43 protein-coding genes (2 of these 43 running past the window's edge) are annotated in these 57,671 nt (G+C 44.5%); 23 read left to right on the top strand and 20 right to left on the bottom strand.

What is annotated here, in order from left to right; all coding sequences use genetic code 11:
- Together ACVBDU_RS12570 and cobA are read left to right on the top strand one after the other, a co-directional pair.
- A protein-coding gene (locus tag ACVBDU_RS12570) for a hypothetical protein (protein WP_447180107.1) crosses the window boundary here: on the top strand, positions 1-309 show its 3' portion. It extends 78 nt beyond the left edge of the window; 309 of the gene's 387 nt are visible here — the last part of the coding sequence; its start codon lies off the left edge, out of view; it ends in the stop codon at positions 307-309.
- Positions 306-1,133: a uroporphyrinogen-III C-methyltransferase gene (gene cobA / locus ACVBDU_RS12565; RefSeq protein WP_447180106.1), complete on the top strand. Its 828-nt coding sequence runs from the start codon at positions 306-308 to the stop codon at positions 1,131-1,133. Before ACVBDU_RS12570 ends, cobA begins: the two co-directional genes overlap by 4 nt.
- An 11-nt stretch (positions 1,134-1,144) precedes the next feature.
- Here cobA and ACVBDU_RS12560 read toward each other — a convergent pair whose 3' ends face one another.
- The 10 genes from ACVBDU_RS12560 to ACVBDU_RS12515 form a co-directional block, all read right to left on the bottom strand.
- Complete coding sequence (locus ACVBDU_RS12560) at positions 1,145-2,596, bottom strand: rubredoxin (RefSeq protein WP_447180105.1); 1,452 nt, start codon at positions 2,594-2,596, stop codon at positions 1,145-1,147.
- Complete coding sequence (locus tag ACVBDU_RS12555) at positions 2,593-6,114, bottom strand: molybdopterin-dependent oxidoreductase (protein WP_447180104.1); 3,522 nt, start codon at positions 6,112-6,114, stop codon at positions 2,593-2,595. Before ACVBDU_RS12555 ends, ACVBDU_RS12560 begins: the two co-directional genes overlap by 4 nt.
- A 126-nt stretch (positions 6,115-6,240) precedes the next feature.
- Positions 6,241-7,659: an MFS transporter gene (locus ACVBDU_RS12550; protein ID WP_447180103.1), complete on the bottom strand. Its 1,419-nt coding sequence runs from the start codon at positions 7,657-7,659 to the stop codon at positions 6,241-6,243.
- A 170-nt stretch (positions 7,660-7,829) separates the two neighbouring features.
- Positions 7,830-8,498: a response regulator transcription factor gene (locus ACVBDU_RS12545; protein ID WP_447180102.1), complete on the bottom strand. Its 669-nt coding sequence runs from the start codon at positions 8,496-8,498 to the stop codon at positions 7,830-7,832.
- A 43-nt stretch (positions 8,499-8,541) separates the two neighbouring features.
- Positions 8,542-10,362, bottom strand: coding sequence for a sensor histidine kinase (locus ACVBDU_RS12540; RefSeq protein WP_447180101.1), 1,821 nt, complete (start codon positions 10,360-10,362; stop codon positions 8,542-8,544).
- A gap of 69 nt (positions 10,363-10,431) precedes the next feature.
- Positions 10,432-10,809, bottom strand: coding sequence for a nitrite reductase small subunit NirD (gene nirD, locus ACVBDU_RS12535; RefSeq protein ID WP_447180100.1), 378 nt, complete (start codon positions 10,807-10,809; stop codon positions 10,432-10,434).
- 33 nt (positions 10,810-10,842) lie between these two features.
- Complete coding sequence (gene nirB, locus ACVBDU_RS12530) at positions 10,843-13,350, bottom strand: nitrite reductase large subunit NirB (protein WP_447180099.1); 2,508 nt, start codon at positions 13,348-13,350, stop codon at positions 10,843-10,845.
- Between the two features lie 359 nt (positions 13,351-13,709).
- Positions 13,710-14,822 (bottom strand): chromate efflux transporter, encoded by a 1,113-nt coding sequence (gene chrA / locus ACVBDU_RS12525; protein WP_447180098.1) that lies wholly within the window; start codon positions 14,820-14,822, stop codon positions 13,710-13,712.
- Positions 14,812-15,243 (bottom strand): DoxX family protein, encoded by a 432-nt coding sequence (locus ACVBDU_RS12520; protein WP_447180097.1) that lies wholly within the window; start codon positions 15,241-15,243, stop codon positions 14,812-14,814. Before ACVBDU_RS12520 ends, chrA begins: the two co-directional genes overlap by 11 nt.
- 250 nt (positions 15,244-15,493) lie before the next feature.
- Positions 15,494-15,997: a class I SAM-dependent methyltransferase gene (locus ACVBDU_RS12515; protein WP_447180096.1), complete on the bottom strand. Its 504-nt coding sequence runs from the start codon at positions 15,995-15,997 to the stop codon at positions 15,494-15,496.
- Between the two features lie 966 nt (positions 15,998-16,963).
- Between ACVBDU_RS12515 and ACVBDU_RS12510 the strand changes: the two genes are divergently transcribed.
- From ACVBDU_RS12510 to ACVBDU_RS12500, 3 genes are all read left to right on the top strand, one after another.
- On the top strand, positions 16,964-18,130 hold the full coding sequence (locus ACVBDU_RS12510) for a DEAD/DEAH box helicase (RefSeq protein WP_447180095.1): 1,167 nt from the start codon (positions 16,964-16,966) through the stop codon (positions 18,128-18,130).
- A gap of 19 nt (positions 18,131-18,149) precedes the next feature.
- Positions 18,150-18,344, top strand: coding sequence for a cold-shock protein (locus ACVBDU_RS12505; RefSeq protein WP_447180094.1), 195 nt, complete (start codon positions 18,150-18,152; stop codon positions 18,342-18,344).
- A gap of 278 nt (positions 18,345-18,622) precedes the next feature.
- Positions 18,623-20,140, top strand: a complete 1,518-nt coding sequence (locus tag ACVBDU_RS12500) for an acyl-CoA dehydrogenase family protein (protein ID WP_447180093.1) — start codon at positions 18,623-18,625, stop codon at positions 20,138-20,140.
- 233 nt (positions 20,141-20,373) lie between these two features.
- Here ACVBDU_RS12500 and arsB read toward each other — a convergent pair whose 3' ends face one another.
- The 5 genes from arsB to ACVBDU_RS12475 form a co-directional block, all read right to left on the bottom strand.
- Positions 20,374-21,426, bottom strand: a complete 1,053-nt coding sequence (gene arsB / locus ACVBDU_RS12495; protein WP_447180092.1) for an ACR3 family arsenite efflux transporter — start codon at positions 21,424-21,426, stop codon at positions 20,374-20,376.
- 3 nt (positions 21,427-21,429) lie between these two features.
- Complete coding sequence (locus ACVBDU_RS12490; RefSeq protein WP_447180091.1) at positions 21,430-22,059, bottom strand: arsenate-mycothiol transferase ArsC; 630 nt, start codon at positions 22,057-22,059, stop codon at positions 21,430-21,432.
- A 17-nt stretch (positions 22,060-22,076) separates the two neighbouring features.
- Entirely contained in the window at positions 22,077-22,541 is a 465-nt protein-coding gene (locus tag ACVBDU_RS12485) for a DUF6428 family protein (protein ID WP_447180090.1), read from the bottom strand.
- 49 nt (positions 22,542-22,590) lie between these two features.
- Positions 22,591-22,923, bottom strand: coding sequence for an ArsR/SmtB family transcription factor (locus ACVBDU_RS12480; protein ID WP_447180089.1), 333 nt, complete (start codon positions 22,921-22,923; stop codon positions 22,591-22,593).
- Positions 22,924-23,122: 199 nt separating this feature from the next.
- A complete protein-coding gene (locus tag ACVBDU_RS12475) occupies positions 23,123-24,541 on the bottom strand; it encodes a hypothetical protein (protein WP_447180088.1) in 1,419 nt (472 codons plus the stop codon).
- 335 nt (positions 24,542-24,876) lie between these two features.
- Between ACVBDU_RS12475 and ACVBDU_RS12470 the strand changes: the two genes are divergently transcribed.
- From ACVBDU_RS12470 to ACVBDU_RS12455, 4 genes are all read left to right on the top strand, one after another.
- On the top strand, positions 24,877-25,431 hold the full coding sequence (locus ACVBDU_RS12470) for a carboxymuconolactone decarboxylase family protein (RefSeq protein WP_447180087.1): 555 nt from the start codon (positions 24,877-24,879) through the stop codon (positions 25,429-25,431).
- 73 nt (positions 25,432-25,504) lie between these two features.
- Positions 25,505-25,915, top strand: a complete 411-nt coding sequence (locus ACVBDU_RS12465; RefSeq protein ID WP_447180086.1) for a DUF1348 family protein — start codon at positions 25,505-25,507, stop codon at positions 25,913-25,915.
- A 79-nt stretch (positions 25,916-25,994) separates the two neighbouring features.
- A complete protein-coding gene (locus ACVBDU_RS12460; RefSeq protein WP_447180085.1) occupies positions 25,995-26,849 on the top strand; it encodes an alpha/beta fold hydrolase in 855 nt (284 codons plus the stop codon).
- Positions 26,850-27,014: 165 nt separating this feature from the next.
- A complete protein-coding gene (locus tag ACVBDU_RS12455) occupies positions 27,015-27,887 on the top strand; it encodes a helix-turn-helix domain-containing protein (RefSeq protein WP_447180084.1) in 873 nt (290 codons plus the stop codon).
- Between the two features lie 491 nt (positions 27,888-28,378).
- On the opposite strand, the gene fabF is transcribed toward ACVBDU_RS12455, so the two are convergent.
- Together fabF and ACVBDU_RS12445 are read right to left on the bottom strand one after the other, a co-directional pair.
- Positions 28,379-29,629, bottom strand: a complete 1,251-nt coding sequence (gene fabF, locus ACVBDU_RS12450) for a beta-ketoacyl-ACP synthase II (RefSeq protein ID WP_447180083.1) — start codon at positions 29,627-29,629, stop codon at positions 28,379-28,381.
- 269 nt (positions 29,630-29,898) lie between these two features.
- Entirely contained in the window at positions 29,899-30,663 is a 765-nt protein-coding gene (locus ACVBDU_RS12445) for a DeoR/GlpR family DNA-binding transcription regulator (RefSeq protein ID WP_447180082.1), read from the bottom strand.
- Positions 30,664-30,983: 320 nt separating this feature from the next.
- On the opposite strand from ACVBDU_RS12445, the gene ACVBDU_RS12440 reads away from it, so the two are divergent.
- From ACVBDU_RS12440 to ACVBDU_RS12385, 12 genes are read left to right on the top strand one after another with little or no spacing between them, the layout of a single operon-like run.
- Positions 30,984-32,114: a metallophosphoesterase gene (locus ACVBDU_RS12440; RefSeq protein WP_447180081.1), complete on the top strand. Its 1,131-nt coding sequence runs from the start codon at positions 30,984-30,986 to the stop codon at positions 32,112-32,114.
- A gap of 54 nt (positions 32,115-32,168) precedes the next feature.
- Positions 32,169-35,159 (top strand): SusC/RagA family TonB-linked outer membrane protein, encoded by a 2,991-nt coding sequence (locus ACVBDU_RS12435; RefSeq protein ID WP_447180080.1) that lies wholly within the window; start codon positions 32,169-32,171, stop codon positions 35,157-35,159.
- A gap of 12 nt (positions 35,160-35,171) precedes the next feature.
- On the top strand, positions 35,172-36,848 hold the full coding sequence (locus ACVBDU_RS12430) for a RagB/SusD family nutrient uptake outer membrane protein (protein WP_447180079.1): 1,677 nt from the start codon (positions 35,172-35,174) through the stop codon (positions 36,846-36,848).
- A 47-nt stretch (positions 36,849-36,895) separates the two neighbouring features.
- A complete protein-coding gene (locus ACVBDU_RS12425) occupies positions 36,896-38,626 on the top strand; it encodes a sodium:solute symporter family protein (protein ID WP_447180078.1) in 1,731 nt (576 codons plus the stop codon).
- 21 nt (positions 38,627-38,647) lie between these two features.
- Positions 38,648-40,033: an FAD-dependent oxidoreductase gene (locus tag ACVBDU_RS12420; RefSeq protein WP_447180077.1), complete on the top strand. Its 1,386-nt coding sequence runs from the start codon at positions 38,648-38,650 to the stop codon at positions 40,031-40,033.
- Positions 40,034-40,035: 2 nt separating this feature from the next.
- Entirely contained in the window at positions 40,036-40,968 is a 933-nt protein-coding gene (locus ACVBDU_RS12415) for an endonuclease/exonuclease/phosphatase family protein (protein WP_447180076.1), read from the top strand.
- A gap of 26 nt (positions 40,969-40,994) precedes the next feature.
- The gene (locus ACVBDU_RS12410; protein ID WP_447180075.1) at positions 40,995-41,945 is read left to right on the top strand and encodes a glycerophosphodiester phosphodiesterase family protein; all 951 of its coding nucleotides are present in this window, start codon (positions 40,995-40,997) and stop codon (positions 41,943-41,945) included.
- Between the two features lie 10 nt (positions 41,946-41,955).
- A complete protein-coding gene (locus ACVBDU_RS12405) occupies positions 41,956-43,254 on the top strand; it encodes an MFS transporter (protein WP_447180074.1) in 1,299 nt (432 codons plus the stop codon).
- A 44-nt stretch (positions 43,255-43,298) separates the two neighbouring features.
- Complete coding sequence (locus ACVBDU_RS12400) at positions 43,299-44,258, top strand: 2-hydroxyacid dehydrogenase (protein WP_447180073.1); 960 nt, start codon at positions 43,299-43,301, stop codon at positions 44,256-44,258.
- A gap of 3 nt (positions 44,259-44,261) precedes the next feature.
- Entirely contained in the window at positions 44,262-45,707 is a 1,446-nt protein-coding gene (locus ACVBDU_RS12395) for an FGGY-family carbohydrate kinase (protein ID WP_447180072.1), read from the top strand.
- A 14-nt stretch (positions 45,708-45,721) separates the two neighbouring features.
- Positions 45,722-47,158 (top strand): FGGY-family carbohydrate kinase, encoded by a 1,437-nt coding sequence (locus ACVBDU_RS12390; protein ID WP_447180071.1) that lies wholly within the window; start codon positions 45,722-45,724, stop codon positions 47,156-47,158.
- A complete protein-coding gene (locus ACVBDU_RS12385) occupies positions 47,151-47,756 on the top strand; it encodes a histidine phosphatase family protein (protein ID WP_447180070.1) in 606 nt (201 codons plus the stop codon). Before ACVBDU_RS12390 ends, ACVBDU_RS12385 begins: the two co-directional genes overlap by 8 nt.
- Before the next feature lie 55 nt (positions 47,757-47,811).
- On the opposite strand, the gene ACVBDU_RS12380 is transcribed toward ACVBDU_RS12385, so the two are convergent.
- Together ACVBDU_RS12380 and ACVBDU_RS12375 are read right to left on the bottom strand one after the other, a co-directional pair.
- Positions 47,812-50,673, bottom strand: coding sequence for a glycoside hydrolase family 2 TIM barrel-domain containing protein (locus ACVBDU_RS12380; RefSeq protein ID WP_447180069.1), 2,862 nt, complete (start codon positions 50,671-50,673; stop codon positions 47,812-47,814).
- Between the two features lie 80 nt (positions 50,674-50,753).
- Positions 50,754-52,070: a rhamnogalacturonan acetylesterase gene (locus tag ACVBDU_RS12375; RefSeq protein ID WP_447180068.1), complete on the bottom strand. Its 1,317-nt coding sequence runs from the start codon at positions 52,068-52,070 to the stop codon at positions 50,754-50,756.
- Between the two features lie 1,405 nt (positions 52,071-53,475).
- Here ACVBDU_RS12375 and ACVBDU_RS12370 point away from each other — a divergent pair.
- The gene (locus tag ACVBDU_RS12370) at positions 53,476-54,459 is read left to right on the top strand and encodes a terpene synthase family protein (protein ID WP_447180067.1); all 984 of its coding nucleotides are present in this window, start codon (positions 53,476-53,478) and stop codon (positions 54,457-54,459) included.
- 163 nt (positions 54,460-54,622) lie between these two features.
- Here ACVBDU_RS12370 and ACVBDU_RS12365 read toward each other — a convergent pair whose 3' ends face one another.
- Positions 54,623-56,476 (bottom strand): glycoside hydrolase family 2 protein, encoded by a 1,854-nt coding sequence (locus tag ACVBDU_RS12365; protein ID WP_447180066.1) that lies wholly within the window; start codon positions 56,474-56,476, stop codon positions 54,623-54,625.
- A gap of 891 nt (positions 56,477-57,367) precedes the next feature.
- Here ACVBDU_RS12365 and ACVBDU_RS12360 point away from each other — a divergent pair.
- On the top strand, positions 57,368-57,671 hold the start of the coding sequence (locus ACVBDU_RS12360) for an acetolactate synthase large subunit (protein WP_447180065.1). The gene runs 1,355 nt beyond the window's last position; the window shows 304 of its 1,659 coding nt (coding positions 1-304); the start codon lies at positions 57,368-57,370; its stop codon lies beyond the right edge, outside the window.

The following is a 57,671-nucleotide window of genomic DNA, read 5'->3' as shown; positions in this document are numbered from 1 at the left end:
ACTACCCTTGGGAAAATATTGGCTGTTGCCGTGGACGCCCCGTTTGACTTCCCGCATTTCCGGCAATCCGCTATGGATGGTTATGCGATACGGCAAGGCAGGAAAAACTACGTAGTAAAAGCAATGGAAAGTCTTATGCTTTATAAAACTTCCCGGGTAGGGTCCGGATTTTATCTGTTTTGTGCATCTTTGCGCAATAACCTGTTCTCACTATGTTGTTGCACAGAGACTCACAAAAGTTTCGCAGAGGTCCACAAAGAGTCAAATGGAAATAAAAAAATACCGGTTGCTGTAAACGAACGATTATGATAAAAAACACCCATAACAACTCCCCTTTCGTAAGCCTTGTGGGCGCAGGGCCCGGAGACCCGGAACTGTTAACTTTAAAAGCGGTTAAAGCTTTGGAAACTGCAGATGTGATATTATATGATGCCCTGGTAAACAAGGATATCCTTAAACACGCAAATGCAACGGTTAAGATGATCTTCGTGGGAAAAAGAAGATCGTTACACGCTTACTCCCAGGACGAAATAAATCAGCTGTTGGTTGATGAAGCCCGCAACAACGGCCATGTCGTAAGGCTGAAAGGCGGGGACCCGTTTATCTTCGGGAGAGGTGGTGAAGAGATGGCTTTTTTATCCCGGCATGGTATCCCTTTCCGGGTCATTCCCGGTATATCGTCTTCGGTTGCCGTACCCGCGAATATCGGTATCCCGGTAACGCACCGCGGGGTTTCGGAAAGTTTTTGGGTAATTACGGCAACAACCTCATCCGGAAAACTTTCCGATGACATAAAAATGGCTGCCAGGTCCAATGCCACTGTGGTCATACTTATGGGAATGAAAAAACTGGCGGAAATAACAGATATCTTCAAAGCGGAAAGAAAACAACATATGCCTGTAGCCGTTATTCGGAACGGTACAAACAGTAACCAGGAATATTGTACAGGCACTGTAGAAAACATTCTGAGCAAAACAGAAAAGAAGACATCAACAGCCCCGGGGATCATCGTTATCGGAGAAGTAGTAAAAATGCATCACCTGCTTTCACAAAACGGTTCTCTACCAACCGTATGGAATACGGACGATGAGTTCATCTATCAGAACTTAGGGTTACATACCGTTCCCGCTTAAATATTAAGGAATTACTGTTTTAGCCCGGTAAATACCTTTTTCCGGAACGAACCTTTGGGGGCTTCACAGATCGGGCATGTATAGTCTTCCCGGACATCTTCAAAAGAGGTTCCCGGAGGTATATTCTGTGTTATATCCCCATATACCGCATCATAAACGGTCAAACATTCCCGGCATTGAAATACTTCTTTACGATGCTCCGTCACCTCCCTGGCCGCCTTGTTATCCTCCTCCTTTTTATTTCCCAATTGTTCGAAATACATCTGGCTCAGTTCCATTAAAAGTCCGGGAAGCGCATCCTGATCAATGTCCTGTACATAGGTGATATATTCTTTGGTGTTAGGATCAAAGTCTTTGGCAAAAAGCAGGTTGTAAGTATCCCGGATATCAAACCCGGTAAGCTCCGAAGGCTGTACATTTTTCTCCACTACAATGGAAGTAAAGTAATAATAACGCCGGGTATGCTCACTGATGGTAAAAGTAAGCCCGTATGTGGAAATATCATTCTGATCAAAACTGGCAACCAGATATCGTTTTAGTTTTAACAATTCTTCATTGGCCACCGGTAAATGCCAGTTCAGTTCCAGCATGGAATGTCTTACGTTTATACCAAACCTTCCGAGCAGTTTCTCCCATTGTAACTTGGAGCGCTCCGGGATTCCTTTAATGATAAAGGATTTCCACGGTGTAATACAAATTCTCCCTATTTTTAATTCCGAACACAGGTCGCACATGGTCTTCAGGAACTTCAGGTCATAACGGTTGTTTCTCCAGTACAATCCCAGCCAGTATTCCCCGGTGCCGGTTCGGTTCATCCCTTCGTAATATGGAAAAGGATAAAAAGGCACCTCCAGAGGTTTGTCTACGGTTTTATTATCCGTTTCAACCGCATCGTTCAAAAGGTCGAAGAGGGTTTCTACATTTTCGGGCTCTTCCTGCAGGAGATTCTCGATAGCCTCTCCTATTTTTGCAATATCCCAGCTGTAGATAAGCGCCGGGTACATCTCCATGATCTCCCAGTCGGGCAGCCTGATGTATAAGTACCAGTAATCTTCCCTTTCGGAAGCGATGAAATTAAGGTGCCCCGTAAACAGGGGGACAAGTCGCTGCTTTGGTTCGGTAATATTAATTTTAAGTTTCGGAAAGTACCGGATCTGCTCCAGGATATACAGGTAACGGTCGCCGGTAATCCAGGAAGTAGTCGGGAAAATATCCGTGGTTACATAGGAACAAACTATATTTTCGGTTTGAAATCCGGAAACGGAATCCATAAGATTAAAATCTTCAAAAGCGAGTCTTTTATTCCATTCGTTTTCGCTGTATTCCGGAAAAAGGATATCCTGTCTAGACCCGAAAGAAATACTTTTTAAACCGGACTGCTCCGCATTTTCCGCTATTTTTTTTAATTCGGCGGGGGATAACACCCCTCCTTTGATCCATAATCTGGCTATCTGCTTTCTCATACCAGTGCTTTTGAATTATGCAAAAGTTCTCTTACTTCCGATTTGCAGCTTCCGCACCCGAGGCCTGCCCCGGTCTGGTTGCACAGTTCGGTAAAATCCCTGCACCCCCCGGAAATAGCTTCCTCGAGGTTTCCTGCACCGACCTGGCTACAGGAACAAACCAGTTTTCCTTTAACAGGTTTACTGCCGCCGGATCCACGCAATAGCACTTCCCTTTTATCGGCCAGTTCCATTTTGCCTTCGATCAGTCCCTTGAATTCGGCAAATTCATTTTTATCCCCCATTAAAATGGCGCCGACAAGCAGATCATTCTGTACGATACACTTTTTGTAATATCTTTTCTTCAGGTCGAGGAATACGATCTCTTCGTAAGTATCATCATTTTGCGGAACATTGATTTCCCCGACACTGCAAACGTCGAGATTACTGAACTTGAGGATGTTCATTAAAATGGATCCGTTATACGAACTGCTGATATCCCCGGCCAGGAAATTGGCTAAAACCGTAGCCTGTTCTTCTGCTGCCGAAGTTATACCAAACATTTTGTCTTTGTACTCCGCAATTTCCCCGAGTGCAAAAATATCGGTATCCGAAGTCTGCAGGTGTTGGTTTACCCGTACTCCCCTTCCGCAAACTATTCCGGCTTCTTTTGCTATTTCAATATTGGGACGAGTACCTATAGCATAAACAATAGCATTCGCATTGAGTATCCGTCCGCTTTTCAGGGTAATGTTCAGCTCCCCGGAATCCTCTGCATTAAAGACCGTGCTTACCTCATTATCAAAATAGACCTGGATACCCCGTTCGTGAACATCTTCTTCCAGGAGTTTGCTCGATGTAATATCCAGTTGCCTTTCCATCAGCCGGCTGGACCTCTGAACCACGGTAACGTTCACCAGCTCTTCCCGTAGTGCCGCAGCCAGTTCCAGTCCCAACAATCCTCCTCCCACGACAACCACATGCCTCTGCTGGGGATCGGGATGTGTGGTTTCCATAAATGCTTTAAAATCGTCCGCGTCCTTTTTATTCCGCATCGTAAACCTTCCAGGAAGGTGCAACTGGGCATCTTTGGGAGCAAAAGCACGGCTCCCGGTGGCTAAGATCAGTTTATCATACGGATACCTGCCCGCATTCTGATCGATAACTTCTCTGGTATTCCTGTCGATCTTCTCCACCGAAATCCCGGGTTTAAGATCGATTTTCAGTGTTTCCAGGGCCTTTTCCTTTACTTTCTGTAATTGTTCCCAACTCAGATTTTCCGTAATGTATTCCGGGAGTAAAACACGATTGTAGAACGAATCGGGTTCCGAGGAAAATACGGTGATCTCATCCTCTGTATTGTGTTCCCTGTAATTTTGTATAAAGCGGAATGCGGCAGCCCCGGCACCTATAACTACGATCTTTTCTTTTTTCTTTTCATATTTATTAATACGTACGGCTGTATATTTAAAGTCGGGTTCTTTCGAGATCGGGTCTACAATACCGCTTGTTAAATTATTGGCCCTGTTCAGATCGCTTTTTAACTTTTTCCCCCAATGCATCGGCATGAAAACCACGCCTTCCCGGATATTCTCCGTAATCTTCGTGCGGAGCCTTACCTGTCCGTATTTACTGCTTACTTCAATAACATCCCCGTTACGGATACCTTTTAGATAAGCATCCACCATATTAATTTCCAATACCGGATCGGGATAATGTGTTTTTAACCTTGAGACCTTCCCCGTTTTGGTCATGGTATGCCATTGATCGCGTACCCTTCCCGTGGTCAGTACCAGGGGATATTCCGATTCCTTCTGTAAAAATCCTGGGTTCGTGACTTTAGGAATATTAAAAACGGCCTTTTGGGACGGAGTATAAAATACCTTGTCCTGGAAAAGCCTGGGGGTACCGGGGTGCCGGTATTCGGAAACCGGCCATTGGAATGTACCTTCGTTCTTAAGGCGATCGTAATTCAAATACGATACATCTATATTGGTCCCTTTGGTCATCTGGGCGTATTCCTCGTATATTTCGGATGTATTCCCGTAATTAAACCCTCCGTACCCCATTCGCTGTGCAAAGTCACAAAGTATATCTACATCCGGTCTTGCCTCCCCGGGCGGATGGATGTACTTGGGAAGATACGATATCCGCCTTTCCGAATTTGTCATGGTGCCTTCCTTTTCCAGCCATCCTGCTGCCGGAAGTACAAGGTCCGCATATTCGACCGTATCGGAATTCTCAGATATATCCTGGACTACCACAAACCGCGCTTTCTTTAGCGCAGCTTCCGCTTTTTTGGAATTGGGAAGACTGACCATAGGGTTGGTACAGATAATCCAGATGGCCTTAAGTTTTCCATCCTCCAGGGCATCTATCATTTCGGTAGCCGTATACCCAGGCTTGGCATTAATTTTTTCCACGCCCCAGAAATTGGCTACCTCTTCCCTGTGTTCGGGATTGGCCAGGTCTTTGTGTACGGCAAGTAAATTGGCCATACCTCCTACTTCCCTTCCTCCCATGGCATTGGGCTGGCCTGTTAACGAGAAAGGGCCGCATCCGGGTTTGCCTACCTGCCCGGTAACGAGTGACAGGTTGAGAAGGGCATAATTCTTTTCACTGCCTATTATACTCTGGTTCAGTCCCATTGCCCAAAAACTCATAAAGCCTCCGGATCTCCCGATCATCATAGCCGCTTCTTTAATATCTGCAATGGTTATACCACAAATTTCGGCTGCTTTACTGAAGGAAACAGCCTGAACAGCTTCCCTGAACTCTTTGAATCCCTGCGTATGGTTTTTGATAAAATTCTTATCTATATACCCTTTTTTAAGAAGGTATCTCCCTATGGCGTTATAGAGGAACACATCCGTTCCCGGTAAAATCTGTAAGTGGAGGTCCGCAAGGGCTGCCGAATCCGTTTTCCTGGGATCAACGACAATAACCTTTACATCCGGGTTCTTCTGTTTGTGGTTTTCAAGCCGCCGGAAAAGGATGGGGTGGCACCATGCGGGATTGGCCCCGGCAATTAAGAAAGTATCCGCAAGTTCTATATCTTCATAACTTCCCGGCACGATATCCTCTCCAAAGGTCTTTTTATACCCTACAACGGCAGAACTCATACAAAGCCTGGAATTGGTATCAATATTATTGGTACCGATAAACCCTTTTACCAGTTTGTTGGCTATATAATATTCCTCCGTCAAACACTGTCCCGATACGTAGAAACCCACGCTGTCCGGGCCGTGTTTTTCAATGATAGACCTGAATACGCCCACCGCCCTGTCCAGAGCCTCGTCCCACGATACCCTTTCCTTGGGGTGCGACCTGCTCCAGCGCATTTCGGGGTACAACAACCTGTCCGAAGTATCATTGACCACATAATGCAGGTTCATTCCTTTGGAACAAAGCATGCCCTTGTTTACGGGATGATCTTTATCTCCTTCCACCTCCACACGGTTCCTTGCATTTTTACGTACAACGATCCCGCATCCAACACCACAGTACGAACACGTACTTTTCACTTCCTTTTCCAACATACATTTGCCGGTTTTATACAAATTTGAACTATTTATACCACAGATAAAAGAGAAATCGAAACAATTGAAATATAAGGAATTGTCTTTATGTTTTTTTGAACAATCCGAATAAAAACAGTACTTGTATTAAAAATTTGCAGGTTCCGCTCTCAGGGAATGTTTTATCTCTTCGCTGGCCAGTTTTTCATCACTGGTAGAAAAACGAATAGCAAACGAAACCATTCCTGAGATTACGACAATTATTCCTATCCACAAATATCCCTGTGACACCGCGGCAGAAGACGCCGTGGCCTGCATTGCTTTAACAGCTTCCTCTCCTAATCCTTCGGTAGCGGCAATAGCGGCTTTTTCCGCGGCCCCTGATTTAAATTTTAAAAGGAGTGCAGCAAGGAAAGCTCCCACATTACCACCGGCTCCAACTATCCCCGAAATCGTGCCTATAGCTTTTTTATTAATGAACGGTACTACCGAAAAGGTAGCGCCTTCAGCCATTTGCACGGCAAGACTGAAAACGATCAAAATTCCGATTGCCACAAATAAATTACCTGAAATTCCCGAAAAAACAGCAAGCACTACTCCCTGTACCATAAGTATAACGGACAAAAACCAGACCCGGCCCTTTAACCCCTTCGATTTACCGAACCTATCCCCGAAAATCCCTCCCAGGGTACGGGCAAAAATATTCATCAGGGCAAAAGATAATACGATATTCCCGGCGGTTATCCTTTCCAGACCGAACGTATTCTGAAGATAATCATCCATCGTTCCGTAAACAGTAAGTTCAATTCCGAAACAACACGCGTAAACTGCAAAAAGTATCCACACCCGGTAATCCTTCAGTACCTGAAGGAATCCTATCTCATCTTTACGGATCTCTGGTTTATCTCCTTTCTTTAGTTCGGAAAAATTTCCTTCCGGGGTGTCTTTGGTACATAAAAAGTATACCAGCCCCATACCGAAACACAGGATTCCCGCGGCAATAACGGCATAACGCCAGGCGGAAGCTTCCGAAACTCCCATAGCTACCACCAGGGCGGCGAGCAGAGGCATTCCCAACCGGTTAGCCCCTCCTCCCAGGTTTCCCCACCCGGCAGACGTGGCATTTGCGGTACCTACAATATTGGAAGAAAACATCAGGGAGGTATGCACCTGGGTAATCACAAAGGAAGCACCTATAAACCCTGTAAGGAACCTGCAGATGAGGAACTGCATGGGGGTCTGCACAAAACCGGTCAGAATAACAGGTATGGCTCCCAATATCAACAGCCCTGTATAACACAACCTGGGGCCGTATTTATCACATAGTTTCCCTATTAACAAACGTGCAAAAACAGTACCGGTAACCGCCAGTACCGTAGCGTTCCACTTCTCCGCCGGCGTAAGCCCCAGGTCCGCCACTACACTCGGCATAAAAGGCACGATGCCGAACCAGGCAAAAAAACACAGGAAAAACGCAATGGAAGAAATCCAGAATGTCCGGATAGGAAGGCTTTTGAAATTCAGCAATTCTAATTTGACAGCTTTCTTGGAATCAAAATTTTTCATAACGTATATTGTTTTGTACTAAATTAAGTAAAATTACTTAATAAAATACGTATTAATATACGTAATTACAAAAATTATCAACTACTAAAAGTCATCACTTATTCCGGGAGGGATATTGTATATTGTAAAATTTTAACCGGTTAAATTTCAGATATTGTCAATAGGAATTTCTACAGGTCGTACTCTTTAACCTTATTGGTGAGCTCCGCAAGGTTCTTTACTTCAAGTTTTTTCATCAAATTGAACCTGTGCACCTCTGTGGTACGCTTACTTATGTTCAGCTCGTCCCCTATTTCCTTATTACTCTTGCCTTCCAATATCAGGTCCAGTATTTGTTTTTCCCTTCTGGTCAGGCGAAAAGGATCGTTTCGTTCCGAAGTCTTTCCGGGTTTTTTCGTGGTATCTCCACCTTTACCGGAAAAATGGTTGATCAATATGGTGGATATATCACCGGAAAAGTATTTTTCCCCATGCATTATTTTGTGCAGGGCCTTTAAAAATTCCTCTTTACTGGAACCTTTCAGAAGATACCCGTCCGCACCTGCCTGTATAGACTGAACTACGTATTCTTCGGAATCGTGCATGGATAACATCAGTGTTTTTATGTGGGGACTTTTTCGCTTTAGTTCCTTTATCATATCTATGCCGTTCATATTTGGCATCCTGATATCCGCGATGACCAGGTCCGGCGTTTCGTTTTCAAGGATACGGAGCGCTTCGTCCCCGTCGGAAGCTTCGTTTATAACTTCAATTTCCTCCTGCTCTTCCAGCAAAGCTTTTATTCCGTCACGGACCAGTACGTGGTCATCAACGAGGAATATACGTAATTTATCACTCATCCCGATTAAGATATTTTATCAAAACTAATGATTTTTTACGTATTTACGATGCAGATATGGGAATGTTGATTGTTACGCGGGTCCCTTTTCCCTCCTGTGAGTTGATGAACAATCGGCCGTCAATGTACCGGATGCGCTCTTTCATATACGAGATCCCCATTCCTCCTTCGCCATTTGCCGGTTTTAATTTCTGAGGATCAAAGCCTTTGCCGTTATCATCGATATTAATACTGAGAAGGCTATCGCTATGGGAGACGCTGACGATAATCTGTGAAGAACCGGCATATTTTATGGCGTTGTTTACGGCTTCCTGCGTAATTCTGTAAATATTGATCTCCATCAAAGAATCCAGCCGGTGATCAAATCCGGTTTTATCGTAAAGAAATATGGTTTTCCCTGTAAGTTTAGACAATTCTTCCGTCAGTTTATTCAGGGCCGGTACTATACCGTGATCACTAAGTTCGGGGGGCATCAGGTTAAAAGTGGCCGTCCTGACTCCTTTTATGATATTCAGGGTTAAATCTTTCAGGTTCTCTATTTTCTCTGCAGCCTTCTCCGGTTTGCAGATATCGATACTCTGGAGGTTAAGGCTCAACCCCGTAAGCATTTGCCCTATACCATCATGGATATCCTTGGCTATCCTGTTTTGTTCCTGTTCCTGGTTTTCGATGATTTTACTGGAAACCAGTTTCTGGCGGTTCATCTTCTCTTCAAATTGTTCTTTGGTAAGCCGTTCAATTTCCAGTTGGGCTTCTTTCCTGGTGGTGATATCGGTAGCAATGATCAGGATTTCCCATTTGTTATTCCCGGGATTATAAGGAATAAGGGACATTTCCATCCATATGTTTTTTCCCGAGGAATCCGTCACTTTCACTTCACCCTGCCAGTTCAGCCTGGAATTCTGTTGTAATAAAGCCTCCATCTGTTTCCTCTCTGCTTCATTAACAGCAAAAAGGTCCTGGAACTTATTGAAATTATGGAGCTCCCTGATCTTGAATATCCTGGAGAATTTCTCTCCCAGTTGTATTATTTCACCGTCCGGATAGATCCTAGCAAAAAGCAATGTCTGGTTTATGGCCTGGTTGAGTACTTTCAATTCCTTGACCGATTTGTCCTTTTCCAGGCTCAGCTTATCCGCATGATATGCCATTTTCCTGGCCTTTTTTTCAGAAGCAATAAGTTGTGAAATGGTATTTCTGACCGCTTTGGCCGTTGGAAAGAAAATAAAAATAAATTCGCACAGGAGTACAAGGAGTGTGAAACAGGTCAGGATAATTTCCAACCGTTCCAGGCGTTTTACTTTTTCCCCTGCTTCTTTTTCGTACTGGTTGACAATACGGTCCATTCTTTCCAGGAAGGGGGATTCATTTTCCAGGATTTTTAATATTGCCGGTCTTATGGCATCTATAGCGGCCGATTCACCGGATTCGACATACCCGATAACATAGTTGGCCGAACTTTCCATGGTTTTGAAATACGGGGTTATTTCATGGAACATGCCACGGATCGTTTCCGAATTGTTTTCCGGCAGGCCGTATTCCTTATTTCCGTTTATCAGTGTCCGCTGGGAATCAGCCCACAAAGCAACCGTCTCCCGCATTTTAGACACTATTTCCCGGTCAGAAGTATTATCCCCGGCATGTAAAAGCTGCATGGCTTCTTTGGACAGTTTCTGGCTTAACATCCGCTGCCTTCCCGCAATATTGACCAGGGTGGAATCATTTTCCTGGTCGTCCAGAAAACGGTGAATAAATACCTGGCTCACCAAAACCGAAATAGCAATGGCGCTTAACGCTAAAATATAAAGACGTTTTAATTTACTAAACGTACGCCACTCTATTGAAGACTGGTTGGCTTCCGACATTTTTAACACAATTACAAGAGTACTTTTCGGGATCCGTTCCGTATGGCCTTCGGAAAGGAATCCGAAATATCATTCCGAAAATCCAATATACACATTTTTATTCTCTATTTTCACAGGATAAACGGCTATTTTATATTCTTCTCCGTTTAAATTGGAACCGTCTTCCAGGGAAAAGGTCTTTTTGTGCATAGGGCAGGCCACTTTGGGAATGCCGGAGGATTCCCCGATCATACCTCTTGAAATTACCATTTCCAGTTTATGGGGGCACAGGTTCTGGCAGGCGTACCATTTGCCGAACCTTCCAAAGTTAAAAACGGCGATCTGTTTTGTTTTATATTTTACGCACACCCCTCCGTCACTGGGAAAATCACTTATTTTTCCCGCCAGGAACCACTCCCTGATTTCCTGTTCGTTAACTGTCTTGTACTGATCTAAAATTTCTTTCATCTGTTTATGTTATCTGCTTGTCACAACCGTACCTTATTTCCAGGGTTTTGGCATTTTTTGTTCCCGCATGGGGACAAATTCTATGGAGCTATCGGTTTCTTCCGAGTTTACAAAATGTCTGAATCTTTTCATCGTTTCGGGATTTTCAATGGCTTGTTTCCATTCACAGACATATGAATCCACCAGGGTTTGCATTTCATTTTCCAGGTCTTCCGCAATGCCCAGGCTATCGTCGATTACAACCCGCTTGAGATATTCTATCCCCCCTTCCAGTTTTTCCAGCCAGGGCGCGGTCCTGGTAAGCGGGGGTGCAGTTCTTATATAGTACATTAAAAACCGATCGAGATATTTTATACAGGTTTCGTCATCCAGTTGTTCTGCCAGGAGTATGGCATGTTTTGGCGTGGCTCCCCCGTTGCCGCATACATAAAGGTTCCACCCTTTTTCCACAGCTATAATACCGAAGTCTTTCCCCCGGGCTTCCGCGCATTCGCGTATGCATCCGGAGACCCCGCCTTTCAGCTTATGCGGCGATCGCAGTCCTTTATAACGCTCTTCTATCCGAATGGCAAAACTCACGCTTTCGTGCATGCCATAGCGGCACCAGGTAGACCCTACACAACTTTTCACGGTCCGGAGCGACTTACCGTAGGCATGCCCGCTTTCAAAACCCGCTTCAATGAGTTCTCTCCATATATGCGGCAATTGATGAAGTTCCGCCCCGAAAAGGTCTATTCGCTGTCCGCCCGTAATTTTACTGTACAGATCATATTTTTTGGCCACCTGTCCCAATACCATCAGTCTTTCCGGGGTAATTTCTCCTCCGGGGACCCTGGGAACTACCGAATAGGTACCGTTTCGCTGGATGTTGGCCAGAAATTTATCGTTCGAATCCTGTATAGTCACCTGCCTGTTGGCTGTTTCCATGTAGATACTCGCAAATACAGATGCCAGGACCGGCTTGCATATCTCGCAGCCATGCCCCTTACCGAAAAGGTCCAGGGCTTCATTATAATCCTTAACCTTATTGATCTTTACAAGATCGTAAAGCTCCTGTCTGCTGTAGTTAAAGTGTTCGCAGATAGTTTCTTTTACCTCTTTTCCCAGGGCCTTGAGGCTTTCGCTTACCAAATCCGTAACCATGGGTTTACATCCGCCGCACCCGGTGGTAGCCTTGGTTTGATTTACCACATCTTCCAGGTTCTGGCAGCAGCCGCTATTAATCGCTTCACAAATATCCCCTTTGGAAATACTTTCGCAGGAACATATCTGTGCCGTATCGGGCAAATCCATAACACTGCCGGCGGAAGTCCCGCCACTTTTATCGGGAATGATCAGATCTTCCGGGTTTTCCGGGAGTTTCATTGCATTTATATACAACTGGAAAAGATTGTTGTAATCGGAAGAATCCCCTATTAAAATACCTCCCAGCAGGGTCCTGGACTCTTTATCTATATTTATCCTTTTGTAAACACCGGAAAATTTATTTTCAAATACGATAGCCGAAGCATTATTACCATCGATAAAGGGGTCCCCAAAACTTGCTACTTCTGTTCCTATAAGCTTTAACTGTGTGGACATATCTATATGCTCTACCATCAGCCTGTCGCCTCCACTGATCTGGTTTACCGCAATTTCGGCCATGGCATAACCGGGGGCCACAAGTCCGTATATCCCGCCATTGTAAAAAGCTACTTCCCCAATGGCGTATATAGACGCGTCGGATGTCTGCATTTTATTATTTACCCAGATACCTCCGCGTTCCCCGGTCTTAAGGCCGGCATTCCTGCCCAGTTCGTCCCTCGGACGTATTCCTGCGGAAATGACAAGCATATCGGTCTTTAATTGAGACCCGTCCGCAAAATGCAGGGCCTCTACCCTGTTATCTCCGTAAATCTTACTGGTAGATCTGTTCAGATAGATCCCTATTCCCATTGATTCTATCTTGGCCTGCAGCATTCTACTGGCCGAATCGTCCAGTTGCCTGGGCATCAGGCGCGGAGCAAATTCCACCACATCTGTTGTAAGTCCGAGTTCCTTGGTGGCATTGGCAGCTTCCAGGCCTAAAAGTCCACCTCCCAGAACAGCAGCTTTTCCGCCGTACTCCCTCCGGGCCTTTATGGCATACTGCCTGATCGCATCCAGGTCTTCAATAGTCCTGTACACAAACACACCGGGGGTATCAATGCCATCTATGTTCGGGACAAAGGGGGCAGAGCCCGTAGCTAAAACCAGATAATCGTAAGGGTAGCTATTATTTTTATGATCAATAACTATCTTTTTCTCCCTGTCGATCTCACAAATCAGGGAGGAAGTATACAATTTTATATCATTGGTTTTATACCATTCCAAAGGTGCCATACTAAGCTCGTCGGCACTTTCCACGGAAAAATATTCGCTCAGATGAACACGGTCGTAAGCGGACCGGGGTTCTTCTCCAAAAACCGTGATCTCAAATTTTTCCCTGGAACCGGAAGCGATAAGTTTTTCACAAAACTTATACCCCACCATACCGTTACCTACAACTACGACTTTCTGCATAACTAAGTATTTTAAAGCAAAAATAAGTATTATTACTTAATAAAAATAACTAGATCAAATTATTTAGAAAATAACAGGAAAACAATACGAATAATGAACAAAACACATTAAAAAGTATCAATAAAAGAGATTTAATCAATGTGAATTTGTTCAAACCGGAACACAGAATGATTTCAGCGATCAAAATAACTAAGTACACTTACGGCCTGTTTCCGATTGCCCGTAGCCGGATAATTGAGAGGAAAAGGATACACCGGATAACCTCGTCTGTATAGTTTCAGGGAAATTGATTTTGAGGTATTGAAGTGAGGGAATTAAACTCCGGACAAGGCTTCCCGGTTTAAAAAACTGTCTAAAATTTACAACAATGTCTCCAACAGGTATCCGGCTATGGATCCGCCTATAACAATGAAAGCGCTGTTTACTTTTCTGAAGACAAAAACGGCTGTTAAACTTAGAATGGCTATTAAAACAGTACGCCAATCCGTCAATGTATCTTTTGCCATCTCTATACAAACTGCTATGATAACGGCTACTGCAGCAATATTCACTGCGTCCAGAAATGCCGTAAACACTTTTGATTTTCGCATTTTGGAAATGAAAGGGTTCAATATGGCAACAAAAATAAAAGAAGGGAGAAAAATACCTACAGTAGCAACAACCGCTCCGAAAAAACCGTTTAACTGCCAACCGATAAATGTGGCGGTGGACAGGACAGGTCCCGGGGTGAACTGTCCTACGGCAACGGCATCGATCAATTCCTGTCTCGTCAACAATCCCCTGTCTACCAATTCGGCATCCAAATAGGCAAACAGTACATAACCGCTTCCGTATAACAAAGCTCCTACTTTTAAAAAAGTCCAGAAAATTTTTGCGGAAGCTACGGATTTGGCGGCCTGAAAGAATATGAACAATGCACTCCCGTTTAAATTATTTTTTGATTCAGAGATAAAATATAAAGCCAGGCCCGATACCCCGCAGGCAAATAAGGCGAGGATCTCGTGCACCCCCATAAGACACGCCATTAGTGTCATTCCTCCCAGAACACCGAGTTTTACATTTTTGAGGGCTTTTTTGCCAAGCCTGTAAACCGCTCCCAGGATTATGGCTATTACGGCCGGTTTTATACCATAGATGTAAGGCTCTACCGCAGGTAATTGCCCATATTCTTTATACAACCAGGCAAATACCATGGTAATAGCAACGGCCGGAAATACAAAACAGGCTCCTGCGGTTATCAATCCTTTCCACCCGGCTCTTTCATACCCGCAATGCATTGTCATTTCGGTAGAATTCGGGCCGGGGATCAGATTGGTGGCTCCCACCAGATCGAGAAAATGCTGCCGGGACATCCATTTCTTTTTCTTCACCACCTCATCTTCCATCATGGCTATATGAGCAGCAGGCCCTCCAAAAGCAATACTGCCCAATTTAAAAAACAGAAGAGCTACTTCTTTTAGCCTACCCGCCATTTTTCAAAAGTATTTTATCCACCGACCATAAGCCACCGCCTTTTATTACCAGGAAAAAACTTCCCAAAAGCATAGCCCAATCCGTTCTGCCGGCATGCATCATTTCCCAAAAACCGTCATTGGTCAAAATTTCCAGTTTTGTAGTTGCAATGGCTACCAACATTATAATCATAAGGGGGACGCCAGCCAGCCGGGTGAGAAAACCCATGAGGATAAGTGTTCCGCAAATCACTTCAAATGTTCCCACAAACACTCCTAAAAAGTCCGCTGCAGGAAGTCCGATCTTTTCCATTCTACCTACTCCGCGAATGGCCGGGAAAAGAAATTTCTGTACCCCTTCCGAAAGGAAAACGGTTCCGACGATAAGCCGGATGATGATTGTGGTTCTTGAATTATCGGTACGTATTATTTTTGGCAACATTATCTTTTGTCCGTATGGTGATACATCTGTAATTCATTAAACAGTCAGCAAAGATATTTTTGTGTCCTGTCCCGTATATTATGCGGGTTACAAAAATATACGCATTACAGGTTTAGTACAGATCAATTTGAACTAGACCTTCTTAAAGCTGCAAAATACAAAATTCTGTATACTACCCGAAGGAGTTTTATGATCTGCATAAGTACATTTTATTTTCTCAAAACCCGGTTTAAACAGATCAGTCATAGTATTATCGGAATACTTCGGAATACTGTTGTATTTCTATTCCGCTACATTTTTTCGGACCTTTTTCGGAAAAAGTACCAATTACTAAAAAACCACCATGTACAATATGGTTCCCGACGGTTTTTACATAATCCGAAATTTCATTTTTATCTGTCAAAAAATGAAAAGCCGCCTTGTCGTGCCAGAGATCATACATCCCGTCCGGTTGAAAATTTGCAATGTCCTCTACGATCCACTTTACTTTTTTCGCCTGTTCTCCTAGTCTTTCTTTTGCTTTTTCAATAGCTGTTTCCGAAATATCCAGAACACTGATGTCCTGGTACCCCAGACGAAGCAGGTGATCCACAAGAAAACTGTCTCCCCCTCCAATATCCAGGATTTTTGCAGTTTTCGGAACTCCGGAACTTTCTATAAAATCAAGAGAGACTTCGGGAACCGGTAGATACCAGCTAACCTCTTCAGGAGACTTTGTTTCATAGATATGTTCCCAATGTTTTTTTCGTTCCATATATCAAAGTTTATAATTTATTGGCACATACAGATTAGAAATTCAATTTTTTATGCCGACTGTCCCTCTGTTTTACCCAATACACGAATAATTTTCAGAAAATTAATCCAACTATTCGTGAATCCACGGCTAAAATTTATGAAACCTAAAGTAACTGTAATCAAATGGCAGGTCAGGCTCAGGACAGGATTTTAACCTTTAACCGGATAAAAAAATACTGCCAGCAAAGCATTTCTGCCAAAAATTTCATCTATTATTTGAAATTACTGGCTTATTTACAAAAAACATCGTATATTTGCCACCAGTTTAGTAATTTTACTGACAACTATTTTATAAAGTTCGTTGCACGTTGCATTTGACAGGTATCCGTTTAAGTTGGCTCTTCGAGAATTCCTATTTAACATTACTTTCTCATTTTTGTAATCCATAAAGCTTACTCTTATAGAATAAGACGAAAAATGTTTTCTGATCGGAACATTTATTTATTGGAACTAAATCAAAATTTATCAAAGAATTATTTTTTTCAGGGTCAAAAGTTGCTGATCCTTCGGTTACAAGGCAAAATCTCGTTTCAAATTATTTAAAAAATACTGGGAAAAGCAGATTAAAGGATAGGACAACATTGTCCGGTTCTATCTTTATACATTACCTGTTTTTTATTTCTCTTCCTCTTATCTTTTCTATTTTTTCTCATTTAAAGGAACTGAGTACCTTCTTTTTACAGGATATGAACCTATCATGGCAATTATGGGCATTGCTGTGCACTACGATTTTCTTTATAGCCTTTATCACTTCAATTATACGCCCCTCAGGACAAGACGGGCATATCTTTTATACAAAAAAATTAACAACAGGAAAGAATTTAAGGCGACGACCGTTTCACGGAGTGGAGATTATTTTAAATGATGCAGTTGATAAGAACAATGTCCGCTGCAAATCCTTTTCCTTAAAACAAAACGAATACTAATGAATTACAGAAAAAGAATAAATACCAAAAAACCGCAGTCCAATAAGAGAGCTGCCTCTACATTAAGTCCGCATGTACTATTAAAACATGCCGAGATGATCACTGATACACCAACAGCATACGTATCCGGACAAACTTATGCCGATATGGACCTCCATCCCGCGCTAAAACGTAACCTACTGAAAAAAGGCTATCAAAAACCCACGGAAATCCAGGAAAAAACAATAGAAAACCTGGTTGACGGGCATAATATGATAGGTGTTGCTTCAACAGGTACCGGAAAAACCGGCGCATTTTTAATTCCCATGGTTCAGCAGTTACTCACTGCCGATAAAACTACCTACCTGGTAGTGGTACCAACCAGGGAACTTGCAATGCAGGTCCGGGAGGAATTCGATGACCTCACTAGGGGATTGAGATTTTCGGCAACCTGTTTTATCGGGGGAACAAGTGTGGGAAAAGATCTTATTAAGGCAAGAAGGAAAAGTCATTTGATCGTAGGTACTCCCGGAAGGTTGATTGACCTGATCAATCAAAGGGCCCTGAGCCTTCAGGGTATTACGGGACTGGTCCTGGATGAATTTGACCGTATGCTGGATATGGGCTTTATAAATGACGTTAAGACCATTGTATCTCTTATGCATTCCAGGAAACAAACCATGCTGTTCTCCGCAACGGTAAAACCTTCGCAGGAAGCGTTGATCCAGAAACTTGTGGAAAATCCCATAAAAATTACGGCCAGCAGCGGTGCGGAGTCCAGTAATAATGTAAAACAGAACATGATCAAAGTCCAGGACGGTGAAAATAAGTTTGATGTTCTGTATAACCTTTTGCGTGAAGATTCGTTTAAAAAGGTAATACTGTTCGCCGAAACCAAGAGGGCTGTAGATAAAATAAACAAACAACTCATAAAAACCGGGATTAATTCCGATGTAATACACGGTAATAAATCCCAGAATTACAGGTCCAAAGCCATCCAGTCGTTCAAATCCGGAAAGATCCGGGTCCTGGTGGCTACCGATGTGGCATCGAGAGGTATCGATGTGGATAACGTTACCCACGTGATCAATTACCAGATACCGCAAACACTGGATAGTTATATCCACCGTATAGGACGGACCGGCAGAGCGGGAAAAACAGGAATGGCATATACATTTATTAATTAATAATTAAAACTATATAATCATGAAAGAAGGCATTGTAAAATTTTTTAATACCGACAAAGGATTTGGATTCATTACTCCTGACGATTCTTCCCAGGATATATTCGTTCATCACAGCGGATTAATTGATGAGGTAAGGGAAAACGACCGTGTAAAATACGAAACTACACAAGGGAACAGAGGGATCAATGCAGTTAATGTAGAGGTTCTGGACTAATTTCCGGAGATAAGCCCTGGCAAGGAGACTATCGGACGGAATGTTCCGAAATAACATAAAAATCAGGCGGACATAACGATCCGCCTCGATTATTATTAGTCCGTGCTCCCGGGTATCCGCCATTATTATGGTACTATCCGGGGGTATTTTACGATTAAGCGTTTTTTTCCTTGGATTTAAGAAGGTATTAACACGCCGGGGTTTGCTTTTTTACGTCATCTTTATTAACTTATATTTCCGTTTGTTATGATGACGAACAACATTAAATTTATCAGGTTATGTATTCAACATCACAATTATCCGCATCCCAGACGCCTTACCATAATTTCATCAAAAATTTTGAAGATTCTCTGGACATCATATTTAACCAAACGGCAGACATTAACCAATTAAGTCTTTCCAGGGGGTTACCGGCTAAAATCTGGAAAGATATTATGAAATTAAACCCCTTGTCCGTAGCTATTCCGAAAAATTACGGCGGAAGGGGTGTTTCCGTTAAAGAGTGCCTGGGAGTATTGTCTGCGGCATCTTATCAATCCCTTCCCCTGTCCCTGACTTTCGGGATTAACATTGCCCTTTTCCTGGAACCGCTGGCCAAATACGGTAATGACAGCATAAAACCCGAGATCTATAAGAATTTTATGGACAACGGGGCTATGGGAGGATTGATGATCACGGAGCCAAACTACGGTAGTGATGCGCTCAATATGAAAACCAGTAATCAACTCCTCGGGGAAGAATATCATATAAAAGGTCTCAAGCACTGGCAGGGGCTTACGGGCATGGCCAATTACTGGCTCATCGCCTCGCGAGGTATCAACCATAAGAATGAACTGGCCAGGGATATCGATTTTTTTGTTTCGGACGAATCCAAAAAGGAGCAGAAGATCGAAGTGCTGGAATACTATGACAACGCGGGACTTTACATGATCCCTTACGGGCGGAACAAAATCGACATCAAGGTGCCCGTCAGTCAAAAACTACAGCCGCACTCCACCGGCTTAAAAATGATGCTGGACATATTGCACCGAAGCAGAATGCAATTCCCCGGAATGGCCATGGGCTTTCTCCAAAGGTTACTGGACGATGCCATAGAACATTGCCAGAACCGTATGGTAGGTAACTTTAACCTGTTTTCAATGGACCAGGTACAGTACCAATTATCCAGGATGCAGTCTTCATTTACCATATGCTCTGCAATGTGTGCCAAGAGCACCAGGATCAGCGGTATTGAAAACAATGTAGCCTCTTCCGGTCTGCAGGCCAACAGTATGAAGGCCTTGATAACCGACCTGATGCAGGATTCGGCCCAGACCCACGTACAACTCTCCGGGGCAAAAGGATACCGGATCAGTCACATTGGAGGAAGAGGTATTATGGACAGCCGCCCTTTCCGGATATTCGAAGGATCTAACGAAATGCTCTACACTCAGATTTCCGATATTATCATTAAAGAAATGAAAAAATCCGGGATAAGCCATTTAGCCACTTTCGCAGCGCAGAAAAACGAAACCCGGATGGCCGCAGAAGTATTTAAAAAACAACTGGATTTTTCCATAGACGGTCCCTTATCCCAGAGAAAATCTATCGATTTTGGAAAAATACTGGCACGTGTTGTTTCTGTCAACGATGTCCTGGAACTCAACAATGCAGGATTCAGTCAACAGTTAACGGACAACTGCATAGAGGTTGTGCGCGAAGAAATTTCTACCTTAACCCATACTATGCATAACCACGTGGGTACAACAGCACTGGATAATTATAAAGACAAGAGCAACTGGATGGACTTTGCCTAACTCTGTTTAGTTGTTAGTTTTTTAGTTGGGGAGTTCTTAGTTTGGTTATGACCAAGGAAAATCAGGTTCGTCCTTCCCGATCCCGATAATTATCGGGATTATCGGGACTAAAGGGAACCTGATTTTCCGACTTATTATTAATTTGTCCCACGCCCCATGTCCATTCGTGGTAAAAGGTTCGAAAGCCACAGTTCTTTTCAGTCCGGAACAGTACCGGAACAGTAATTTTCCGTTTATGCCATCTTAACCCGATAGTATTTTTTTCGCAGCCAGAAAGAAACCCTCACCAGTAGGATCAAAGCCGGAACCTCAACCAACGGACCGATAACCCCTGTAAAGGCTTGCCCGGAATTCAATCCGAATACGGCAATGGCCACGGCGATCGCCAGCTCGAAATTATTGCCCGCTGCGGTAAAGGCTACCGCCGCATTCTTATCATACGATGCTCCCATTGCTTTGGTCACAAAAAAGCCGATAAGGAACATCAATGCAAAATAGATAAGCATGGGGATGGCAATAATGACCACATCCATCGGTATTTCCACAATCAACTCTCCTTTCAGGGAAAACATCACTATAATAGTAAATAACAGGGCTACCAATGTAACCGGGGAAATGGCAGGGATAAATTTTTTGGTATACCACTCCTCCCCTTTTACTTCAACCAGGATAAGGCGGCTTAATATACCTGCCAGGAAAGGAATTCCCAGGTAAATAGCTACGCTTTCGGCTATGGTTCCAATGGAAATATCTACAATGGCACCTTCAAAACCAAACAAGGGCGGAAGTTTTGTGATAAACAACCAGGCGTAAAAACTATAACCGAACACCTGGAATATACTGTTTAAAGCCACCAATCCGGCGCCGTATTCGCTGCTTCCCTCCGCAAGGTCGTTCCACACCAGCACCATGGCAATACACCGGGCAAGGCCTATAAGGATCAACCCCACCATATATTCGGGATAATCCCTTAAAAAGGTAATGGCGAGAACGAACATCAGTACAGGCCCTATGATCCAGTTCAGTAACAAAGAGACGGATAAGATCTTAACATCCCTGAAAACCATCGGCAACAGCCTGTAATTTACTTTTGCCAAAGGAGGGTACATCATCAAAATCAACCCTATGGCAATAGGAATATTCGTAGAGCCGCTGCTGTATGAATTTATAGTTCCGGCAATGGAAGGAAACACATATCCGATTCCGACACCGACAGCCATGGCCAGAAATATCCAAAGGGTAAGATAGCGGTCTAAAAAACTTAGTTTCTTTTTCGTCTTATTCATTTTCTAGTTATTTATCTCAGAGAATACGTAAAAGAGTTCTGTGGCGATCTGCAAACTCCTTTCCCGGTATTTTTCCTTTTGCTGAGGAGTGCCGTCATAAACTTTAGGATCTTCAAAAGTTATGGGTACTCTTTTTTCGGCACCGGCGATAAAAGGACAACCGTCATCGGCCTGGGAACAGGTCATCACGGCTGCAAACCCGGATGCAGGATTAAAATCATTATCCAGTTTTTTGGAAAATCCGATAACGGGATGTTCGTTGTCCGCATATTTGATGGCATAGACCGGGTTGTTGCCTTCGGACAGCTTATCGACTTTAAAGCCCGTATCCTCAAATACTTCGGCGACCATAGGATATAGCGCCGTTGCCTCCGTGCCTCCGGAATAGCAGTATACATTCCGGATATTGAAATAATTTGCAAGCGTTTGCGCCCATACCTGCGACAAGTGGCTCCTGCGGGAATTGTGCGTACAGATGAAATTGATACGTATCGCTTCGCCGGTATGGATTTTATGCCGGATAAAATCAATTAAAGGTTGCAGAGTTTCTTTTCTACCTGCCGGAATACCATCAGTAGTGAATGAGGCGATAGTGTCTTCTATCGGCTTAAAAACAGTGGTTTTTGCATTCATAATTTTAATTTTGGAGATTAGCAACAGCCCGATCCGGGAGTACAGCACGAAGCCTGTAAATCTTTATCCTCTGCCCGGTTTGCCGGTTCCGGCACACCACATTTATCCCTGGCCAGGCAATCGGTCTGTTTCGTGGTCAGTATAAAGTGTTTGCCATTGAAATCAAGGCCGAACTTCCCGATAGTATCTCCCTGGTACTCTACTTCGATCTCCTGGTCTCCGATTCCCAGTACCCGCTCCGAAAGTTCAATGATTTGTACCAGTTTTTCAGGATGCAGCCGATGATCATAATCATCGGCTTCCCACAGTTGAAAGTTCACTACTTCTTCGTTACGGACGGTACCCCCGCAATCGATAAAATCTTTTTTTACCTTGCCTACCTCCGTAACGTGAAAATGGCTAGGCACCAAAGAACCGTCTGGCAGTTGAAAAGCAATGGTTTCCAATGTCCTTAAATGTTGTTTAATTTCCGAAAGTTTCATAACGTTTTATTTATTTATCGCAATGAAGCGATGATTAAACCAAAATTTTTTAGCAGCACTCTTCCCCCTCCTGCAAGCCCAGGTCAAAGAAATCCCGCATCAGCCTGCTCATACTGTTCCAGTTTTCTTTATCAATGCAATAACATACTCGGGTACCTTCAATAGTCCCTTTAATAAGCCCCATGTTCTTCAGTTCCTTCAAATGTTGTGAAATTGTAGGTTGTGCAAGGCCTATTTCGTCTACCAGATCTCCGCAGATACAGGTATTGATCTTAAATAAATGCTGAAGAATGGCAACCCGTGCGGGATGACCGATAACTTTCGCAAATGCGGCAATCCGGTTTTCTTTATCCGAATAAATATCTGTTCTGGTAACTCCCATCGATCCAATTTTAATTACATTGCAATATTACGATTAATTTTGTTTTGAAAAGATTTTTCATAAAAATAAATTTAGAGTATATAACAAAACCTGACTTCGACGTAATGGTTTTAAACGATCCAGGTTTTAAATGAGCTAAAAAGTCAACTACCTCGGGGGCATCCCGATCCCGATAATTATATCGGGATTATCGGGACACTTAGTAAGTAAATTTCTGAAAAGTCAGGGTCCTGGCTTTTCTCTCCACACTGATAACGTTGGTTCCGTAAGCTGTGGGATAACTTTTTAGCAATGTCTTTGTATCAATGGTATGGATAAACGAGGAAAAATCCCGGTTATAAAGGGAGGAAAACACCGTAAACCTGTCGAATATAACATTTTTATATCCCTTATCCCCGGAACTGAACTTAGAGTATAAACCGGCATATTTATTGCCATTTACCTGCAGTTTGTAATTACCAAAAATCTTGCTGTTCATCACCTGGCCGTTCTCTTTGTTGAGAAGATAAAAGTTACAATAACTCTTTCCTTTGGTGGAATACGTGGAAATTCCAAGAAAATGCGGGGTGACATCAAAGGTAAAGTACCTGTTAAAACTGTTGACATAACGAAAATCCGTACCCGGGACTTCCCGGTATTTTTTCCAGATGAGATTCCCTGCCTGGTCGTATTTACACACTAAAAAACCGGAATCTCCCCTTTCGGGCTTGATGCCCGCATAGGCATAATATACCTTTTCGGTTTTGTCATAAACTACAGCCCCTTTGGCGTCTTCGGTAGGAAGCTGATAGGCAAATATGGTCCTTTTGTCACCGTTTATATCGGTGGGTTGATACGAAGAAAACGAATACCTGTTCAAATGCAATTCGGCAAACTCCTCCTTTTTTTTGTCATTAACCTCAAAGTCCAGTCTTGCTTCATTACGTATATTTCCCCGGTAGTCATAAGTGACACACAGGTACTTCCTGGACGTATTTTCGGCCTTGTTTGTCAATCCCACTATAAAAACCTCGTTATCAAAGTACAATAGCTTTGGTCTTTTAAATTCCGCTTCACCGGGAAGGTCCAGCTTTGTTTGGTTTTCATAGTCCCCGGCCAGGCTTTTGACATACAGGTAGACATCTTTATCTTTTTTACTGGCTCCTTCTTTTTTTCCGATGGCAACAAATTCCCTGTCATTTAAAAACTGTATCCGGTCTCCCAGGGCATAAATCCGGGGTCTGAAGTAAAAATCATCTTCCAGGTTTCCGTTGGGATCCTTTTCCGAAAAACCGGACAATTCGCTTTCATGTATACGATAAAAGTTTTTGTCCCGGAGTATCCCACTGTACCGGAAGATCGAATTTTTCCCGGTTTGTGACATAGCAATGAGATCGCCCCCGGCAATCTTGTCCTTTCCACGGAACCTGTATACCTCGTTTAAATCATTATCCAGGAGCGTCAGCCGGGTCTTATCTTCTGCATGCCCGTTTTCCAGTATAAAAAAATTACCGGTATCCGTGACATCATAATCCTGTATTTTATAACCGTCGTCAATGGTGAATTGCACGGTTTTCTCCTGGGCATGAAGGGAGATCATCGTTAAAAGACAGAAAAGAGTGGTGTAAAATTGTTTCATAACAGTTCGGGAATTTGTTCATGGAAAAGGGGTTCTGAGGCAAACTCCCCTTAGTTCTTGTTTGCTGAAATTTAGATAGCTCCTCAGTATTCTTCTTAGAAAAACCGAAAATACACTGCAATCCTTTTACGAACACAAAAACAGGTGTAGAACAAATTCTAGCAGTATATAGAACTTGTTCTATGGTCCGGATTATCCTGACTACAAGGGGGACTTAAAAGGGTATACGGAGAAAAATTGTCCATCTGATGGCGAAGTTCGTCCATTTTCCCGCGGTTGTACTTTTCAAATCTTTGTACTGTCTATAACGACAAGGGTTTTAAAATTTAAATAAGATGCAAAGAATTGAAGCACTACAGCCGGAAACGGCCAATGGAAAAACAAAAGAACTGTTTGACGGAATACAGGCCAAATTAGGTATGGTCCCCGCCATGATGCGGACTATGGGAAATTCACCCGCAGTATTGGAGGGATACCTGGGCCTAAACGAAACATTAGGTAAAAGTTCGCTGGGAGGTAAACTGGGCGAATTAATTGCCCTTACGGTTGCCAATGCGAACAGATGTCATTACTGCAATGCCGCTCATAGCTTTATCGGGGAAAAACTGGTGGGGATAGACCCTCCGGCTATTGAAGCAGCAAGGGATGGTAAATCCGATATCCCCAAAATTCAGGCAGCATTGACTTTTGCCAGAACACTACTGGCCAAAAAAGGAAATGTAAGTGATGAAGATGTCCAGGCCCTCAGATCGGCAGGATATACGGATGCCGCAATTACGGAAATCATAGCCCATACAGCCTTGAATATTTTTACGAATTACTTTAATAATGCAACCGGGGTAGCAATCGATTTTCCCGAAGTAGCATTGGCAGAAGCAGCCGCGGTTTAATCTTTCGATTATTCATGGCAGACACGTTGAAGCGGGTGTCTGCCTTATTATTCACTTTCTAAATTTATTTATAATGGAAATCAGAAAACCGGTACCTCCTTTTTCACAGGAAACCGCCACAGAAAAAGTACAGTTAGCAGAAGACGCATGGAACAGCAAAGATCCGGTCAGGGTAGCCCAGGCTTACACGGTAGACTCCGAGTGGCGAAACCGTACAAAATTCATTAACGGAAGGGAGGAAATAATTGCATTCTTAACCGAAAAATGGGAAAAAGAAAAGCACTACAAACTGAAAAAAGAGTTATGGGGCTTTCGCGAAAACCGGATAGCCGTCCGTTTTGAATATGAATACCAGGACATAAACGGACAATGGTTCCGGGCTTATGGCAACGAACTCTGGGAATTTGATGAAAACGGGTTGATGCAAAAACGATATGCCAGTATCAATGACCTGCCTATTCAAAAAGCGGACCGAAGATTATAAGGCCCCCGGTTGTCCTGTAACACCTTTGAAAAACCACGATAAATTATCACATAAACGATAACAGAATAACAGACATACAATGAAAAATACCATACGATATCAATTCAAAAACATTCAGGGTATAAATATTTTCTACCGCGAGGCCGGGGATCCTAAAAAGCCTGCACTCATTTTGTTGCACGGTTTCCCTTCCTCCAGTTACCAATACCGCAAAGTTTTGATGGCCCTGAAAGACCAGTATTATTTGATAGCGCCGGACTATCCGGGTTTCGGGATAAGCGATTTTCCTTCGGACCAGGATTTCACGTATAGTTTTGACCATTTGGGGGAAATTATGGATGCCTTTGTACAAAGTTTTAACCTGGAAAGTTACAGCCTGATGGTCCAGGATTACGGAGCCCCGGTAGGGTTCAGGATTGCTACCGCCCACCCGGAAAAAATAACGGCAATTATCACCCAGAACGGGAACGCTTACGAAGAAGGTTTAGGCCCTGCCTTCGAAGACGTTAAAAAATTGTGGAAAGACAATTCCGATGCCAACAGAAAAGCTTTACTGCCAACTTTTACCCTGGAAAATCTGAAATGGGAATATACACATGGAACCCGGAATCCGGAAAGTATTGACCCCGATAGCTGGCATCTGGATTTTCACAGGCTTTCGCGTCCCGGAGCGCACCAGGTAAACCTTGACCTGTTCTACGATTACCGGAACAATGTAAAACTTTACCCGCAATGGCAGCAATATTTCAGGACCTACCAGCCCCCCATGCTGATTGTCTGGGGTAAAAACGACCTGTTTTTTCCGGAGTCCGGTGCGGCAGCGTATAAAAAAGATCTGAAAAAGGTGGATTACAATCTATACGACACCGGCCATTTTGCCCTGGAAGAGGAAGGAGAAAAGATCATTGAAAAGATAAAACAATTCCTGGGTTAGCACAGGTATGAGGACCCGTTTGAATTTTTCAGGTTATCGGAAAAGTTTAAACGGGTTCTTCATTTAAAGATGGACAACAGACTTTAATCTAATACCCCGGAGCATTTCAAATCGCACTTAGGGAGGAAAATATTATTTTTACCGTATTGTTAATGCACCGTATCCATGCTACAAAAAAGCAACCACACACTTATAGACCCCAAAACGGGTAGCCTTGCGTTTAAAGTAATGACGTTTGAACACAATATATTCGAATCGTTACAACGGTTTAATTACTATACGCTCATCTGGGTAACCGAGGGAACGGGCAAAATACATGCAGATGTGTCGGAATATGATTTTACGGAAAATACCATGCTTTCCCTTTCCCTGTACCAACCGTTTAAAATCATTTCGGAAACACCGTTAAAAGGTGTTGTAATCCATTTCCACCCGGATTTCTTTTGTATATACAAGCATCACAAGGAAGTAGCCTGCGATGGGGTGTTGTTTAATAATATGTATGGCGCACCTATAGTGTCCCTTCCGGAAACTTCACAACACACACTTCTACTATTGGCAGAACAAATGACGGAAGGAATCCGGACAAAAGGATTTGCACAGTATGAGTTGTTAGTTTCTTATTTGAAGATCTTTTTGATTATGCTGTCCCGGCTGAAATCGGAACAATATCCACAAAACGCAGATAATATGACAGGAGATGACGAGCCTTTTGTATTACAAAATTTAAAAGATTGCATAGAAACCCATTACAAAGAAAAACACGCGGTAAGTGATTATGCCGATATGCTGGCGATCACGCCCAAGGCCCTGGCAAAAATCACGAAAAAGCACTATAAAAAAACCGTGACCGATCTGATTTCCGACAGGATTATCATTGAAGCCAAGAGAGAACTCTATTTAACCAATAAAACGGTAAAAGAAATAGCTTACGCCCTGGGATACAGCGACGAATACTACTTCAGCAGGTTTTTTAAAAAGAATGTGGAAGTATCTCCCCAGATGTATAGAGATACCGTTGGGTTTGACAGGGCATGAGTGGTTTGATCTCTTCCTGACGACCTGTGAAAAAGGGTAGCCCGGAAGTCAACTACCTCGGGGCAAGCCCACGAGGTATTCAAACGAGCAAACCTTAGCTCATTTCGATGCAGAGCATCGGGGAATAAGCCCCATTTAATGGGGTTTAAACTACTTCAACCTATTTTCAATGTAAAAAATTTATGTTATGCAGAGTTGGTCGTGAGTTGTTTTACGTAAGTTGGTTAATATATATGCCTGACTTTAATCATCATTCCTGGTTTTTAATGTTTATCCCTATTAATTTAAAAAAACAAAATGGTTATTCCATAACATATCAGCACTTTAAGATAACTTTATACCTATTGTCGGTTTAAAACTTTACGGACTGGAAATCTATAGGTTTCCGGCAGACTGAAAACCTGCTTTACCACGGATACACGAATAATTTTAAGATAGCTTCCATATATCCGTGTATCTGTGGCTGGAATTAACGGAGACATTAAATTCCGTTACAGATTTTCCGCTACCTTTTTGAATACTACGGTAGAATTATGTCCGCCAAAACCAAAAGCATTGCTCATAGCTACGTTAACTTCTTTTTCCAGCGCCTTGTTGGTAACAATACGGAATTCCCGAGGAATGGCTTCATCCAGCTCCTCCACATTAATGGTTGGCGGAATTATATTGTGGTTAATGGATTGGATACACAGAATAGCTTCTATGGCCCCGGCAGCACCTAATAAATGCCCGGTCATGGATTTCGTTCCGCTGATATGCAAATTTTCAGGAAAGCCAAATGCCTTTTGCACGGCATTGAGCTCGGCTATATCTCCCAGGCCGGTAGATGTGGCATGGACATTCAGATAATGGACATCTTCCGGGGCCAGATCTGCTTCCTTTAAAGCCAGTTGCATAGATTTTGCAGCTGCAATACCTTCCGGATGCGGTGATGTCATATGATAGGCGTCGGCAGTCATTGCCGTTCCGACTACTTCGGCATAAATTTTAGCGCCGCGCTTTCTGGCATGTTCATATTCTTCCAGAACCAAAGCCCCGGCCCCTTCTCCCATTAAAAATCCGTCCCGGTCTTTATCGAAAGGCCGGCTGGCTTTTTCAGGATCATCATTTCGTTTGGACATGGCTTTTAAGGCGGAAAACCCCCCGATAGACGCCGGAGAAATTCCGGCTTCCGAACCTCCGGTAATAAACACTTTCGCTTTTCCCAGTTTTATGTAATTGTAGGCATCCATGATAGCCGTGTTGGAAGTCGCACAGGCAGAAACCGGTGTATAGTTTACCCCCATCAATCCCAATTTTATAGAAATCATTCCGGAAGCCATATTGACCAATAGTTTTGGAATGAAAAACGGGTTAAAACGGGGGCGATAACCGCCTTCTACATAGTTTTTTACTTCTTCTTCAAAAGTGATCATGCCTCCCTGTCCGCTTCCCCAGATGACCCCGACATCGAAAGCGTCTATTTGATCCATATCCAAACCGGCATCTTCCCAGGACTGCATTGCCGCATAAAGTGCATATTGCGTAAACAAATCACTTCTTTTGATCTCATTCCGGTCCAGGTATTTTTGCGGCGTAAAATCCTTGACTTCGCATGCAATCTGCGTCCGGAACTCCGATGCATCAAAACGGGTGATTTTCGCAGCACTGCTCTTTCCGGCAATACTGTTTTCCCAAAATTCCTTAACCGTATTTCCCAAAGGAGTAACGGCTCCTAATCCTGTAACAACAACTCTGGTCATATGTGACTGATTTTTCTTAGCGCTTCGCTGATTTTTGCGGACAAAGGTAGTTGCTATAACGGGAACTTCATACTGATCTTTCCGAAAAGCTTTAAATAAGCTTCGGGTCGCCTCTGTTTGGTATAAAAAATTTACTTCACAAACTGGAACTACCGAAAAAATTGCCTTACCAATACCGGTTTCCGGTGGTTACCGCCCATTGCATTTGTGGTCTCTAGAGCAAACAAATCCGGGAACCGGGGAACGAAAGGCAGATCCCAGACAATCCTTTAATTAGCAATTATCACATTGATATCCCTGCTCTCCAAAGCTTTTACCACTCCGGGAGGCACATTGGAATCGGTTATTATATAATGAACCTGCTCCAGGCCACACACCTTGCCCAGGCCTCTTTTACCGAATTTGGAGCTATCGGCCAGCACTACCAGTATCTGTGCCGATTCTATCATCTTTTTGTTCAGTGCAGCTTCCGCCAGGTTGGTAATAGACAAACCGAAATCGAGATCTATTCCGTCCACCCCCAAAAACAAGATACCTGAAGAAATCTCTTCTAAGATACTTTCCGCGGTCGTTCCCGCTACCGAAGAAGAATTGGGACGGATGATTCCACCAAGCTGAACGATCTCTATATTCGGCCGGCTGCACAAGGCCAGAGTAACTTTTACCGCCGGAGTTATAACCGTAAGCTGTTTTTCAGAATGCAGCATATTGGCAAAAGTATACACCGTAGTTCCCGATCCGATGATAATGGAGTCATTGTCCTTTATAAGGTCCAGAGCTATCTTACCTATCTTTTGCTTGGCTTCGGCATTGATATGTTCCTTTTCGTCAATAGTCCGCTCATTCATGTAAGGGTTGCTCATAGATGCCCCCCCGTGCGTTCTGAATAGTAATTTCTTGTCTTCCAGAAGTTTCAGGTCCTTTCTTATCGTAACCCCGGAAACATTGAGTAAAGCAGTAAGGTCATTGATCTTTACCCTCCCCTCCTCCTTTAACTTCTGGAGGATCATTTCATGCCTGTCGGTAATATCCATACTTCAGATTTTAAACAGTTGATTTAATATAAAATTAATAATTATTACAAAAGGTTTCGCAAACACCGAAAAGCTAACTTTAAATTAACATAACAGCTCCCGAAACCAGGATCTCGTAATCATTAATTAACTTTCAAATTGCTTTTATTAATGTTTTATTTAATTAAAAATATAAAAATATCAACTTTCATTATATTTAATTATGTTATTTTTAATTTAATTTACTTACTTTGCCATAGCGAAAGACAAAGATACATGTCTTTTTGAAACCAGATATATAATATTATATCAAACCAAAAGTCCAACCAAAACACAGAATTATGAAAAACAAACTGACAATTCCTTTCAGCAAGACGAAGGACACGTGCTACCTTCTGCTTTTCCTCATCGCAATGATCCTGGTGACGGGCTGTAATGATTCCGGTACTATCCACGATGACAAACCGGATATCCGTGGTGAAGAAATGCTCACCGCCAGCCTGAATGACACCTTTTTCCAGATCGCTGTCCTCCCCGACACCCAATACTACACTTCTCTGAAACACGGGGGAACAATGAATATGTTCCGGGAGCAGATCTCCTGGATACGACGCAACAGGGAAACTTCCAAAATTGCCTATGTAGTCCACCTTGGCGATGTTGTAGACCACGGCAGTACCGACAACGATGTGGAGTGGCAGCGCGCGGCAACGGATCTTTACAAACTGGAAGACGATAATATCCCTTATGGTATAGCCGTAGGCAATCACGACCAGTCGCCCTACGGGAACCCGTCCTCTCCGGGGACGGCAAGTGGTTACGGCGTTTATTTCGGAAGGGACCGCATGGAGAACTTTCCCTGGTATGGTGGTGCACAGGGCAGTTCCAACAATAACGATAACCATTACGACATTTTTACGGCTGCAGGCCAATCCTTCCTGGTCATTTACCTGGAATTCAACTCTCCCGGTCATCAACTTTACAGCACCAACCGCGAAACCATTGTGATGGACTGGGCCGACCAGGTAATAACTGCCCACCCAGATCACAAGGTCATCGTAGTAAGCCACAGTCTGCTTCGAAAACCTTCGGGAAGTAACAGTGATATCCGTGACGGACAAGGAGACAACAGTGTACAAAGCTCCTTTTCCAACCAGGGAGAAGTTATTTATGACAGGATGAAACACCACAGCAATGTATTTCTGATGCTCGGCGGACACGTTTCCGGCGAAGGTTTCCGCAGGGATGAATACAACGGTAATGTTATTAAATCTTACCTGTGCGATTATCAATCCAGGAGAAATCCACCCTACACCGAAAACGACAGAAACGGCGGAAACGGGCTCATGCGCATCATGAGGTTTGACATGGAAAACGAAACACTTGGTATACGCACTTTTGCTCCCAGGCAGGGGGCCAATATCCTCGAAGAGGACGAAGACAGCAAATTCACAACCTCTTTATATAATTAATACCGGGATCATACGAAATAACCACAAACACAATTTGCTAATAAAATCAGAATTATGAAAAGATCGCTAAAAATTTCTTTCATATTCCTTCTATGCCTGTTCTCTGTGCCCGGGTTTGCACAGGAGCGCATAATAACAGGAAATGTAAAGGACGAAGAAGGCACACCACTGCCCGGGGTAACTGTTCTCATCAAGGGCACTTCCACGGGGACAGCTACCGATTTTGACGGGAATTTTTCCCTCGAAGTCCCGGAAGGTAACACTGTATTATTGTTTTCCTATATAGGATATGCAGAACAGGAAGCGACCATTGGTGAAAGTTCAGAAATAACCGTTTCCCTGGCTCCGGACCTCACTTCCTTAGATGAAGTGGTGGTGGTAGGCTTTGGCAAACAGAAAAAAGTAAACCTTACAGGTTCCGTTTCCGAAATCTCCGATCAGAATATTTCCAGCAGGCCTGTGGGGCAGGCCTCTGCCGCATTGCAGGGCCTGGCTCCCGGGGTCACGGTAAGTCAATCTTCAGGAAGGCCCGGCGGCGACGCCGGCACCATACGCATCAGGGGGATCGGAACTTTAAGCAGTGCCAATCCTTTAGTTATGATAGATGGAGTTGAAGGCAGCCTTAATGATTTAGATCCGAACAACATAGCGTCCATTTCCGTGTTAAAAGATGCAGCCTCAGCTTCCATATACGGTTCCAGAGCAGCTAACGGGGTGATCCTGGTGACTACAAAACGATCGGATAGTGACGGACTTACTATAAACTACAGAGGATATGTAGGCTGGCAGGAACCTACAAACCTTCCGGATATGGTAGATGCCATTGACCACATGAGGCTTACAAACGTAGCTTATGTGAATACAGGGAGGGACCCGTTGTATTCGGAGGAACTAATACAGAACTATATGGCTGACGGAGGAACGGATACGGATACCTATCCCAATACGGATTGGCAAAAAGAAGTCCTTACCGGATCGGGCCTGATGAACAGCCATTTTCTAACACTCAGAGGCGGTGGCGGTAAAGTCAGGTTTATGACCTCCTTCGGATATTTTGATCAAAAAGGGATCATTGAAAACTCGGGTTTTACCCGTTTGACCCTCAGAAATAATATGGATATCCATTTTTCGGAAAAATTTGATTTGAGTATCGACCTGCAGCTAATGGCAAAAGAAACAAAAGAACCGGGGCGAAGCACTTCGAGTGTATTCCATTGGATGAACCGGATCCCGGCAAACCAGCCGGGAATAAACCTGGACGGATCCTATGGTGAAGGTTGGAACGGGGCCAATCCTATTGCCTTTAGCAGGGAAGGCGGCCTCCGGAAAAACAGCAGTTATCCCAGGATACAGTTAAATTCCACTTTTAACTACAGGCCTGTCAATGACCTGGAGCTTTCATTTACCATAGCCCCGAGGTTTTCGGAATACAGTAATGATGAGTTTTACGGTGCCATAGACACTTACCATCCCGACGGGACAATAGCCAACACCTCCCCGGCCAGAAGTACATTGACGAGAGAGGTCAGCAGGTCACTTTACAATAATCTCCGGGCAACAGCAACCTATGATAAAGCTTTAGGTGACCATAACTTCAAAGTTTTGCTGGGAGCATCGCGGGAGGATTATCAAAATAAATACCTTTCCGCTTTCAGGGATGATTTTCCTTTACCCGAATATCCCGTATTAGACACGGGGTCCGCCGAAAACCAGCAGAATTCGGGAAATGAAGCAGAATGGGCCTTGCAATCCTTTTTCGGGAGAATAAATTACGATTACAAACAAAGGTATTTACTGGAAATAAACAGCCGCTATGACGGTTCATCCCGTTTTTCCAAAGGCAATAAATACGGCTTTTTCCCTTCCCTGTCTGCCGGCTGGAGAATTTCGGAAGAAAGCTTTATGGAACCTATAAAAAATACATTGACCGAATTGAAATTAAGAGGGTCCTGGGGACTGTTAGGCAACCAGGACATAGGAAACTACCCTTTTACCACTTCTATTGCCATCGGTACTTATAGCTTTAATAAGGAAATTGTAAATATGGCGGCATTAAACAGGATGGCCAATTCCGAAATATCATGGGAAACCACGGAAATGATAGATGTGGGAATCGATTTTACATTGTTCTCCAAACTGTCTGTTACGGCAGATTATTATTCCCGGGAAACCAGGGACATTCTATATGACCTCAATATCCCCCTGACCATAGGTTTGGCAGCACCTACCCAAAATGCGGGCGTGGTGACAAACAAAGGCTGGGAAGTCGGTGTAACTTACCGGGAAGCCATTGACGACTTCCGTTTTGACATCAACCTGAATGTCTCCGATGTTAAAAATAAAGTGGTGGATCTACGCGGTGTAAATCGTACAGGACTAACCGTCAGCAGGGAAGGCCATCCCATAAATTCCATCTGGGGGCTGGAATCTCTCGGGCTGTTCCAGTCGGAAGAGGAAATAGAGAACCATGCCCAACAATTCGGCAATGTAGCTCCCGGGGACATCAAATATAAAGATCAGAACGGTGACGGTATAATTAATGACGACGACAATATGGTTATTGGCAGTACCATTCCCAGGTATACTTTCGGGGCTATTTTAAACGCTGCTTATAAAGGATTCGATTTTAATGCTGTTATCCAGGGAGTAGGAAAAGCAGACGGCTATTTATATCAACAAGGCATCATGCCTTTTTTTAACGGCGGAACGGTGCAGGAACAACATAAGGACTACTGGACACCGGAAAACACCGATGCCGCATTTCCCCGCCTCACCATCAGCGAGGCAAACAATGAGAAGAACTCAAGCTTTTGGGTAAAAGACGCTTCTTATATACGCCTAAAGAACATCCAGATAGGGTATACCCTACCCGAGCGGATATCAGCTAAGATAGGCATGAGTAAGATCCGGTTGTATGCCACCGGCCAGAATTTGTTCACTATAGATAATTTTTGGAAGGGATATGATGTGGAAGCCCCCGTAGGCAGAGGGGATGTATACCCACAGGTAAAAGTTTACAATATAGGTTTAGATATTAACTTTTAAAACGGAACTAAAATGTTAAAAAAAATACAACCCTGGTTTTGTATAGTTTGTCTGGGATTTTGCCTGGCAGCTTGCAGTGATGGATATTTGGATAGATATCCATTGAACGGACCTTCTTCTGAAACTTTTTATTCTAATGAGGATGAATTGATAATGGGATTGTTTGGCGCTTATAAAGCCTTGAATTTTAATCCTAAATCAAACCGTCCCTGGCCGGTAATACTGGATGTTACGACAGACCTTAGCTGGAACAGGAGCAATCATCAAATGCAACATATAGGAAATGGCAGCCATGAGAGTGACAACGGTTCTGTCCTCATTTTCTGGAGAGAATTTTACCAGGCCATAGGCAGGGCCAATTTTCTTTTGGATAATATCGATCACCTGAAAGACCAGATCTCTGCTGAAACTTATAACCAGACACGGGCTGAAGCACGTTTTATACGGGCACTGAGCTATCACTATTTAATTGAGCTTTTTGGCGATGTCCCCTTAATAACCGCTCCCCAAACCATTGAAGAGGCCCAGGTGCCCAGGGACCCTAAAAACGAAGTAGCAGAATTTGTGATACAGGAAATGACAGAAGCAGCTATCGATTTGCCTGTAAGGCATGGTGATGATGCCTATCACGGTAGGGCCACAAAGGGAGCTGCTTTGGCTATAAAAGCAAGAACAGCTCTTTACAATGAGAAATGGGATATCGCCGCTGCCGCCGCAAAAGAGGTAATGGACCTGGATTATGAATTACACGGCGATTTCGGACAGCTTTTCACCTATGACGGTCAAACTTCCGATGAAATCATATTTTCACTGCAATATTTACGGGGGGTAATGACCCATGCAACACCAAATTACCTGACATCCCGCTTAGCCGGTGGGGTCTCCAATGAAGTCCCATCACAAACCGTTGTAGACTCCTATGAAGCCAATGACGGACTTACCATTGATAAATCTGAAGTATACGATCCGGAAAAACCCTTTGAGAACCGCGACCCGCGTTTGCATGAAACCGTGGTCCTCCCGGGATCCGTCTTGTTCGGATACCAGTTTGAAACCCATAATGACAGTACTGAGATCTGGAATTACAACACCAATCCGCCTACAAGAATTAAAAATATTGATGCCTCCCATGCCTATGCGACATACACGGGATATTTATGGAGAAAATATACGGATATTAAAGATATGCCCGATGACACAAATTCCGAAATCAATATCATCCTGATTCGTTATGCCGAAGTTCTGCTTATTTATGCCGAAGCGAAAATCGAGGCCGGGGAACTGGACGATTCGGTATACGACGCCATAAACCAGGTAAGACAAAGGCCAGGTGTTGACATGCCGCCTATAGAACCCGGTAAGACGCAGAATGAATTGCGTTCCGTAGTCCGCAAGGAGCGTAAGTACGAATTGGCCAATGAAGGGCTCCGGCTATTTGATATCCGGCGTTGGAAAATTGCCGGAGATGTTATGCCAGGGGCATTCCTGGGCAGGATCCCGGATGAATTTCTAAGTAGCGCACCGGAGATCGACGAGCATGGGACCCCCGATTATTCCAACGTATCAAACGGCTCCAAACTCAGGCATGTGGAAACCAGGAATTTTAATCCGTCGAGAGATTACTTATTCCCGATACCCAATATAGATGTTTTAACCAATGAAGCACTGGAGCAAAACCCCGGTTATTAATATGTCATTTCTTAAGTCGAAAAGAATGATGAACAGATAAACAAAACATGTATACAATAGATATTATCGTATTGGTCATATACCTTATAGGTCTCATCGGGATGGGAAGTATTTTTTCCCGTCTCAAGAATACCAGCGAAATGTTCGCTGCAGCCGGAAAGTCGCCCTGGTGGCTCTCCGGCCTCTCGTCGTTTATGACCACTTTTTCCGCAGGGACCTTTGTGGTCTGGGGGGGCATTGCCTACCGTTTCGGCATGGTAAGCGTTTCCATTCTCACCGTTATAGGTATCGCTGCCTTGTTTGCCGGGTGGTTCCTCGCTTCCAGGTGGAAAAAATTCGGGTATTCCTCCGCCGCGGAATTTCTCAACGATCGTTTTGGAAGGTCCCTGGTACACTTCTATACCCTGCTACAGGGACTCGTAGGGCTCTTTACCATGGGCGGAGCTGTCTATGCCCTGGCCGTGGTGATCACAGCGCTGGTCCCCCTGCCCGAAGGACATCTCCTTGCCAATCCGGAAACCGGGTACCTTTCGGTTACTTTTACTTCGCTGGCACTTTGCGCTCTGGTGATCCTTATCACTTTCGGGGGCGGACTGTGGGCTGTACTGATGACCGACGCCCTGCAATTTATTATTCTATCGGCTTCCGTACTCATTGTTGTTCCCCTGATCCTGTCTAAGATCGGTGGGCCTTCGGAGTTGTTCCGCTCTGCCCCGGGTGGCTTTACCGAATTGGTCAATAGTGAATTTTCCTGGTATTTTCTCCTCGGGTGGAGCGTGGTCTTTTTCTTTAAGATCGGGGGGGAATGGGCATATGTGCAACGGTTCGTATGTGTACCGAACAGCAAGGATGCCAAAAAGGCAACCTATCTCTTCGGTATCCTTTACATTGTAAGCCCTTTTATCTGGATGGTCCCTCCCATGGCCTACCGTATTCTCAATCCCGATGCAGACTATGAACAGGCTTATATCCTGGCCAGCCAGGAGGTCCTTCCAGCAGGCATGCTCGGGCTCATGATCGCCGCCATGTGTTCGGCAACGGCCAGTATGGCCACTACCCAGCTCAATGTTTTTGCCGGGGCGTTTACCACGGAATTTTACCAGCGTATTTTCCGTCCTGCTGCCACTGACGGGGAACTCGTAAAAGCCGGCCGGATTTTCACGCTGTTTCTCGGGGGAATCATCATAGCCGGGGCATTGCTCATTCCCGCCCTGGGCACCTATACCGGCTATATTTTGGCCTCCGTGGCCATACTTACCGGTCCCCTTGTACTACCGACCATCTGGGGGCTGTATTCCAGGAAGATCGGCATCCGTACAGCTTGGGCAGTTACTATAATAAGCATTGTATTCGGGCTGACCGTAAAGATCGGTTTTCAACAAGGCGGGTTCCTTATCGGGTTCCCGGCCTTCTCCGGTATAGCTTCCGCCATACAGGCCCATGAACGCCTGACGGAAGTTATCGTGGGAACCCTGTTACCACTACTACTCCTCGTCGTTTGTGAAGCTTTCAGCAAGGAAATTTACCCCGGCTGGAACAAAGTGCAGCACAACCGGAAAACATATACGGAGGGCGTCTCGTCAAATGCTTCTGCCCTGCCCGCCAGGTTATGTGCGTGGTCTTCCATTATTGTAGCCGCACTTATGGCAGTGATAGCCCTGCTGGGTGACGAAAAAGGGATGCTCGTACTATCTTTCAGTATAGGGCTTATGCTTTTGGGATCGGTCATACTCTGGTATCAAAAGAAAAAGAGCAAACACGACACAATAACCTCATAAAAAACAGACAAGCACCACATTATGAAATACATTACAGAAAAAGGAAAAGAGATCCCCGTAAGAACAGAAACAGATATCGTTGTCGTAGGCGGCGGGCCTTCCGGAATTATAGCTGCACAGGCCGCTGCGGAAGACGGCTTAAAGGTCATACTCGTAGAAAACCGCAGCTTCCTGGGCGGGAATATGACCATAGGCCTGCCCGTCCTCGGGTTTCTCGGGCAAAAGGGCAACCAGATCATCAAGGGGCTTCCGCAGAAGTTCATCGACCGGTTGGCCGAACAGGATGCAGCCAGCGAACACAGGCCCTGCCCGTTGCATATGAGCATCACTCTGGTGGAACCCGAGGCCGTTAAGAACACCGCCCTGGAAATACTCCTCGAAAGCGGGGTCGAGATCTTGCTATACACCTATTTTGTCGATGCTGTCATGGAAAACGATCAGATAAAGGGAATCATTATAGAGAGCAAAGCAGGAAGGGAAGCCATTCTGGCCCAAACAGTCATCGATTGCAGCGGTGATGCCGACGTGGCCTACCGGGCAGGAGTTCCCTGTGAAAAAGGAAATGAAAAAGGTGGGATGCAACCCCCTACCCTCATGTTCTGCATGGGTGGTGTGGATACCGAAAAGCTCCGCATGAGCATCGCCAATGAGCACCGCACTTACCTTACCGATTTTATCCCTGCGGAATACTTCGGACAAAACCACCAGTTTATCGTGGTAGGACTACGCGACCTGATGAACAAGGCCCGTAACGAAGGGTTTACGCTCAATACGGAAAGGACCATTATCATAACAGGACTCCGTAAAGGAGAAGTATGGATCAACATGTCCAGCGTGCACGGGGTTGACGGCACCAAACCGGAAGACCTGACCCATGGCGAAATAAAGGGACGGGAACAGATCAGGGATATTCAGAAATACCTCATAGAATACGTGCCGGGGTTTGAAAAAGCCTTCTTCACCAAAATGGCCCCCTTTCTCGGCATCCGGGAAACAAGAAGAATTGTTGGGAAATATGTAATGACCAAAGAAGATGTCCTGGAGTGCAGGCGGTTTGACGACGCCATCGCCGTAGCCAGCTATCCGCTGGACCTCCACCATCCGCACGACGGTGGCTGTACCTTAACCTGGTGCGGAGATTGTTATGACATCCCTTATGCTTCCCTTGTTCCTCAAAAAGTAGAGAACCTGCTGGTGGCAGGCCGCGCAATTTCTACTACCCACGAAGCGATGTCGGCGATCCGGGTAATGGCCCCCTGTATGGCCATGGGAGAAGCGGCGGGCCGTGCTGCCAAAATAGCTGTCAGAAAAGGAATATTACCATCCGCATTAAATGTGAAAGAGCTACAGCAGGAACTTTTGGTAAAAGGCGCTTATTTGAATACCGAAACCTTATTAAAAGCTTAAAAATGAAAGACCCTCAAAACATAGTATCCGGAATGGATGCCATAACAGCCAAATTCCTGTTGCTGACCATTGTTTTTTTGTCCGTCACCGTTTCGGGGGCACAGGATACCGGGAACACGCATAAAATAGTAAGCGCCAACATAAGGGTGGCATTGAGCCAGGACGAAGCCGAAGGTACCGGCTGGGCGGACAGGAAAGAACTGGTTTTTGATGTCTTTCGGGACCATAAACCGGATATCATTTGCCTGCAGGAAGTACTGAAGGTACAGAATGAAGCCCTCAAAACTGCCTTTCCCGAATATTTTTCCTTCGGTTTTGAAGGCCCGGAAATGGACGCCCATCAGGATGGAGAATATCACGGGATAGCCAAAAACCCGATTATGTTTTCCAGGGAAAAATACGAACTGGTCTCGGCCGGGACTTACTGGTTGTCCGAAACTCCCCAGTTGGGCGGAACAATGTCATGGAATACCGCCAGGGCGAGGCATGTAAACTGGGTAAGGTTAAAAGACAGAACCACAGGCAGGGAGTTCCGGGTTTTGAACACACACCTGGATCATGTTTCCAGGGAATCGCGAAAACGGCAGGTTTCCATGATCGTGGAAGAAGGCGATCAGTACCCGGAGAATTTTCCGCAGGTCCTCACCGGTGATTTCAACGCAGATATAAAGTCTGCCCCAATCGATATTGTCAAAACCCGGTGGGTAGACAGCTATGCCGAAGTTCACGGTGAAGAAGACCCCGGGTATACGGTGCACGGGTTTAAAGGAAGGGAATACGGAAAAAACTCTGATAAAAAGCGCAAAGGCAAAGTGGATTTTATTTTTTACAGAGGCCCCGTAGAGGCCAGAGCCGCAGAAGTTATCAAAGACGATCGCAATGGAGTCTATCCCAGCGACCACTATTTTGTATCGGCTGAATTAGTCATAGAATAACACCTAACCAAAAACCTTCCATACCAATGAATAAAATATATTTGAACTCCATTTCTTTTGTTTCGACCCTCTTTCTGTTTTTTTATTCCTATTCACAAAACACAGAGATAAACACCATAAACTTCAAGGAAGTATCGGATACTAAGGCCTATTTTCAATATACGGAAAATGTATTTCCCGTCATCAGTGCCCATCGCGGGGGAGCCAGGGAAAACTATCCGGAAAACTGTATCGCCACCCTGGAATACACCTTGAGTAATACCCCGGCAATTTTTGAAATAGACGCCCGCCTCACCAAAGACAACAAGGCGGTATTGCTGCACGATAAAACCCTGGAGCGCACTACATCCGGAACAGGAATTCTTAAAGATCATACCCTTGAGCAGGTGAAAAATCTTCAGTTAAAAGACTCCGAAGGCAATATCACACCCTATCGGATACCCACCCTGGAAGAAGCCATTCGATGGAGTAAGGGAAAAACCCTGCTCAACCTGGATGTTAAGGACGTTCCTTTAGAAATGAAGGCAAAACTGGTAAAAGAGCACGATGCTTTTCATCATGTGATCTTTACCGTGCACAATGCCGGGGAGGCCAGGTTCTTTTATGATTTCGACAACCGGAGCATGTTCTCTGCATTTGTAAAGACCAAAGAAGCACTTGCTTCCTATGAAGATGCAGGTATCCCCTGGCAGAATGTCTTAATAGCTTATGTAGGATCGGAAAGCACAAAAGAAAACAAAGAACTATACGAATTACTCCACGAGAGGGGGGTAATGGTCATGGTTAGCGCGGCACCTGTTTACGACAAATTGGAAAGCCGTAAAAAACGTGCAAAAGCATATCGGAGCATCCTGGAAGACGGGGCAGATATTATTGAAACAGACCGCCCTACGGAAGTTGCCGAAGCCATAAAAGAGATGTACCCGGAAAAAAGCACTAAATACAACTATTGGAAAACTGAAAAATTGAAAAACTAAACTATAACCCATGTCTGACAATCAACCACCAAAACTTTCTTTGAATTCATTATGGAACAAGGCAGGCCCGCCCAAACAACTCGCCTGGGGGTACCTGGGAGTTTTAATTTTTATGATGGGCGACGGCGTAGAACAAGGATGGCTCAGTCCTTATTTGATCGAAAGAGGAATGCTAATGCAGCATTCGGCTACCTTATTTACCATGTATGGGGTAGCTATCGCCATATCTTCCTGGTTCTCGGGAGTACTGGCAGAGAGTTTCGGTCCCAGAAAAACCATGCTGATGGGCGTAATACTTTATATCCTCGGAACAATCGGTTTTGTAGGATACGGCCTCCCGGACCTGAATTACGGAACTATGCTTTTTATGTATACGATCAGAGGTTTCGGCTATCCGCTTTTTGCATATTCGTTTTTAGTATGGATAACGTATCGCAGCCCCCGGAAAAAACTGGGGAGAGCCGTAGGCTGGTTTTGGTTTGTCTTTACAGGGGGATTAAATGTCCTGGGGGCCTATTATTCCAGTTGGGCCATAAAAGAACTCGGCTATCTGAACACCTTGTGGAGTTCTGTTTTCTGGGTGTTGGTCGGGGCTTTCTTTGCCATTGTCCTGAACAAAGACAAATTTAAGAGATCCGAAAACAAAAGGCAGAACACCAAAATGAAGGAGTTGATGAAAGGCCTGACCATAGTAAGGGAGCAACCAAAAGTATTTATCGGGGGAATTGTCCGTATCATCAATACTACGGCCCAGTTTGCCTTTCCCGTATTCATCCCTACCTATCTGGCCGGTTATGGTTTTAGCACTACAGAATGGCTTCAGATCTGGGGGACGATCTTTACGGCCAATATTGCGTTTAACCTGATTTTCGGTTTTGTGGGAGATATATTCGGATGGCGCAATACGGTACTGTGGTTTGGCGGCGTCGGTTGCGGGATTACTACCCTGCTCTTTTTCTATTCGCCGGTGATATTCGGAAACAGTTATTGGCTGGTGATGTTGTGCGGTATATTGTGGGGCGCTTTACTGGCTGGCTACGTACCCCTGTCGGCCCTGGTCCCTTCCCTGGTTAAAAAGGACAAAGGGGCGGCTATGGCCATATTAAACCTTGGAGCCGGCCTCGCGGTTTTTGTCGGTCCCGCCATTGTAGGGCTGTTTATCGGCTCCATTGGAAGTAACGGAGTGGTGTGGATCCTGGCCGGTCTTTACTTCTTAAGCGCTATCCTGACCTGTTTTATAACCCTTCCGGAGAATGCAAAAACTACTTCGGACATCACAAAAACAAACGCCATACAGACTACAGAATAACTGGTAAATATTTTTTAATGAATTTAATTAAAAACCCTTATAAAATGAAAATTCTTATAACAGCGCCTTATAATGAAAAGAGCCTGGAAGAACTGAAAACCTCTTTTGGGGAAATTATCTACAAACCCTGGAAACCTCACGGAAGGGCCTACAATGAGACCGAACTTATAGCCCTGCTGTCCGAACACCGGGCCGATGCCCTGATCACCGAACACGACGAGGTTTCCGAAAAGGTTATCCAAAACTTTCCCAACCTCCGGTTTATAGGGGTTTGCCGGGGCACTCCTTCCAATGTTGCGGTAGATAAGGCAAAAGAACTGGGCATCTCCCTGTTCCACACACCGGGGCGCAATGCGCAGGCCGTGGCCGAACTGTTCCTGGCCGGGGTCATAATCCTGTTGCGCAAAGTAGTGCCGGCAACCGCATGGCTGCAAGGGGAACAATGGGAAAAAGGAGCACATACTTCCTACCTCCAATTCAAGGGGAACGAACTCGCCAATAAGACTATCGGGCTCGTGGGATTTGGCGATATAGGCCGGAAAATCGCGAAAATGACAACCGCCTTCCCCTGCCGCATACAGTATTACGACCCCTACGTATCTACGGACGACACGTTGTATAAAAGCGTCTCCCTCGAAACCCTGTTCGAAACCAGCGACATCGTTTCCATACATTTGCCCGTAAATAAAGAAACCTCCGGTATGATCGGTAAACGCCTGTTTGACAAAATGAAAAAAAATGCCATTTTTGTCAATACGGCACGGGCCGCCGTAGTAGACCGGGAAGCCCTGCTGGAAGCCCTGGAAAACAAACATATTCTCGGTGCGTACTTAGATGTGTTCGACCATGAGCCTCCGGACGAGACAGACTACAGGATCATCCACCTGCCCAATGTCTTTGCTACCCCCCATATCGCCGGGGCCACCCATGAAGTAGAAGACCATCATTCGTTTATAATGAATGCCCAATTGCTGGAAACTTTTCAGAAATCCAAAACCATTTAACCCATGAACACCGACAAAACATTAAATTATCTAATAACCGACATCGGAACGGGAAATGTACGGGTAGCCCTTATCGATTCCAATGGAAAACTCAAAGGGATTGAGCGGGACGAAGTACACTACCACCGGGACAACACCCATCCCGAAGCCCTTTATTTTGATCCCGGACAGTTATGGGAACAGATCATGGCACTGGCCAAAAAATTGTTGTCCCGGTTTCCCGGCACTAAGGTCAGGGCCATTACAGCATCGAGCCAGCGGGAAGGGATCGTCCTCACGGACCAGGAAGGCAACAGCCTTATCGGCCTTCCCAACCACGATCACAGGGGCAGGGAATGGGAATCCGTCATTACCGATCCCGAAAAGATATACCGCCTTTGCGGGAGGTATCCCGGTTCTATTTTTTCAGCGTTAAAACTATACGGTATTAAAAAGAAACGCCCCGAACTGTATCGTGCCACAGAAACCTTTATGAGCATTAGCGACTGGGCACAATACCGGTTTTGCGGGGTGACGGGATACGAGCATTCCCAGGCTTCGGAGACGCTGCTGTATGATATCTCATCCAGGCAATGGTCTGCCGGATTATGCAGGGAATTTGATGTAAACCCCGATATCCTTCCCCCCCTGAGAGAGTCGGGAACCCTGCTCGGCACCGTTTTACCCGAAATTGCGAAAGAGCTCGGTATTTCCGCGGAAACCGAAGTTATCGTCGGTGGTGCAGACACCCAACTGGCCATTCACAGTACCCGTCCCGAAACTGACGATGTGATCGTTGTGGCGGGAACCACAACCCCCGTCGTAAAACTGCTTCCTTCCTATACCCTGGACCCTCGAATGAAAACCTGGACCGGGAGACATACCGACCCGGACCATTTTGTTCTGGAGACCAACGCCGGGGTCACAGGTCTCAATTACCAGCGTTTAAAGTCCCTGTTCTATCCCGATTGCGGATATGAGCGTATCGAAGAGGAAATGAATCCATACAACGATCCGTCATGTATAGCTTCTCTCGGATCCCTCATTGCTTCCGAAACAAGCGCGATAACTTCCGGCGGATTCCGGTTTACCACTCCCCTCTCCAACCACCTGAAGCGATCGGACTTTATGCTGGCCACCTTGTGGGATATGGCTTTTTGTATTGCGGAAAACTACAAATACCTACAATCGGTAAACGGACATGACAAAGATCATCTCTGGGGATGCGGCGGCGGATTTCAAAGCAGTACGCTTGCCAGGATCCTATCTGATGTATTACAGAAAAAAATAAAGATCCACACCGGGTTTGAACACGCTACGATAACAGGAGCAGCTTATTGTTGCAACCAGGCATTCGGACTGAAAATACAACCTCCGGAGGATTCTATTACCGAATATTTTCCGGAAAACAAGATACCGGTATCCATTTCAGATACGTGGCAACAAACGAGAAAAACCTTTACCAAATAAGCACAACAGGAAGCATGCGATACTTTTTAGGAATTGATATTGGCACCCAGGGCACCCGGATAGCTGTAACCGATATTTCGGGAAACCAGGTCATCAGCGGAGAAGAAACTTTTAAACTTACGGAGCATTCCCGGCAGGAGCAGTCCCCGCAATCCTGGTGGGCCTGCTGCCGGGACCTCATACAAAGGAACATCAACGACGAGATAAAGAACAACATAGAAAGCATTTCCGTCACCTCCACCTCCGGAACGGTTATTCCCCTGGACAAGGAAAACAAACCCTTGCATCCTGCACTGATGTACAGTGACAAAAGACCGGCAATACAGGGAAAACGCTGCATGCTGGCCGCACAGGAAAACATCGAAGGCTATACCGGGTTTAATGCTTCCAGCGGGTTATCCAAAATGGTGTGGTTTGCCGAAAACCACCCGGAAAAAGCCGGGCAAATAGCCCGGTGGGTTCATGCCGCGGATTATATCACGGGTAAATTGTCCGGTGTCTGGGGCGTAACGGACCATACCAATGCCTTGAAATCGGGATACGATACCAGGAATGAAACATGGCCGGAATACCTGTTCTCCGAACTCGGGCTTTCCAGGGTATGGATGCCCGAAGTACACCCTTCCGGTACGGTTATCGGAACTATGGCACCCAAAACCGCGCAGAGTCTCAGTTTTAAAAATCGTCCGAAGATAACCGTCGGCATCACTGACGGCTGTGCTTCACAGATCGCGTCGGGAGCCGTTTATCCGGGGACATGGAATACAACTATCGGTACAACGTTGGTAATTAAAGGGGTTACCAAAAAGCAAATCATCGATCCCCAAGGAAGGTTTTACAGCCACAAGCACCCCGAAGGGTACTGGATGCCCGGAGGTGCAGGGAATATAGGCGCGGACTGGGTACGCCGTGATTTCGGGAACGAACTGAAGCTGCTGGAAAAAGAGGCCGCAAACAATATTCCTACCGGGAAAATGAGTTTTCCCCTCATACAAAAAGGAGAGCGCTTTCCATTTATGGCCCCCGAAGCCGTAGGGTTCCATCCGAACGACATTCCCAAAACGGTTCTCTATGCCTCCAATATGGAAGGAGTGGCTTTTGTGGAGCGAATGGCCTATACCCTGGCACAAAAACTGTCCGGGGAAAATATTGAAGCGGTCTATACAGCCGGAGGAGGCAGTAACAGCCCCTTATGGCTTAAGATCAGGAGCAGTGTACTGAACCTGCCCGTATACAAAATGAAATACACATCCGGGGCTTTCGGCGCTGCCGTTCTGGCTGCTTCGCAAACTTTTTTCGGTACGCTTACGGAGGCGGGGAAAGAACTGATCCGGATGGAAAAAGAAGTCCTTCCCGATACCCGACTGAACGAAGCTTATGAGAGACAGTACGAAAAGTTTCTCCGGTTAATGGAAACAAAAAAATACATAAAACAAGAAGACTATGCTTAACATATACCTGGCACGGCACGGCGAAACCCCGCTTAATGCCGACGGCAACCGATATTGTGGAAAAACAGATGTGGAACTCAATGAAAAGGGCATATCGCAAGCCGAAAACCTGCACCATCTCATCCGGAACATCCGGTTTGATGCGATTTACTGTTCTCCCCTCAAACGGGCGCACAAAACGGCTGCCATCGCCGCCCGGGATCAGCAAATACTTGTTGACAAAAGACTGACAGAACTGGATTTCGGCCGCTGGGAAGGAAAAACCCGGAATGAATTTATCGCCGAAGCCTCCGACCTGTGGCACAACTGGAATACCGACCCTGAAAATCATCCCGCAGGGGGAACAGGTGAAACGGCATCGGAACTTATCGGGCGGCTCTCCTCTTTTATGGAAGAGTTGCACACCAATCATCCGGAAGGGAATGTCCTGGTAGTTGCCCACAACGCCGTAAACCGTTTTCTTATAGCTCACCTCATTGGTCTTCCGCTAAAAAACTACCGGAAGATCCGGCAGGAAAATTCCGCATTGTCCTGTATCTCTTACGATGATAGTGAAGGATATATCCTGGCCAAACTTAATTGTACCGGATTATTTTAATCGATACCCAATGACATTTTTGCGGATCTGTTCTTCTTCTCTGGAGGCCCTCACCTTAATACCGGTCATTTATATTCCTGAAATCAAACCACAAATTCATTTGTATTCCATCGTCCCCGCTTTTGATCCGGATGTTCGAAGGCTGGCTGTGAGGGCCGTGTTGCGAAACGGGCTTGAACGACCACATAGCCGGAATTTCATACATAAAGGAGATATCCCCGGGGGGAAAACCGGGATGCGCTTTGGCTCCTTTCAGGGCGTATTGGGGTTCGTCCGGGGTAAAAAGCCTTAAAAACACATTTTCCGATTCGCTGAATACCCGGAACGTATCTTCACCTGCTTCCAGCTTCGCGCCGATGAGATTGGCATGATATCCTTTAAACTCGGGATATACCAGGTTTTCAAAGCTCTCCCCGGTAATGGTATTGTTATAGTCCTTCTGCCATAAGTTATAGTTTGTTCCCCTGATCCTGTTCTTCCATACGCGGTATGGTCCTTTTCCAAACCATTTTATTCCGTTTACCTGCTTTTCGGGGAAATTGAAGGTAATTCCGAATTTATCTATTTCCCCTTCATAGAAAGCCCCGTCAAATCCGCTTCCGCGTCCCGCATTCTTTAATGCCACCATTTCCATTTTAAGCCTTCCGTCAGGGTGCATGGTCCATTTTATCCGGTCTATTCCCCCGTTGTAATAAACCATACACACCGCATTGTCATTTTCTTTCCGGGTCTCCACCTCTTTTACCTCAGCTTTCATCCCAATCGGGTACGGACCTTTGTTAAACGGTATTTCCCGGTCATTACGGTACACATTTTGAATGATTCCGCTGTTTTTATCCATCCGGACCCTTATATTTCCCCCTTGCAGTTCAACGATATTGTCTTTTTCAGTTATCAAGGCTTTTTTACCTTTCTCCTTCAATAAAAATTTACCGGAATAGTATCCGGGCAAATGGATGGGCCATGTCCACACATTCAGGAGCCTTCCGTGGGGATCGTGCGCGGTGATCTCCAGCCAGTCCCCCGCAAAGAATGACGATGGCACCTCCATTTTCACCTTCCGGGTCTCACCGGGTTCGATGTTCGGGAGTTTTATTTCACCATTAGCGACAGATACGGGTTCCTGAATGGTGTAGAACGCTTTTTCGGGGATGCTCTTTACACTATAGGTCAGCTTACATTCTTTCAGATCGGTATAGATATAATCATTGGTGATCAAAAAGGTACCGTCAAAAGACGGGGTAATCCTCAACGGGGCGAACTGCACCGGGCACCAAACATCCTTAACGGTGTAAAAACTTCCTTCCTTTTCCCGGTGAGGCCCTAAAATACCATCGGGTGCCAGCGAACCCTCGGAATCGTATTTCCTTTCACCTTCCCAATCGGTACGCAACACGGCTTCATCCGAAAACGCCCACATAAATCCTCCTGCAAACAGGGGACTTTCTTTAAAGCGGTTCCAGAAGTCTTCCAATCCCGATCCGTGACCGTTATCGTAGGTGCCATGCATAAATTCCGTCGGGAAAAATACATTTTCACCGCCACCGAAGCGGTGAACCCCGGTGAGATAGGTAGGGTAATGATGCGTATCCCAGCCGTTGTAGTCTGCCCAGGGGTGAATGACAATTCTCTTTTGTGGGTCATATTGATAAAAAACACTATCCAGTTCGTTAATCCATCCTCCCTCATTCCCCTGGTCCCAGATGATCACGGAAGGATGGTTGACATCCCTGGTAACCATTTCTTCGATAAGTCTGGCCCCGGTTTCTTTGTCATACGGATTTTGCCAGCCGGCCAGTTCATCCAGCACGAACAGTCCCAGGGAATCGCAGGCGTCCAGAAAATGATCGTCGGGCGGGTAATGTGTTCTCACGGCGTTCATGTTCATATCCTTGATCAGGTTTACATCCATAATACTCAGTCCCTTATCGGTACTCCTCCCCGATTCCGGCCATATGGTATGCCTGTTTATTCCTTTCATGATAATCTTTTTGCCATTGACATAAATGCCGTCTTTCTTTCTGAAATCTATGGTCCTGAAGCCGAAACGCTGCTCCGGTTCATGCAATAACCGGCCTTTTTTCTTCAGTTGAAGCCGAAGCACGTACAGGTCGGGGCTTTCCGGATTCCACGTATCCACATTATCCCAATGAAAAGAAAGAGTTTTGGTGTTTTTGTCGATATCCGCACTTTGTTCCTGTTCAAAATCGCCGTTATCTCCCGGTTTTTTTACGGAAGCCGTAACCGATGCCCCGGAAGGGATATTGCTGCCGGAAATATCTACACGCATCCGCCCGTCGGCTTTGGCATCGATAAAGATATTACCGATATGTTCTTCCGGTTTTATCTCCAGCCAGACCGGCCGGTATATCCCCCCGAAAAGCCACCAATCCGCCTTTCGCTCGGCATTGTTCACATGTTCATTATCGGAATGTTTCTTTACATGGACTTCCAGCAAATTCTTTTGCCCATAGGTAAGCAGGTCCGAAATGTCATAGCTAAAGCGGTAAAAACCTCCCTGGTGTGCCTCCCCGGCAGATTTTCCGTTGATCTTCACATGGGCATCCGTCATCACCCCGCCGAAAAATATTTTCACCTGCTGGTTTTTATAGGTCTTCGGAACCTCAAATTCGTATTTGTAAAAACCTTCTTCCTTACTCGGTTCTTTCTGGTTCAGTTCCTTATACCACCTTCCGTAGGTATAGGTCCCGAATCCTTGTAATTCCCATTGGGACGGGACATCTATGGAAGTCCATTGATTGCTGTTGTTCCCGCCGATGCACATGAAATCCCATGTAACCGGGTGTTTAAAGTCTTTCCCCGAAAGGTATATCTTTTGGGTATTCTGGGCCGTTGTATTGTACATGAATCCGAAGAAGAGTACAATAATGGATAGTTTATTTCGTGATATGATCATCGTATTGTTTATTAAGGGGTCTTCCCGGGCCGAATCGAAGGACACAGCCTGGCGAAGGTTAGAAGCGTACTGCAAATAATTTAGTTTCCATCGGGTTTTTCGGGTTCGAATCGCGGGCTCATGGGTAAGGTCCAATCGCTGAAATCATTAGGGTGTGACGGACTATAATCCGGAGGTGTCCTGATATATCTTTCAAGCCCGGTATGCTGTGATTGAACTGCGCTCAACACGCAAAGTGCAATTTCGTGAGCTCCGAAGTCGTTAAAATGCGTGTTATCCGCAAGTTCTTTATCCTGTCCCGGGAAAGTGCGCGCCGGGTAATGTACAAATGCCATCCGGGACTTTTCATCTCCCCAGGTTTCGTATAGAACGGTCGTCATCGCAGTAAGGTCTATCAACGGTACATCATATTCTTCGGCAACTTTTCGCATGGCGCCGGGATAATCTCCATGGGTATCTTTCAACTTCCCTTCGGAAGTAAAATGACGGCGCTGGGTTGGTGTGGCCAGTATGGGCAATGCTCCTTTTTCCCTGGCTTTGGTAGCAAACTCGATAAGCAGGTCGGTATAATTCTGCCAGGCCCCCTCGCCTTCACCCTTTTGTTTTTCGTCGTTATGGCCAAACTCTATGATGAGATAATCCCCTTTTTGGATCAGGGACAGTATTTTTTCAAATCTCTTCCTGGCCTTGAACGAACTCAAAGAGGCTCCCGAGGAAGCGTAATTGGCCACTACAATATCTTCGTTTAAGTATTGTGTAACAAATTGCCCCCAGGAAGCCCAGGGTGACAGGTCCTGGTCGGTTACCGTCGAATCCCCGGCCAGGAAAAGCGTTGTTATATCCGATACGGGAGTTATGGCCAGTTTTCTTACTGCTGTTCCCTTTGAGAATTCCAGGGTCAGCTTTTCGTCCCAGTTCAGTTCTGACTTTTCCCGGTCCTTCAGGACTACCTCTTCCCCTTCCCTGATCTGAACACTTCTGAGATTAACTACAAAACTTTCGGTTTTAACCTGTCCTGCTTCCAGTATCTCTTCAGCCAGCATGATCCTTCCGGATTCGGCTTTGACCGTATTGTCTGAAGGAGAATCATCACTTCCCAGTTCCACAGTCACTTTGTAGTTTCCTTCGGGAAGGCTAACGGAAAAGTATACGGACTCTTCGGCGACAAAACCTCCCTGTTGCATGGATACTTTCTTCGCAGTTTTAAAATCAAAACCGAAACTGTCCTCCTTGAAAAGCAAAGGAGTTGCTATTCCCTGTCCTTCCGCACCGGCATTTTGTCCGAAAGTAAATATCAACGGTTCTCCCTGAAGGCTATCCGCATGGGGCTGACTTTGCAGGACAGGGATACAGGCCAACAGGCATAAAGCGATATGATAAAATCGTAATTTATACATGGATAGTCATTATTTTTTGTTCTTATCTTCTGTTCAGGTTCTTATTTTTCCCGATCAAGATATGGCACCTTTACCTGTTTACTATCCTGTACTGTGATGATTTTTATAAAATAGTTTATCCTGCGCTTTGCAGTTCCGATGGTTTACAACGAAAAGGCGGTATTGCCATATTTTTTCAGTACATAACAGGATGGGCATTAATAACTCGTACACCCGACTACAGGCATACTCTTTTATGGGTTCCGGAAACTGTTCATAATATGTACACTGCACTTTCATATACATATAAACCATTGTACTTAAACAAGTTAACCGCTAAAACAGAAGAGGAAAGAAGTTTAAAAACGTCAAAAATTGTTTAAAAATGGAAAAACCGATATAAAAACAGGAAGATTTAAATAAAAAACACCCCTTTTTTAATAAAAAAGGATCAAAAAACTGTAAAAAACACTGCTTTTAAACAAAAACATGGAAATATAAACAAAACGGGGGGTAAAACAAATAAAAACCTGGGAATTTAAACAAAAGTAGTGGGGTTTTTGTTTAAAAATGGGGGAAATGAATTCGTTTTTCCGCGGATTGATATCAAGTGTCGCATTTTTAAACAGAAACGGGCAGATATAAACAAAAATGACCGCGGATAAACAGAAACCCGGGCCATTCTGTTTAAAAATGCCCGGGATAAACAAAAATGCCGGTGCATTGAACAAAAATGGTGAAAAATAAACTAAAACCGTGGGGTTTTAAACAAGAAAGGAGGGTACTTTAACACAATAGACGGATTTTTAAACAGTAAATCCTGTGATCATATATGAGATTTACATGCCCTAATTTTCAGTCTCAGATTCACTTTCAGGAATGACCTGTTGCTCAGTATCATGGGAATGGACAACAATAACCAGAAAACGTACTTTTGATATTTCACCCATCCAACGCTTCAGACCACTGGTATACTTATGAGTCGATCGCTGACATGCCAGAACAGCAAACCACACAGTTCGGTATAGACGAAACGCGGATATTTTTCAGGTTATCCTTTAAATTCCCGGAAATAGGTCCGGATAAAAATAATCGTGGTATTCTCCTGATTTTTTCTATGGATGCCCTCATTATTTGTACATAAAAAAACAGAACGGGAAGATTTACAGGACACATTATCGCTTGGGTTTACGCCGGGTGATTTTTTTATGGAAAATTAGCCGCAAAATTGGATTTTCAAACCGTTTTGGAAAATCTGAAGAAATTGGCTCCTGGGAAAACAGGATAATTCCGGACTTATCAATGGTTTAAATACAATGAGATCATCTGTTTTTTTATTTTTCACGTTATACTCATCGCCTATTACAATAAATAAGTAAGAATATTTTTATACATTTGAATGTATTTTCACCAACCTACCTATCCTATGAAAATATCTATTCCAAGGCTTTATTCGCCATTCCCGTCTTTTATAAATACTCATGTAAAAGAGACCCACGAACACAATATGCAATGGCTTCAACAGCATAATTTATTCCCGGATAAAGAAAGTTATAATCTATATGATAGTCAGTATCATACCTATCTGATGGCCCGTATGTGTCCCACGGCAGAAAAGGAGCTCTTATTTGCCATAGCGGATTTTTCTTCGCTCTTGTTTATTGTAGATGATGATCTTGAAAAAAAGACAGGTCATAAAGTAGCCAGTGTACAAAGCAGGCAAGCACTGGAAAAATTCATATCTACCTCAGTAAGTGTGATGAAGGGTCGAAAAAAAATTCAGACAGAACCCGGTAAAGAAATATTTTCTGCTTTGGCAGATTCTTCGATGCGCTTGTATGCTTTCGGTGGAAAAAGATGGCATGATAACTTTATACAGAGTTTTGCAGATACCTTTAATGCCGCGATTTGGGAGTTAGAAAACGTAGCAAAGGGATACTGCCCCACTTTGGAGGAATACATGAAGTACCGCTCGTTTTTTGCCGGAGCAAATTTAGCAACCGATATGGCTGAAATTGTGGCGAATATCAACTTGCCGGAAGAGATCATGCAACATCCCGCGGTACAACAATTGCTTAAACTTTCCAGGAACCTTGTCAGCTTTGCGAATGATATGTTTTCCCTGAGTAAAGAAATAGTTCAAAACAATACGAATGACAAGCACAACCTTGTCTTTATAATGCAGGAAAAATATAACCTATCGTTGGAAGAAGCTATTTTAAAGGCCGCGGAATTTCACGACGAGCAAGCACGGGAGTTTATCTCGTTGTCCTCCGATCTCCCTGTTTTCGGAGCGGGTATTGACAAGGAAATATCCCGCTATATTACTGCTCTTACGTATGTTGTAAAAGGTAATATCGATTGGAGTGAAAATGAAACTACACGCTATATATTTTCTTATAGCGAATGAGAAACAGAAAGAAATAATAGGCAACGAGTAATAGCCTTTATTTGACTGGCAGTTGGGATAACTAAAAACATGGTCATTAGTGAAATAAACAAGGTGGCAAATCCTATAAAAGACCACCTTGTTCAAAATTATATATCACTGGTTATCCATCCACTTAACATCTTTAATATTCTGTCTTTTCTTTCAATTCTTTATAATATTGCTGAAGTACGTAAAAAGCCAGTTTTTTATTCCCTTTATTGTCTATTAATCCCTTGCGGTTCCATCCTTCCTGATAGTCCGGGTTGTTTCTTCTCGGGGAACGGAAATCGGTAAGTATCCACGGGGATACGCCACTGAAATTATCGGGGAAGCGCTCTTTGAACATGGCTATCTGCTCTTCGTAATACCATTTTTGGTATTCTTCGCTAAACCGTATTTCTTTTTCATCATGAAAACCTCCTTTTGCCCCTGCACCGGTTTCACTGATAAAGAAAGGTTTATTGTATTTTGTTTCCCATTGCGCAGTTCTGCACGCATCGGGCAAACCACCATACCAGCCCAGATACTCATTCAGAGAGACGATATCCGTGTACTCCCCCAACGGGTCATCCACATAGTTTCTCCCTTCATTATACCCTACTTCCAATGCTGCGGAAACCAAACGGGTGGAGTCCAGTCGTTTAGCATCCTTTACCAATGTGCTCATAAATTGGGTGCGGGTTTCACTCACCGGAGTTTCATTCCCAACCGACCAGATGATTACCGATGCCCGGTTCCGGTCACGGGAGATCATTTCTTTTAACTGTTTTTGTGCCTTTTTCAACACTTCGGGATTTTCGAAATCTATGGTCCAGTATACGGGAATCTCCGTCCACACCAGGACCCCTAAAGAATCGGCCATACGCGGCATATATTCGTTATGCGGATAATGGGCCAGACGCACCATATTGGCATTCAGGTCCTTTGTCCACTCAAACAGTTGTGCAGCATCTTTTCTGCTGTTAGCTCTTCTTGCTTCCTGAGGGATCTCTTCATGTATGCTGATCCCTCTCAGGAAAACCTGTTTGCCGTTCAGCATTATTTTTTCTCCATCGACTTCAATTTTCCGGAAACCGATCTTATCGGTAACGGGATTGCCGTTGAGTTTCAGAATTACCTCATACAGTTCCGGATTATCGGGAGACCAGAGACTGATTCCTTTTGCATCGAATTCAAATTTAAGCGAGTCGCCTGTCACCTTATATTGTTTCTTTACTTTCAGCCTTGGAATTTCCATGCTAACCTCTGCATTGGTAACGGCTTCATTTAGTTTGACCCAACCTTTAATACCATATTTTTTTGATCGTTTTGCTTTTATGATATCCTGATCCTGGTCCAGCTGAACATGATACTGCCGAATGAACTGTTGCGGGGCCACTACCAGTTTTACATCACGGGTAATGCCCCCGTAATTCCACCAATCGGTATTTACGGTGGGGATCTCTTCCGGGTGGCGTTCGTTATTTACGCGGACCACCAAAAAATTGTCTTTATCCTTTAACAATTCCCCCGGAATCTTAAAATTAAAAGGAGTAAATCCGCCTTTATGCATCCCCAGTTTTTTTCCGTTCAAATACACATGGGCTTCATAGTTTACGGCACCAAAATAGAGATATACATCTTCGTCAGCGGTGACTTCCGGTTTATCAAAATTGCGCTGATACCACACCGTACCTTCGTAATAAACAAATTGCCGGTCCTGTGAATTCCAATCGCCGGGGACTTTTATATTGTAGGGGGCCTGGTACCCGTGTTCCGTCCAGTCGGTTTTCTTTTCCGGCACAAACTTGTTCCAGTAAGCACCCCCGTCGGTTTCCTTACGCTCCCTGAAGCGATAATCGTAAAACCCGGTTTCGTAAGGGTCCACAATATAATGCCATGTTCCGTTCAGCGAAACCGTTTTCCTTCCCTGGGTATTAATGATCAGGTTTTCCTGGGCGTTAGACGCCGATAAACCTGTTAAAAATGTGAGCAGATATAAAATAGATTTTTTCACGAAGTTGAATTTTGGTTGATTACTTAGAGATAGTCAATGGGACTACAATTTTAAACATTTTAGAGGATAAAAGAAAGAGAAAACACCATTTATGAGAGATATTCGATGGCATATTCTATCTTTTAAAACAGGTTGTCCATGGAGGATGCTTCCTTCCAATTTTCTTACCGGGAGACTGTTGGGTAAAAGCTTGATGAAGACTACGGTATTTTTCCTGTCGGGGACAATGCTCCAGCCTGTTTTACTGGCTTATAGCGAGACATCCATATTCTCCGTTACCTTAATGGTTATATTTTGGGGCATTATGTACGGTCCTTGTTTCCTCACCAGTCTTGCATATATAGTTTCTGCCGCACCTTGCCATGGGCTTCATTGCCTGAAGAAATTATGAAGAACATAAACAGATAAAAAAATGAATGTCTGAACAAAACAATTTTATAATGAAGTGATCTAACTTTTCTTCAGTGAAAAACAGGTGTGGATATTTTGTATTACCGGATGAAAAAACACACAACAGAATACAAATTGCGAACACTCTTACAACGTGACCAATAAGGACATGGATAGATTTTTTCTATCTCTTTATTTTAAAGACATATTAAATCTTGCTCTAAACCTCTTTTTAATGCTTAATTTTATAGATGAACTCGTTTAAACTTTTTCCATCCCGATAATTATCGGGAGGCTGCAAAATGATCTTTTTAGCCCATATTTCGTCTTTTTCTTACCCCATAGCCACGGCTATGCGGCTCAAAAAAGCCTGCATCTGGACTAAAAACCTCTATTTTTCGCTTCAATCTAAAAAGTTTAAATTAGTTCAATGAATTAAGCCATTATCTATATCAAAATTCTGATAACATCTATTACAAAAAATAGATCAAATAAAAAACTATGAAAGCATCGGACTTGTTTATTAAAGCCCTGGAAAATGAGGGCGTCGAATATATTTTCGGTTTGCCAGGAGAAGAAAACCTTGATTTTCTCGAATCCGTCAGGAAATCGGAAAAAATAGAATTGGTCCTTACCCGGCACGAGCAGGGAGCGGGGTTTATGGCTGCGACTTATGGAAGGTTAACCGGTAAACCCGGGGTTTGCCTCTCTACCCTCGGCCCTGGCGCGACCAATCTGGTGACCCCGGCAGCTTATGCCCAGTTAGGTGCCATGCCACTGGTTATTATTACCGGGCAAAAGCCGA

It is taken from the genome of Sinomicrobium endophyticum, assembly GCF_052983315.1.
This window is presented reverse-complemented; position numbering and strand designations above follow the sequence as displayed.

Excerpts from the sequence above, each read along its gene's own strand:
- cobA (WP_447180106.1), top strand. The coding sequence starts at position 306 with ATGATAAAAAACACCCATAACAACTCCCCTTTCGTAAGCCTTGTGGGC.
- ACVBDU_RS12560 (WP_447180105.1), bottom strand. The coding sequence starts at position 2,596 with ATGAGAAAGCAGATAGCCAGATTATGGATCAAAGGAGGGGTGTTATCC.
- ACVBDU_RS12555 (WP_447180104.1), bottom strand. The coding sequence starts at position 6,114 with ATGTTGGAAAAGGAAGTGAAAAGTACGTGTTCGTACTGTGGTGTTGGA.
- ACVBDU_RS12550 (WP_447180103.1), bottom strand. The coding sequence starts at position 7,659 with ATGAAAAATTTTGATTCCAAGAAAGCTGTCAAATTAGAATTGCTGAAT.
- ACVBDU_RS12545 (WP_447180102.1), bottom strand. The coding sequence starts at position 8,498 with ATGAGTGATAAATTACGTATATTCCTCGTTGATGACCACGTACTGGTC.
- ACVBDU_RS12540 (WP_447180101.1), bottom strand. The coding sequence starts at position 10,362 with ATGTCGGAAGCCAACCAGTCTTCAATAGAGTGGCGTACGTTTAGTAAA.
- nirD (WP_447180100.1), bottom strand. The coding sequence starts at position 10,809 with ATGAAAGAAATTTTAGATCAGTACAAGACAGTTAACGAACAGGAAATC.
- nirB (WP_447180099.1), bottom strand. The coding sequence starts at position 13,350 with ATGCAGAAAGTCGTAGTTGTAGGTAACGGTATGGTGGGGTATAAGTTT.
- chrA (WP_447180098.1), bottom strand. The coding sequence starts at position 14,822 with ATGGCGGGTAGGCTAAAAGAAGTAGCTCTTCTGTTTTTTAAATTGGGC.
- ACVBDU_RS12520 (WP_447180097.1), bottom strand. The coding sequence starts at position 15,243 with ATGTTGCCAAAAATAATACGTACCGATAATTCAAGAACCACAATCATC.
- ACVBDU_RS12515 (WP_447180096.1), bottom strand. The coding sequence starts at position 15,997 with ATGGAACGAAAAAAACATTGGGAACATATCTATGAAACAAAGTCTCCT.
- ACVBDU_RS12510 (WP_447180095.1), top strand. The coding sequence starts at position 16,964 with ATGAATTACAGAAAAAGAATAAATACCAAAAAACCGCAGTCCAATAAG.
- ACVBDU_RS12505 (WP_447180094.1), top strand. The coding sequence starts at position 18,150 with ATGAAAGAAGGCATTGTAAAATTTTTTAATACCGACAAAGGATTTGGA.
- ACVBDU_RS12500 (WP_447180093.1), top strand. The coding sequence starts at position 18,623 with ATGTATTCAACATCACAATTATCCGCATCCCAGACGCCTTACCATAAT.
- arsB (WP_447180092.1), bottom strand. The coding sequence starts at position 21,426 with ATGAATAAGACGAAAAAGAAACTAAGTTTTTTAGACCGCTATCTTACC.
- ACVBDU_RS12490 (WP_447180091.1), bottom strand. The coding sequence starts at position 22,059 with ATGAATGCAAAAACCACTGTTTTTAAGCCGATAGAAGACACTATCGCC.
- ACVBDU_RS12485 (WP_447180090.1), bottom strand. The coding sequence starts at position 22,541 with ATGAAACTTTCGGAAATTAAACAACATTTAAGGACATTGGAAACCATT.
- ACVBDU_RS12480 (WP_447180089.1), bottom strand. The coding sequence starts at position 22,923 with ATGGGAGTTACCAGAACAGATATTTATTCGGATAAAGAAAACCGGATT.
- ACVBDU_RS12475 (WP_447180088.1), bottom strand. The coding sequence starts at position 24,541 with ATGAAACAATTTTACACCACTCTTTTCTGTCTTTTAACGATGATCTCC.
- ACVBDU_RS12470 (WP_447180087.1), top strand. The coding sequence starts at position 24,877 with ATGCAAAGAATTGAAGCACTACAGCCGGAAACGGCCAATGGAAAAACA.
- ACVBDU_RS12465 (WP_447180086.1), top strand. The coding sequence starts at position 25,505 with ATGGAAATCAGAAAACCGGTACCTCCTTTTTCACAGGAAACCGCCACA.
- ACVBDU_RS12460 (WP_447180085.1), top strand. The coding sequence starts at position 25,995 with ATGAAAAATACCATACGATATCAATTCAAAAACATTCAGGGTATAAAT.
- ACVBDU_RS12455 (WP_447180084.1), top strand. The coding sequence starts at position 27,015 with ATGCTACAAAAAAGCAACCACACACTTATAGACCCCAAAACGGGTAGC.
- fabF (WP_447180083.1), bottom strand. The coding sequence starts at position 29,629 with ATGACCAGAGTTGTTGTTACAGGATTAGGAGCCGTTACTCCTTTGGGA.
- ACVBDU_RS12445 (WP_447180082.1), bottom strand. The coding sequence starts at position 30,663 with ATGGATATTACCGACAGGCATGAAATGATCCTCCAGAAGTTAAAGGAG.
- ACVBDU_RS12440 (WP_447180081.1), top strand. The coding sequence starts at position 30,984 with ATGAAAAACAAACTGACAATTCCTTTCAGCAAGACGAAGGACACGTGC.
- ACVBDU_RS12435 (WP_447180080.1), top strand. The coding sequence starts at position 32,169 with ATGAAAAGATCGCTAAAAATTTCTTTCATATTCCTTCTATGCCTGTTC.
- ACVBDU_RS12430 (WP_447180079.1), top strand. The coding sequence starts at position 35,172 with ATGTTAAAAAAAATACAACCCTGGTTTTGTATAGTTTGTCTGGGATTT.
- ACVBDU_RS12425 (WP_447180078.1), top strand. The coding sequence starts at position 36,896 with ATGTATACAATAGATATTATCGTATTGGTCATATACCTTATAGGTCTC.
- ACVBDU_RS12420 (WP_447180077.1), top strand. The coding sequence starts at position 38,648 with ATGAAATACATTACAGAAAAAGGAAAAGAGATCCCCGTAAGAACAGAA.
- ACVBDU_RS12415 (WP_447180076.1), top strand. The coding sequence starts at position 40,036 with ATGAAAGACCCTCAAAACATAGTATCCGGAATGGATGCCATAACAGCC.
- ACVBDU_RS12410 (WP_447180075.1), top strand. The coding sequence starts at position 40,995 with ATGAATAAAATATATTTGAACTCCATTTCTTTTGTTTCGACCCTCTTT.
- ACVBDU_RS12405 (WP_447180074.1), top strand. The coding sequence starts at position 41,956 with ATGTCTGACAATCAACCACCAAAACTTTCTTTGAATTCATTATGGAAC.
- ACVBDU_RS12400 (WP_447180073.1), top strand. The coding sequence starts at position 43,299 with ATGAAAATTCTTATAACAGCGCCTTATAATGAAAAGAGCCTGGAAGAA.
- ACVBDU_RS12395 (WP_447180072.1), top strand. The coding sequence starts at position 44,262 with ATGAACACCGACAAAACATTAAATTATCTAATAACCGACATCGGAACG.
- ACVBDU_RS12390 (WP_447180071.1), top strand. The coding sequence starts at position 45,722 with ATGCGATACTTTTTAGGAATTGATATTGGCACCCAGGGCACCCGGATA.
- ACVBDU_RS12385 (WP_447180070.1), top strand. The coding sequence starts at position 47,151 with ATGCTTAACATATACCTGGCACGGCACGGCGAAACCCCGCTTAATGCC.
- ACVBDU_RS12380 (WP_447180069.1), bottom strand. The coding sequence starts at position 50,673 with ATGATCATATCACGAAATAAACTATCCATTATTGTACTCTTCTTCGGA.
- ACVBDU_RS12375 (WP_447180068.1), bottom strand. The coding sequence starts at position 52,070 with ATGTATAAATTACGATTTTATCATATCGCTTTATGCCTGTTGGCCTGT.
- ACVBDU_RS12370 (WP_447180067.1), top strand. The coding sequence starts at position 53,476 with ATGAAAATATCTATTCCAAGGCTTTATTCGCCATTCCCGTCTTTTATA.